Origin of the sequence: Rhizobium sp. N122 (assembly GCF_002211295.1) — a bacterium.
Lineage (GTDB): Bacteria > Pseudomonadota > Alphaproteobacteria > Rhizobiales > Rhizobiaceae > Rhizobium.
This window is the reverse complement of record NZ_LOKU01000080.1, coordinates 170,440-226,900: the sequence shown is the minus strand read 5'-3', so window position 1 is coordinate 226,900 and position 56,461 is coordinate 170,440. Positions and strand designations below refer to the sequence as shown.

General features: G+C 61.0%; 54 protein-coding genes and 2 pseudogenes (2 of these 56 running past the window's edge). 29 read left to right on the top strand and 27 right to left on the bottom strand.

The window, feature by feature from the left end:
* The 3 genes in view from ATY75_RS33670 to ATY75_RS33660 are tightly spaced (each overlapping or abutting the next) and all read left to right on the top strand, a layout consistent with a single transcriptional unit that may run on beyond the window.
* Positions 1-252 carry the 3' portion of a sarcosine oxidase subunit delta gene (locus ATY75_RS33670; RefSeq protein WP_088940802.1) on the top strand. Its footprint begins 30 nt before the window's first position, so the window shows 252 of its 282 coding nt (coding positions 31-282); its start codon lies off the left edge, out of view; the stop codon is at positions 250-252.
* Positions 249-3,206 carry a sarcosine oxidase subunit alpha family protein gene (locus ATY75_RS33665; RefSeq protein ID WP_088940801.1) on the top strand — a complete coding sequence of 986 codons (2,958 nt, stop codon included), beginning with the start codon at positions 249-251 and terminating at the stop codon, positions 3,204-3,206. Before ATY75_RS33670 ends, ATY75_RS33665 begins: the two co-directional genes overlap by 4 nt.
* Positions 3,199-3,744 (top strand): sarcosine oxidase subunit gamma family protein, encoded by a 546-nt coding sequence (locus tag ATY75_RS33660; RefSeq protein ID WP_088940800.1) that lies wholly within the window; start codon positions 3,199-3,201, stop codon positions 3,742-3,744. Before ATY75_RS33665 ends, ATY75_RS33660 begins: the two co-directional genes overlap by 8 nt.
* Positions 3,745-4,100: 356 nt before the next feature.
* Here ATY75_RS33660 and ATY75_RS33650 read toward each other — a convergent pair whose 3' ends face one another.
* The 4 genes from ATY75_RS33650 to ATY75_RS33635 all read right to left on the bottom strand — a co-directional run bounded on the left by ATY75_RS33650 (position 4,101) and on the right by ATY75_RS33635 (position 9,059).
* Positions 4,101-5,549 (bottom strand): HAD family hydrolase, encoded by a 1,449-nt coding sequence (locus ATY75_RS33650; RefSeq protein ID WP_088940798.1) that lies wholly within the window; start codon positions 5,547-5,549, stop codon positions 4,101-4,103.
* A gap of 272 nt (positions 5,550-5,821) precedes the next feature.
* Entirely contained in the window at positions 5,822-6,235 is a 414-nt protein-coding gene (locus ATY75_RS33645) for a recombinase family protein (RefSeq protein ID WP_348627426.1), read from the bottom strand.
* Positions 6,236-6,531: 296 nt separating this feature from the next.
* Positions 6,532-8,112, bottom strand: a complete 1,581-nt coding sequence (locus ATY75_RS33640; protein WP_190241477.1) for a serine protease — start codon at positions 8,110-8,112, stop codon at positions 6,532-6,534.
* Between the two features lie 14 nt (positions 8,113-8,126).
* Entirely contained in the window at positions 8,127-9,059 is a 933-nt protein-coding gene (locus tag ATY75_RS33635) for a GH25 family lysozyme (protein WP_190241476.1), read from the bottom strand.
* Positions 9,060-9,453: 394 nt separating this feature from the next.
* On the opposite strand from ATY75_RS33635, the gene ATY75_RS34455 reads away from it, so the two are divergent.
* The gene (locus ATY75_RS34455) at positions 9,454-9,966 is read left to right on the top strand and encodes a hypothetical protein (RefSeq protein WP_143535395.1); all 513 of its coding nucleotides are present in this window, start codon (positions 9,454-9,456) and stop codon (positions 9,964-9,966) included.
* A 697-nt stretch (positions 9,967-10,663) separates the two neighbouring features.
* Here ATY75_RS34455 and ATY75_RS33620 read toward each other — a convergent pair.
* Positions 10,664-11,812, bottom strand: coding sequence for an ATPase, T2SS/T4P/T4SS family (locus ATY75_RS33620; protein WP_245317680.1), 1,149 nt, complete (start codon positions 11,810-11,812; stop codon positions 10,664-10,666).
* Positions 11,812-11,943 carry a hypothetical protein gene (locus tag ATY75_RS35525; RefSeq protein ID WP_003594894.1) on the bottom strand — a complete coding sequence of 44 codons (132 nt, stop codon included), beginning with the start codon at positions 11,941-11,943 and terminating at the stop codon, positions 11,812-11,814. The genes ATY75_RS33620 and ATY75_RS35525 overlap by 1 nt, the downstream gene beginning before the upstream one ends.
* Positions 11,944-12,452: 509 nt before the next feature.
* Between ATY75_RS35525 and ATY75_RS33610 the strand changes: the two genes are divergently transcribed.
* The 12 genes and pseudogenes from ATY75_RS33610 to ATY75_RS33555 all read left to right on the top strand — a co-directional run bounded on the left by ATY75_RS33610 (position 12,453) and on the right by ATY75_RS33555 (position 23,850).
* Positions 12,453-12,656 (top strand): hypothetical protein, encoded by a 204-nt coding sequence (locus tag ATY75_RS33610; protein WP_003563674.1) that lies wholly within the window; start codon positions 12,453-12,455, stop codon positions 12,654-12,656.
* Between the two features lie 13 nt (positions 12,657-12,669).
* Positions 12,670-13,233 (top strand): A24 family peptidase, encoded by a 564-nt coding sequence (locus ATY75_RS33605; protein ID WP_088940793.1) that lies wholly within the window; start codon positions 12,670-12,672, stop codon positions 13,231-13,233.
* Between the two features lie 5 nt (positions 13,234-13,238).
* Complete coding sequence (locus tag ATY75_RS33600; protein ID WP_064843649.1) at positions 13,239-14,036, top strand: TadE/TadG family type IV pilus assembly protein; 798 nt, start codon at positions 13,239-13,241, stop codon at positions 14,034-14,036.
* Entirely contained in the window at positions 14,033-15,673 is a 1,641-nt protein-coding gene (locus ATY75_RS33595; protein ID WP_088940792.1) for a Tad domain-containing protein, read from the top strand. Before ATY75_RS33600 ends, ATY75_RS33595 begins: the two co-directional genes overlap by 4 nt.
* Complete coding sequence (locus ATY75_RS33590) at positions 15,645-16,325, top strand: TadE family protein (protein ID WP_088940791.1); 681 nt, start codon at positions 15,645-15,647, stop codon at positions 16,323-16,325. The genes ATY75_RS33595 and ATY75_RS33590 overlap by 29 nt, the downstream gene beginning before the upstream one ends.
* Position 16,326: 1 nt before the next feature.
* Complete coding sequence (locus tag ATY75_RS33585) at positions 16,327-17,241, top strand: hypothetical protein (protein ID WP_088940790.1); 915 nt, start codon at positions 16,327-16,329, stop codon at positions 17,239-17,241.
* Positions 17,238-18,176, top strand: coding sequence for an RcpC/CpaB family pilus assembly protein (locus ATY75_RS33580; RefSeq protein ID WP_088940789.1), 939 nt, complete (start codon positions 17,238-17,240; stop codon positions 18,174-18,176). Before ATY75_RS33585 ends, ATY75_RS33580 begins: the two co-directional genes overlap by 4 nt.
* A 21-nt stretch (positions 18,177-18,197) precedes the next feature.
* On the top strand, positions 18,198-20,096 hold the full coding sequence (locus ATY75_RS33575; RefSeq protein ID WP_064843659.1) for an ATPase, T2SS/T4P/T4SS family: 1,899 nt from the start codon (positions 18,198-18,200) through the stop codon (positions 20,094-20,096).
* 10 nt (positions 20,097-20,106) lie between these two features.
* Positions 20,107-20,970: a type II secretion system F family protein gene (locus tag ATY75_RS33570; protein WP_071091769.1), complete on the top strand. Its 864-nt coding sequence runs from the start codon at positions 20,107-20,109 to the stop codon at positions 20,968-20,970.
* Positions 20,970-21,872 carry a type II secretion system F family protein gene (locus tag ATY75_RS33565; protein WP_190241475.1) on the top strand — a complete coding sequence of 301 codons (903 nt, stop codon included), beginning with the start codon at positions 20,970-20,972 and terminating at the stop codon, positions 21,870-21,872. Before ATY75_RS33570 ends, ATY75_RS33565 begins: the two co-directional genes overlap by 1 nt.
* Positions 21,873-21,874: 2 nt before the next feature.
* Positions 21,875-22,750: an FHA domain-containing protein gene (locus tag ATY75_RS33560; protein WP_088940787.1), complete on the top strand. Its 876-nt coding sequence runs from the start codon at positions 21,875-21,877 to the stop codon at positions 22,748-22,750.
* A 400-nt stretch (positions 22,751-23,150) separates the two neighbouring features.
* Positions 23,151-23,850: pseudogene (locus tag ATY75_RS33555) on the top strand (alpha/beta hydrolase).
* Between the two features lie 323 nt (positions 23,851-24,173).
* Here the strand turns inward: ATY75_RS33555 and arsC are convergent.
* The 5 genes and pseudogenes from arsC to ATY75_RS33530 all read right to left on the bottom strand — a co-directional run bounded on the left by arsC (position 24,174) and on the right by ATY75_RS33530 (position 26,700).
* On the bottom strand, positions 24,174-24,596 hold the full coding sequence (arsC, locus tag ATY75_RS33550) for an arsenate reductase (glutaredoxin) (RefSeq protein WP_088940786.1): 423 nt from the start codon (positions 24,594-24,596) through the stop codon (positions 24,174-24,176).
* A 4-nt stretch (positions 24,597-24,600) separates the two neighbouring features.
* Positions 24,601-25,641, bottom strand: coding sequence for an ACR3 family arsenite efflux transporter (gene arsB / locus ATY75_RS33545; RefSeq protein ID WP_088940785.1), 1,041 nt, complete (start codon positions 25,639-25,641; stop codon positions 24,601-24,603).
* 5 nt (positions 25,642-25,646) lie between these two features.
* The gene (arsN2, locus tag ATY75_RS33540) at positions 25,647-26,090 is read right to left on the bottom strand and encodes an arsenic resistance N-acetyltransferase ArsN2 (protein ID WP_088940784.1); all 444 of its coding nucleotides are present in this window, start codon (positions 26,088-26,090) and stop codon (positions 25,647-25,649) included.
* A 26-nt stretch (positions 26,091-26,116) separates the two neighbouring features.
* Positions 26,117-26,347, bottom strand: a pseudogene (locus ATY75_RS33535) (arsenate reductase ArsC); the annotation flags it as partial.
* Positions 26,344-26,700, bottom strand: a complete 357-nt coding sequence (locus ATY75_RS33530; protein ID WP_088940783.1) for a metalloregulator ArsR/SmtB family transcription factor — start codon at positions 26,698-26,700, stop codon at positions 26,344-26,346. The gene ATY75_RS33530 and the pseudogene ATY75_RS33535, both read right to left, overlap by 4 nt.
* A 41-nt stretch (positions 26,701-26,741) precedes the next feature.
* Here ATY75_RS33530 and ATY75_RS33525 point away from each other — a divergent pair, with 41 nt between their 5' ends.
* On the top strand, positions 26,742-27,257 hold the full coding sequence (locus ATY75_RS33525; RefSeq protein WP_088940782.1) for a DUF6428 family protein: 516 nt from the start codon (positions 26,742-26,744) through the stop codon (positions 27,255-27,257).
* Between the two features lie 93 nt (positions 27,258-27,350).
* Here the strand turns inward: ATY75_RS33525 and ATY75_RS33520 are convergent, their stop codons facing one another.
* Positions 27,351-27,701, bottom strand: coding sequence for a hypothetical protein (locus ATY75_RS33520; RefSeq protein ID WP_088940781.1), 351 nt, complete (start codon positions 27,699-27,701; stop codon positions 27,351-27,353).
* A 443-nt stretch (positions 27,702-28,144) separates the two neighbouring features.
* Complete coding sequence (locus ATY75_RS33515; RefSeq protein ID WP_143535394.1) at positions 28,145-28,717, bottom strand: hypothetical protein; 573 nt, start codon at positions 28,715-28,717, stop codon at positions 28,145-28,147.
* 42 nt (positions 28,718-28,759) lie between these two features.
* On the opposite strand from ATY75_RS33515, the gene ATY75_RS34450 reads away from it, so the two are divergent.
* A complete protein-coding gene (locus ATY75_RS34450) occupies positions 28,760-28,969 on the top strand; it encodes a hypothetical protein (RefSeq protein WP_143535393.1) in 210 nt (69 codons plus the stop codon).
* 713 nt (positions 28,970-29,682) lie between these two features.
* Positions 29,683-30,453, top strand: coding sequence for a glucose 1-dehydrogenase (locus ATY75_RS33505; RefSeq protein ID WP_088940778.1), 771 nt, complete (start codon positions 29,683-29,685; stop codon positions 30,451-30,453).
* A gap of 69 nt (positions 30,454-30,522) precedes the next feature.
* Here ATY75_RS33505 and ATY75_RS33500 read toward each other — a convergent pair whose 3' ends face one another.
* Positions 30,523-31,422, bottom strand: coding sequence for an AraC family transcriptional regulator (locus tag ATY75_RS33500; RefSeq protein ID WP_088940777.1), 900 nt, complete (start codon positions 31,420-31,422; stop codon positions 30,523-30,525).
* A 169-nt stretch (positions 31,423-31,591) separates the two neighbouring features.
* Between ATY75_RS33500 and ATY75_RS33495 the strand changes: the two genes are divergently transcribed.
* From ATY75_RS33495 to ATY75_RS35520, 5 genes are all read left to right on the top strand, one after another.
* Positions 31,592-32,350: an SDR family oxidoreductase gene (locus ATY75_RS33495; protein ID WP_088940776.1), complete on the top strand. Its 759-nt coding sequence runs from the start codon at positions 31,592-31,594 to the stop codon at positions 32,348-32,350.
* 50 nt (positions 32,351-32,400) lie between these two features.
* On the top strand, positions 32,401-33,075 hold the full coding sequence (locus tag ATY75_RS33490; RefSeq protein ID WP_088940775.1) for a glutathione S-transferase family protein: 675 nt from the start codon (positions 32,401-32,403) through the stop codon (positions 33,073-33,075).
* A gap of 54 nt (positions 33,076-33,129) precedes the next feature.
* Positions 33,130-33,744: an isochorismatase family cysteine hydrolase gene (locus tag ATY75_RS33485; RefSeq protein WP_088940774.1), complete on the top strand. Its 615-nt coding sequence runs from the start codon at positions 33,130-33,132 to the stop codon at positions 33,742-33,744.
* A gap of 305 nt (positions 33,745-34,049) precedes the next feature.
* Positions 34,050-34,382: a GYD domain-containing protein gene (locus ATY75_RS33475; RefSeq protein WP_071091803.1), complete on the top strand. Its 333-nt coding sequence runs from the start codon at positions 34,050-34,052 to the stop codon at positions 34,380-34,382.
* Positions 34,379-34,585 (top strand): SDR family oxidoreductase, encoded by a 207-nt coding sequence (locus tag ATY75_RS35520; RefSeq protein WP_280950626.1) that lies wholly within the window; start codon positions 34,379-34,381, stop codon positions 34,583-34,585. The genes ATY75_RS33475 and ATY75_RS35520 overlap by 4 nt, the downstream gene beginning before the upstream one ends.
* Before the next feature lie 382 nt (positions 34,586-34,967).
* Here ATY75_RS35520 and ATY75_RS33465 read toward each other — a convergent pair whose 3' ends face one another.
* Complete coding sequence (locus tag ATY75_RS33465; RefSeq protein ID WP_088940771.1) at positions 34,968-35,984, bottom strand: hypothetical protein; 1,017 nt, start codon at positions 35,982-35,984, stop codon at positions 34,968-34,970.
* A 20-nt stretch (positions 35,985-36,004) separates the two neighbouring features.
* Positions 36,005-38,482, bottom strand: a complete 2,478-nt coding sequence (locus ATY75_RS33460) for an NACHT domain-containing protein (RefSeq protein WP_088940770.1) — start codon at positions 38,480-38,482, stop codon at positions 36,005-36,007.
* 338 nt (positions 38,483-38,820) lie between these two features.
* Here ATY75_RS33460 and ATY75_RS33455 point away from each other — a divergent pair, with 338 nt between their 5' ends.
* Positions 38,821-39,333 carry a hypothetical protein gene (locus ATY75_RS33455; RefSeq protein WP_088940820.1) on the top strand — a complete coding sequence of 171 codons (513 nt, stop codon included), beginning with the start codon at positions 38,821-38,823 and terminating at the stop codon, positions 39,331-39,333.
* A 489-nt stretch (positions 39,334-39,822) separates the two neighbouring features.
* Here ATY75_RS33455 and ATY75_RS33450 read toward each other — a convergent pair whose 3' ends face one another.
* The 4 genes from ATY75_RS33450 to ATY75_RS33435 form a co-directional block, all read right to left on the bottom strand.
* Positions 39,823-40,614 (bottom strand): SDR family oxidoreductase, encoded by a 792-nt coding sequence (locus ATY75_RS33450; protein WP_088940769.1) that lies wholly within the window; start codon positions 40,612-40,614, stop codon positions 39,823-39,825.
* Positions 40,615-40,863: 249 nt separating this feature from the next.
* Entirely contained in the window at positions 40,864-41,973 is a 1,110-nt protein-coding gene (locus ATY75_RS33445) for a sulfite oxidase (RefSeq protein WP_245317679.1), read from the bottom strand.
* A gap of 202 nt (positions 41,974-42,175) precedes the next feature.
* Positions 42,176-42,847: a DUF938 domain-containing protein gene (locus tag ATY75_RS33440; RefSeq protein ID WP_088940768.1), complete on the bottom strand. Its 672-nt coding sequence runs from the start codon at positions 42,845-42,847 to the stop codon at positions 42,176-42,178.
* A 204-nt stretch (positions 42,848-43,051) separates the two neighbouring features.
* Positions 43,052-43,936 (bottom strand): LysR family transcriptional regulator, encoded by an 885-nt coding sequence (locus tag ATY75_RS33435; RefSeq protein WP_088940767.1) that lies wholly within the window; start codon positions 43,934-43,936, stop codon positions 43,052-43,054.
* Between the two features lie 126 nt (positions 43,937-44,062).
* Here ATY75_RS33435 and ATY75_RS33430 point away from each other — a divergent pair, with 126 nt between their 5' ends.
* A complete protein-coding gene (locus ATY75_RS33430; RefSeq protein ID WP_003594927.1) occupies positions 44,063-44,248 on the top strand; it encodes a 4-oxalocrotonate tautomerase in 186 nt (61 codons plus the stop codon).
* Positions 44,249-44,533: 285 nt separating this feature from the next.
* On the opposite strand, the gene ATY75_RS33425 is transcribed toward ATY75_RS33430, so the two are convergent.
* Complete coding sequence (locus tag ATY75_RS33425; protein ID WP_064843742.1) at positions 44,534-44,914, bottom strand: pentapeptide repeat-containing protein; 381 nt, start codon at positions 44,912-44,914, stop codon at positions 44,534-44,536.
* Positions 44,915-45,191: 277 nt separating this feature from the next.
* Between ATY75_RS33425 and ATY75_RS33420 the strand changes: the two genes are divergently transcribed.
* Genes ATY75_RS33420 through ATY75_RS33410 form a run of 3 tightly spaced genes read left to right on the top strand, consistent with a single transcriptional unit; the run spans position 45,192 to position 46,519 of the window.
* Positions 45,192-45,506 (top strand): metalloregulator ArsR/SmtB family transcription factor, encoded by a 315-nt coding sequence (locus tag ATY75_RS33420; RefSeq protein WP_007628095.1) that lies wholly within the window; start codon positions 45,192-45,194, stop codon positions 45,504-45,506.
* Complete coding sequence (locus ATY75_RS33415) at positions 45,503-45,862, top strand: SRPBCC domain-containing protein (protein WP_064843745.1); 360 nt, start codon at positions 45,503-45,505, stop codon at positions 45,860-45,862. Before ATY75_RS33420 ends, ATY75_RS33415 begins: the two co-directional genes overlap by 4 nt.
* A 45-nt stretch (positions 45,863-45,907) precedes the next feature.
* A complete protein-coding gene (locus ATY75_RS33410; RefSeq protein ID WP_088940766.1) occupies positions 45,908-46,519 on the top strand; it encodes an ATP-dependent Clp protease proteolytic subunit in 612 nt (203 codons plus the stop codon).
* Between the two features lie 431 nt (positions 46,520-46,950).
* Here the strand turns inward: ATY75_RS33410 and ATY75_RS33400 are convergent, their stop codons facing one another.
* The 6 genes from ATY75_RS33400 to ATY75_RS33375 form a co-directional block, all read right to left on the bottom strand.
* The gene (locus ATY75_RS33400) at positions 46,951-47,262 is read right to left on the bottom strand and encodes a DUF982 domain-containing protein (RefSeq protein WP_088940765.1); all 312 of its coding nucleotides are present in this window, start codon (positions 47,260-47,262) and stop codon (positions 46,951-46,953) included.
* Between the two features lie 256 nt (positions 47,263-47,518).
* On the bottom strand, positions 47,519-49,924 hold the full coding sequence (locus ATY75_RS33395) for a serine/threonine protein kinase (RefSeq protein WP_088940764.1): 2,406 nt from the start codon (positions 49,922-49,924) through the stop codon (positions 47,519-47,521).
* Positions 49,925-50,073: 149 nt separating this feature from the next.
* A complete protein-coding gene (locus ATY75_RS33390; protein ID WP_088940763.1) occupies positions 50,074-51,261 on the bottom strand; it encodes a serpin family protein in 1,188 nt (395 codons plus the stop codon).
* Positions 51,262-51,275: 14 nt separating this feature from the next.
* Positions 51,276-53,831: a trypsin-like serine protease gene (locus tag ATY75_RS33385; RefSeq protein WP_088940762.1), complete on the bottom strand. Its 2,556-nt coding sequence runs from the start codon at positions 53,829-53,831 to the stop codon at positions 51,276-51,278.
* A complete protein-coding gene (locus ATY75_RS33380) occupies positions 53,828-55,444 on the bottom strand; it encodes a caspase family protein (protein WP_088940761.1) in 1,617 nt (538 codons plus the stop codon). The genes ATY75_RS33385 and ATY75_RS33380 overlap by 4 nt, the downstream gene beginning before the upstream one ends.
* Before the next feature lie 22 nt (positions 55,445-55,466).
* Positions 55,467-56,461: the 3' portion of a DUF4384 domain-containing protein gene (locus tag ATY75_RS33375; RefSeq protein ID WP_088940760.1), read on the bottom strand. It continues 931 nt past the right edge of the window; 995 of the gene's 1,926 nt are visible here — the last part of the coding sequence; the start codon falls outside the window, past its right edge — the gene reads right to left on this strand; the stop codon is at positions 55,467-55,469.

The following is a 56,461-nucleotide window of genomic DNA, read 5'->3' as shown; positions in this document are numbered from 1 at the left end:
GGCGCCCGGCCCAAGGAGGAATTCTCGATCCGCGGCGATGCCGGCCTTGTCAGGCCGGCGCCGGACGCCGGCGCGCAGGCCTGGTTCGACTATGTCTATCTGCGCGACAACCCGCGCGGCCGCCACAGCGAATATTGGCACCATTCCTCCGGATGCCGCCGCTGGCTGATCGTCGAACGCGATACCGTCACCCATGCGGTCCACGGCGTCAGGGATGCCGCCCTTGCGAAGCTCGGCGGAGAACCGGCATGACCAGCTTCCGTCTTTCCTCCGGCGGCCGCATCGACCGCGCCACGACCCTAGGCTTCAGCTTCGACGGCAGGGCGCTCGCAGGCCATCCGGGCGATACGCTCGCCTCGGCGCTGCTTGCCAACGGCGTCCAGCTCGTCGGCCGCAGTTTCAAATATCACCGCCCGCGCGGCATCCTGACGGCGGGTGCTGCCGAACCGAACGCGCTGGTGACGACCGGCAGCGGCGGGCGCACCGAACCGAATACGCGCGCGACGATGATCGAGCTTTACGAGGGGCTGGCGGCAAGAAGCCAGAACCGCTGGCCGTCGCTCGGCTTCGATGTCGGCGCGGTCAACGGCCTGCTCTCGCCCTTCCTCAGCGCCGGTTTCTACTACAAGACCTTCATGTGGCCGGCAGCCCTCTGGGAAAAGCTCTACGAGCCGGTGATCCGCAAGGCGGCGGGCCTCGGCAGAGCCTCCTACGAGGCCGATCCCGACACCTATGAGAAATGCTGGGCGCATTGCGATCTGCTGGTGATCGGCGCCGGCCCGGCCGGTCTTGCCGCAGCGCTCACCGCCGGTCGCGCCGGGGCTCGCGTCATCCTTGCCGACGAAGGCCCCGAGCTCGGCGGCAGTCTGCTGTCCGAAAGCGGCCTGATCGAGGGCAAGCCGGCGGACGCTTTTATCGCCGAGCTGCTGAGCGAACTCGAGGGGCTGGCAAATGTGCGCCGCCTGCCGCGCATGACCGTCTTCGGCTGGTACGACGACAATGTCTTCGGCGCCGTCGAGCGTGTGCAGAAGCATGTGGCGCTGCCCGATCCGGACCGCCCGGTCGAACGCTTATGGCGCATCGTCGCCCGGCAGGCGATCCTGGCGACGGGCGCCGAGGAACGGCCACTGGTATTCGGCGGTAACGACATTCCCGGCGTGATGATGGCGGGCGCCATGCGCAGCTATCTCAACCGGCAGGCAGTCGCGCCGGGCAAAAGCACTGTCATCTTCACCACCAACGATGCCGGCTACCGTACGGCGGCCGATCTGGAAGCGGCCGGTCTCGCCGTCGCGGCGATCGTCGACAGCCGCGCCGATGGGGGAAAGACCTGGCAGGGTCGCGCCGAGGTGCTGAGGGGCGCCCGGATCGTCGATGCGTTCGGCGGCAAGCGCCTCAACGGCGTCAGCGTCGAAACCGCAAGCGGCACCCACCGCATCGACGCCGATGCGCTGGCCATGTCGGGCGGCTGGAGCCCGATCATCCATCTTGCCTGCCACCGCGGCGGCAAGCCGCAGTGGTCGGACGAAGCTTCGGCGTTTCTGGCGCCGGCCGCGCAAGACGGCCTTGCCGTTGCCGGTTCGGCCGCCGGCCTTGAGGAAATCGCGGCCTGCCTCGGCGATGGAGCCGCAAAGGCGGCCGCTGCCCTGAAGGCGATCGGTTTCGCAGCCGCGGAACCGGCCTTTGCTGCTGAGCCGCAAGCGGTTCAAGGCTCAAAGCCGCTCTGGTCCGTCAAAGGCTCGAAGGGCAAGGCTTTCGTCGATTATCAGAACGACGTGCATCTCAAGGATCTCGGCCTCGCGGTGCGCGAAGGCTACGGCCATGTCGAGCTTGCCAAGCGTTATACCACCAGCGGCATGGCGACCGACCAGGGCAAGCTTTCCAATATCAACGCCATCGGCATCCTGGCCGAAGCGCGCGGCGTGTCGCCGGCCGACGTGGGAACGACGACCTTCCGGCCGTTCTATACGCCGATCTCCTTCGGCGCTCTGACCGGCGCATCGCGCGGCAAGGACTTCCAGCCGGCGCGCAAATCGCCGCTGCATGGCTGGGCTGAGAAGAACGGCGCGGTCTTCGTCGAAACCGGCCTCTGGTATCGTTCCTCCTGGTTCCCGCGCACAGGCGAGGCGACGTGGCGCGACAGCGTCGATCGCGAGGTGCTGAATATCCGGAGGAATGCCGGCCTCTGCGACGTCTCGACCCTCGGCAAGATCGAAATCTTCGGCAAGGATGCCGCGACCTTCCTCGACCGGGTCTATTGCAACGGCTTCGCCAAGCTTGCCGTCGGCAAGGCCCGTTACGGCATCATGCTGCGAGAGGACGGCTTCATCTATGACGACGGCACCACCAGCCGCTTCAGCGACGAGCATTTCTTCATGACGACGACGACGGCGCTTGCCGCCGGCGTGCTCACCCATCTCGAATTCTGCGCCCAGACGCTGTGGCCGCAGCTCGACGTCTGCTTCGCCTCCTCGACCGATCAATGGGCGCAGATGGCCGTTGCCGGGCCGAAGTCCCGCGCCATCCTTTCCGAGATCGTCGACGAGGATATCTCCGATGCCGCCTTCCCCTTCATGAGCGCCCGCAAGGTTTCGCTTTTCGGTGGCCGTGTCGAAGGCCGGCTCTTCCGGATCTCTTTCTCGGGCGAACTCGCCTACGAGTTGGCCGTGCCGGCCGGCTACGGCGAGAGCGTTGCCGACGCCATCATGGCGGCCGGGGAAAAACACGGCATCTGCGCCTATGGCGCCGAAGCGCTCGGCGTGCTGCGCATCGAAAAGGGCCATGTCACCCATGCCGAGATCAACGGCACGGTCACTCCGGGCGATCTCGGCTTCGCCCGCATGGTGTCATCGACCAAGCCGGATTTCATCGGCAAGGCGATGCTCGCCCGTGAGGGCCTGCAGGATCCCGAGCGGCCGCGCCTCGTCGGCGTCAGGCCGCTCAACCCGGCAAGCGGCTTCCGCACCGGCTCGCATATCCTTGCCGAAGGCGCTGCGGCGACGCTCGAAAACGATCAGGGCTATGTCACCTCAAGCGCCTTTTCGCCGACGCTCGGCCATAAGATCGGTCTGGCGCTCGTCCGGCGCGGGCCGGAGCGCATCGGTGAGAAGGTGACGGTCTGGAACGGCCTGCACAATGAATACACCGATGCGGTGCTCTGCCATCCCGTCTTCATCGATCCCGAAAACGAGAAGCTCCATGCCTGATCTTCCCCAGCACAGACCGGTTCTCGCCGGCGCTCGATATAACGGCATGGCAGAATCCGGCCTCCGGCTGGAAGCCCTGCCGGAAGGCCATCTGCTGCACGTGCTCGGCGCGATCGAACCGGCGGCACTGACCGCCGAGCTGGCCAAAGCCGGCCTCGCGAACAGTTCGATCCGCAAGGCCGGCTTCCGCCAATGGTTCGTCGCCGGCGACGCGCCGCTTTCTCCCGCCGGTCTCCAAGTCCTAGCGGCAGCGCTTGCCGGAAAAGCCGTCGTCATGGACCAGAGCCACGGACGCGTCCGCATGGGCGTTTCCGGCCGCTCCTCGCGGCTGCTGCTGTCAAAAGGCACCGCCATCGATCTCGACCCTTCCGTCTTCCCGGAAGGTGGCTCGGCAATGACGATGGTCGGCCATATCTCCGTACAGATCGCCCGCACCGGCGATGACAGCTTCGAACTCACGGTCCTGCGCAGTTTTGCCGAAAGTCTATGGGACGAACTCGTCCATATGGCGGCGAGCGCCGAGAAGGATAGCGCATAAGAGGCTATCCTTACCGGCGGTGTCGGGAACGACGCTAACGGGGCGAAAAGGAAAGACGGCTTCAATTGCGCAGCAACAGAAATCCTGCCGATGCCGGTGTCCGCAGCGCCTTGCCTTGTCGGCGAGGGCTTTGGTCAGACTTGTCCGTATGACGATACAAGGCTGGGCGCCGTTGTTTGGGCGGGCTTGACCTCCAAGGTACTGCCATCGGCAAAGGAGAGTGTCAGCGCGCTGTCGAACAGAAAGTCGACAGAGAGCCCATCATTCTCATTTCCGTCGAAGGAAATCGTGGCTTTGTTATCACGAACATACTCATCCGGTATCAATGACAGCCAATGAGCAAAAAAAGCTTCGGGTCACGATTTTGCAGGTGAATCCGTGGGGGAAGGAGATTGCTGCCGCTGGTTGGTCTCTTGCGCCGGGGTTGCCATATAAAGTGCAATTCCAACAACAGCCAGCATGGCAAATCCAAGGCTGTAGAATGCGTTAAGGCGGCGAATGGAACTCATGTAAATCCCCAAGATTTTCACCGCACCGCTCTTTTCAGAGATGGTCCCTCCCAGGGTGATACCCGGGAACCTGTCCTTCAATGCAGTTTCGATTTTCGCTGCATGGTCGACCGACCCTTTTAGGAGAACATGGTACCAAAATCTGTCCATCAGGAAAAAGGCGCCCCAAGCAAGGATAGCTGCGATGACGAGGGAAACGGCCATAGGGAACGTCATTCCGAAAAAGGTGATGTACATTCCCCGCTGAGACATTACGCCTATGGCTGCAATGAGGGCGCCAACGATAGTTATTGCGAAGTTCCTTATCCTCAGGCCCATATCGTTAAAATGTTGCTGAACATCGACTACCTTTTTCCAGATATCCACGTTAATTTTATCCGTTTCCGTAGTATCGTTCTGAGTATCAGAGATGTTTTCCGGCGTGTGCTTAATAAAGTCGCAGAATTTGAATATTTCTGCGAAGCACTCGTGCAACGTTGCGCTCGGCGTAAAATCCAGCTTGGTGTTCATTATTGAGCGTTCGCGTTCTACGTCTTCCTGCGTCCAGTGAGAAACATTGCGTAGAAGGTCGTATTCCGGGCGCCTTTGAGCTTCGCCATATTTTGCGTAAACATCGAAGATCGCTGCGTCACGGGCCATAGCGATATCCTTAAACAGGCTATCCCCGACATAGGCGCACCGGCTTGGATCTGCATTTGCAACATTCATTATTTCGCGCAGGATTTTGACGTTGGGTTTAAGCTCACCCTTTGGAGTATGCAAAATCTGAGTAACCTGAAGACCATAAGACTCATCGGCGCGATTTCGCAGCTGCGTCACTGATACTCCGGACGGGGTATCGTGGTCCTCCGGGCAAAACATGATGTCTATAACCCCATCGAGGCCCATTCGTTTGAGCCGATAGGCGCTGTAAAAGCCAAGGGATTCGGTGTAAGCAATTACTTTGACGCCCGAATTTTTTATGTCCCACAAAGACTGAAAAACGGTTGGATATAGCTTCGTCTTCGCATCTCTGCCTTCACGCGCACAGATAAGGGCATCGGTGAAGTCACCGCGCCCATTAATCGGGTTGGGCGAGGCATCGTTCGCCGCAAGATCTTCGATGAGAAACGTGTACTCGGATGTTCTCGCTTTTTGATGTATCGGTCGAATTGCAGTCTGCGCTGCGATTTCGTCGCCACTATAGAGTTCTACAATTTTTGCATAGATGGGGCTGAAATTCGCATACCAAATCTCGAACCAGTCAAATAACGTGTTGTCCAAATCTAGTATCAACGTATCGATTTTTTTGCGCATCTTGGTCCATTCCGTTTAAATTTGGTCATGAAAAATCGCACGATTTCACCTGGGTTCTTATCGCGACCGACTCAAATTTTCCAGCCTCCCGTCATGGACAAAGTTACCGGGGAACGGCGATGAAGGTGGCAGCGCCTGCATTTTTGGAGAAATCTCCAAAACGCGATAGACTTGCATTCGCGAGCATTTTGCCGCTGTCGCGATAGTAGACGCTCCCAGCCCCCGCTATGGAGCCTCCGTATAACGAATGATCGACGCGCACCTTGCCGCCCCTATAGACGCCAGCAGCTTTCGCCTTGTCGATGCTTTCGCGCTGGTTCCTTTATGACGCTACGCTCCATCTGCGCGACCATCCCAAGCACGGTCAGGATAACATGCCCCATTTCACCGCGGGTCGAGACGTGAGGGTCAAGTATCGTGACGAATGCACCCCGCTGCTCGCACTCGTGCACGATGTTGAGAACGTCGCGCGTATCGCGCCCAAGGCGATCCAACCGAGTGACCACGAGCTCGTCACCTTCACGGAGAAATTCGATGATGGTTGCGAGCTCCGTTCGGCCTTCGCGGCTCGCGCCAGACACTTTTTCAGACCTGATGATCTGACATCCCTCAGTGTGGAGACCTTGCTGCTGAATTTCAAAATCCTGATCAACCGTGCTGACCCGGGCATAACCGATTTTCGTCATGTGTAACCTCGACCTTTAAGCCCGAGGCTACCTTGTCACAAATAGCCGGTGTCAAGATCGATGTGACATTGCGCAACGTAACGCAGCGTGTGTCACTACCGGCTATACCTCGCGCTACGTCGCGCCTCGGGGTCATGGGTAAGCGCCGCTTGGACCGCAGGAGTTGGCCGGCACCAGCTGGCTATTATTTTACGCGTGCGGGATTCACTCGTCCCTCTCCATTGAACACATCGGATTCATTTCACCCCTACGAAACTAGGGGTTCTGAAGGTCGACCACATTGGCCTGAATTCCAATCATATAGACATCGTTATCCCGACGCGAGTACAGCCACACCGGTACTTGGTGGCCGGACGTTCTAAATCCGTACAGGCTAAACCTGTTGCATCTCCAACGCTACACTTGCCTGTGTTCGTCAGTTGGCCGCCAACACCCTCGATGCAGGACTGCATTTGGTCTAATGATCTGCGGTATACGCGACTGAAAACGTCAGTCGATGTGCCGACTATCTTGCGACAATAGACGACGTTGCTACTGGTAAAGCAGCGTGGAGGCGTCGACGGACTCTGGTCGATTGCGAATGACTCGTTCAATCGTCCGCTTTCGAAGTTCTCAAGCGTAACTAATTTGCCACTGGAACGATAATGAAGGCCCGCTAGGTTCTCGGCGGCATCCCAGAAATCGAGCAACTCCGAGCAGAAATTACCACTTGCTTTCCAGATTGATCTCCCAACCCATTCTTCTTCGATGGTCGAAAAATCGACGTCCCCTGAGACTCTGGCGCACGCATCCAAGTTGTCGATATCCGATGATGACAAAGTAGCCCGGGGTGTCGATACGTTGATTGTTTCGATTGTCAGCCGATGAGGCAGCTCTGTATACATCGATGGAGAAATCCCTACGATTCCAATTCCGCCATCAAGAAGCAATCGGGCAAGCTTTTTGAGATGTTCGACCGGGACATCCTCTCCACAGTGGATCCAATTGCTCGCGCCGCCTTCGGTGCTATCGCGAAGATCTACCGGGATAGTGTTTTGTGCTAATACTTGGCGTACTCGGCCGCCGTCTGCGCTTTTTTCAAAGTAGACGACGTCGGTACCCTCCAGCGGGTTTACCGGTTTAGGGTCAACATCTCCATCATCGCCACTATCGCTTTCTGCCGCGCATTGCTCGATCCACGCGGTAACCGGATCGACGATTCTTTTGGCCCGCCGGATAGGCGTAATGAAGTTAGTTGCATCTTGGAAATCAATCTTACCTCGAATAAGGCCGACCACCTCTCCATAAGCGTTATATACCGGCCCGCCACTCATCCCATGAGCGAAATTGGCCGAACCAAGCCAAGTTCCTCCATCACCATTGGCATTGCTGAAGGATCCAGTGCTGGGCGTAAGGTCTGTATTATTGGCGTATCCGTATCCGAAGATCGGTGCGCCCGGTTGTAAGCCTTCGTTCATCAAGCAAACAGTTGCTGACGGGAGGTCCGGTTGGCCCCGAATGTGCAAGATCGCGATGTCCGTGAGAGTGTCTTTATCCACGAAATCAATGTTCACTTGACTGCTAAACTTGCTGCCTATGGCTGCTACGAGGGGGTGGGCCTGCTTTTGCTCGGGTGATTGCAGCTCCCAATCCTTAATGACGTGATAGGCTGTTAAAACATATCCGTTTTTTGAAATGATAAAGCCTGTTCCAACTTCGCCGGGTTTCACGTCTTGAGTGTTGGGATCGAGATATGACGCCTGGATGTAGACTGCTGTCTCCTTGGCTATTTCTGCAAGCTCTTCTGACTTTTTTTGCGGGATATCCTGTGGGGACGAAGGGCTTGCCAGCCCCACCAGCAGGCCACAAATCACGAAGGTGATTAGCACAGACCTCATTGGCCCACTCCACATCAATGAGGAATACCGAGGGCGGTGGCAAACTCATCGCTGTCACCTCGGAATGTCGATGCATCAACCGTGATAATTCCTCCATCGCCGTGTTGAAGACTTGCTGTATCGGTGAACTGCCAGAGGTGCCAATCTGCTCCTTGGGGCACGGATGGAACTTCCCGGGCAAGTCCGCTTTTCGAGTAATCGGCGATCCAAATCAGCTTGGTGTGAAGCCGATCCAGACGCTTGCTTGCGCCCACACGCGACCTCCACCAAGAACCATTGGTATACACAAGAGGGTCGCGTCCTAGTTTGCCTTTTACATGATCAATCCAGGCGTTCGCTCTTGCGATGATTTCTTCGGACGACACGAATGCCCACTGATCGCACTTTTGGACAATTTTGCCGCCGCGGGTCTTTATGCTGACCTTAGCGTCGGTGGGACACTCAAATGTGTCTGGTCCGAGATTCCACTCCAGATCAAGGCTGGGTGGAAGTTGCATCTCGCCCAATTGCCCAACGGCGGCGATAAAGTGTTCGGCTTGTTTTTTGGCTTCAACATTCTTGGACAGGAAATGATATGCCCCGATGGGTAAGGATGGGTTGGCTTTTCGGATTCTTCCGACCGTTGCCGTAAATGTCGGGTCGGTGTAGGAGGTTCCTTCGGTCGCCTTCAAATAGACGAAGCCAACTTTTTGCTTGAGGATGGCGTTCCAATTGAGTTCACACTTGCAGCCATCTTCCGTGTGGTGCGACGTGTCTATCCCAAAAATATCACCGTCCCGAGTGTCCTTCGTGAAATCAAAAACACGACTGAAAGAGAGCGCTGTTTCTCCGGGAGTGCTAAGCCTCACGGCCGCGAAGAGTTCTTGACGCGAAAATTCATCGACTTCTTGCGCCAGACCATCACATGGCATCATGGCCAACGCTATTAAAGCAAGTAGTTGCTTCATGATCCCCTCCAGAAAATTTGCTAAGCCATTGTTTCTCCGTTGTATGGGCATGCGAAAGTATATCTACGGCAAGGAATCCCGCTCCTGCTGTAGACTCCTAAGGCCATGATCAACTCACCTTGAGATCGGTAAACTAAATTACTCTTCTCTTATAAGTTTATCAACCTTGAATAATGCGAAATTTCTCTGATTTAAGGATGATGTAAAACAAACTTCGGTAACTATTATGTGGGCTGCAGAATCATTGGGGCAATAGAAAAACTCATCCAAAATTTCCGCTTAGCCTTGGGTCTGATGGATTGAGCCTTGTGTAGGTTGCAGACCGAAGCAGTTGGACGTTACTCTAGTCATAGATGGCTGCATTATCCGCTCTTCCCGTAGCCCCTCAAGATGCATGACGCAGCTTGTCGTCTTCCGCCCGAACCCTGCACTCGACTTCAGGTCAGCGAAACTATATTTTTTCTTTGTTCTCAGCCGAAACATCTTCCCATACGCGAACTGTTTTGCTAGCGTAAAAAAATACACGCGATGGGGGATTGCTGTGAAGAGATTTACATATTTATTTCCTTTTATTTTATTGACCTCCTGCACGAGCAGCACCAGTACGACTACTTCGACGGTGAACTCTGCTGGAGCAAACATTGGAGGCAGTATAAATTCTTCAGCGAATGGCGGCGCAACAACGCAAACACCGACAGTGACTGTAAATTTACCTGTCGGAACTGACGTGGCAGCGAAATTATTTCCTTCCGGACTTAAAGATGTCAGCAAACAAGAGGTGGATGCTGCGCAAGCCGCAGTTGGCGACAAAGTGGCACCTGACAAACAGGCCGCCGTCGCCCAGCAGCTAAACACCTGCGAGAACGCCTTGGAAAGCAAAGAGAAATGCGACGTCAGCGCTCAGTAGCTTTCGCGGTTGCCGCTTTCTCATTTTTGTTGACAGGATGTACACGGGAGGATCCCACAGCAACTCGTCGACAGATGGCTGCAGATATATGCAAGGCGAACGTTCAAAATGTCGAAGTAAAAAGTTATGTTGATGCACGGGGCGCGACTGTCTACGGGAATGTTACAAGCGCTTCTACGTACCGCACGACCCCATGGGCGAGTGCGTTGTACGTCACGCGCAAACCTACGTTTGAAACGACCCAGCGGGGTACCGGCTTCACGCCTATGTGCAACGCATTTGGCCAATGCGGCATGGTAGCTGTGCCAACTATGTATCGAAGCGAGGAAAGTCTATCCGACGTCTTCGGGCTGGCGCGTGTTCCTTTAATTGGGGATACGGACCATTACACCGCCGTTGAGGAAGCCGAAGAACAAGCACAAGACAATTGCGAACAAGCCGCAGAGCAATTTGCACAGGCAAGAGGTACTTCTAGGTACCGTCGTTCCTACACACTCGAATGTGTGAAACTGGTGTCGACAACCTGCTCATTTTAGTTGAGGCCCTAGAGCGCGTCCGCTGAACGCGGAATCGGAATTGAGATGACAGCCGCTGCTTGTCGTGATTCCCTGCTTCGAATCAGGGAGATAGGGATGGGCTTTTTGCCAAGCTTCGAGAGTCAGCCACACAGTCCTCAGCTAACGTCCGCCAATGGCTTTCAAGCCGTTGCCAGCACGGCGGCTTCGGCCTTCATCCATTCCGCGCGCGCTGCACCTTGCAGCTCTTCCACTGCATCAGCGGCGAAACTCGGCACGACCCCGGTCCAGAGCAGGGCGCCGTCGGAATTGGAATGGCCGTCGCCCTCCAGCTTGTAGATGCTCTCGACGATGTACTGGCCATCCTCGTTGAGGCCCTTGATCTCGGAAATCTCAATCACCCGGCGTCGGCCGGTGCGTTTGAAGCGGGCGATCTGCACGACGACGTCGACGGCCGAGGCGATCTGGGCGCGCAGCGGCCGGAGCGGCATGTCGATATCCGACATCAGCGCCAGCGTTTCCAGCCGGTGCAGGGCATCGTAGGGTGTGTTGGCATGCACCGTCGACAGGCTGCCGCTATGGCCTGAGGTCATCGCCTGGATCATGTCGAGCGCCTCGCCGCCGCGGCACTCGCCGACGATGATGCGGTCTGGTCGCATGCGCAGTGATGAGCGGAACAGGTCGCGGATGCTGGCGCCGCCGCGGCCGAAACGGTCGGGCTTGGTCACTTCGAGATAGACGACATGCTCCTTGCGGATTTGCAGTTCCGAGGTGTCCTCGATGACGATGATGCGCTCGTGGTCGGCAAAGGCTTCCGACAGCGCGTTCAGCATGGTCGTCTTGCCGGTGCCGGTGCCGCCGGAGATGATGACGTTCTTCTGCAGCCCGACGGCTGCCTGCAGCAGTGTCAGCGACTCCTCGGTCAGGCTGCCCTGGGTTACGAGATCGCGGATGCTGCGATGTTCTTTCAAAAAACGGCGGATGGAGATGCAGAGCCCGGTGCGGGCGGCCGGCGGCTGGATCATCTGCACGCGCGAACCATCCGGCAGGCGCGCCTCGACGCTCGGCTCCTCCGGCGTCAGCCGTTTGCCGGAGAATTGCGCGATGCTGCGCGCGGCCGATTCCAGATCCTCGCGGCTGGCGAACCGCGTATCGGCGCGTTCGAGCTTGCCGCGCCGTTCGACGAAGATGTCGGATGTCCCGTTGATCAGGATTTCGGAAACGCTCGGATCCTCGAGCAGGAAACGGATCGGGCCCAGGAGCTTGTCCAGCGCCCGGGTCAGGACCTGGAAGGTCGCCTGTTCGGCGGCGTCGTCGGAAACGGCCTTCATCAGAGCGGCATCCCCACCAGAACCGTGCTCATGCCGAACAATGTCGCCATCATCTGAACCGCGGTCGGAAAGAACATCATCAGCGGAATGAGGACCAGTGCGAGTATCAAAATGCTGCTCATCGTTTCCATGGTTTTCTCTCCGGAACGACTGAAGGGCCAAGCCCAATCTGTCGGATAAGCTTAATCCAGATCGCCAAGCAACGCCATGGTCGCGTCCCCGCGCGGACGGCGGTTCTGGCGCTTCTGCTCCATCTATTCTATCACCTTGAAAGAATTGACCAATTATGGGGCAGTGAACGGCAGCTCGCAATGCCGGCGAAGAACGCGTTCCAAAGGGTAAAACTATAGCAGGTTCAGGCGGTTAGTTTGGAATTTCAGCCGTCAACTGCGTTTCATCATGAGACGCCTCCAAGACAATTGGAACCCTCCGTTCCGTTTGCTTGACGGAGGGCTGGCCTTGGGCGCACTCTTGGGTCTTAATGGTGTCGCTCAACAAGCGTTGGCCGCCGGGGAAGAAAAGCTGAAGCAGAACATATCATTGGAACGAGCAACGTGCTGGTTCGGATCGATACCGTATGCTTGGTAATCTTCTCTCAGGTCTTCGATCCGAAACAAACCTAGGAACGAGGAATACGCAGATGTTTGGAAAACTCAAGACTCTCGCAATTGCACTTCACCAGGACGAACGCGGCGACATGGCCCAGATCGTCCTTGCCGTCGCCCTGATCGTCATTCCGCTGATGCTGCTCCTGCTCGCATTCGGCAAACAGATCGGCGAATGGTTCAACGAAAAGAACACGGCGCTCTCGGATGCCGAGAGAATTCCCGAGCCGGGTCAATAAAAGGGCTGGGATCATGGATACGACCTATGATCTGACCCTGATGCCTGCGGCGGCGGCTCTCGCCGTCGCCTGCGCCACGACCGCGGCGGTGCTCGATCACCGCCAGGGTCACATCCCGAACGCCGTGACCTATCCCTGCCTGCTTGCCGGTTTCATGCTGGCGGCAGTCAACGGGGGTCTGGCAGGGATCGGCCTTGCCTTTGCCGGCCTCGTTGCGGCCGGCATGATCTTCATCATCGCCTTCGCAGCCGGCAGCTGCGGCGGCGGCGATGTCAAGCTGATGGCGGCGCTCGGCGCCATTCTCGGCCTCTGGCCCGCCATCGACGTGACGCTCGCATCGCTGATGGTCGGCGGCGTGATCGCCCTCTTCTCGATGGGCCGGCGTGTTCAGTGGAGCGTGCTGGCCAGGAACGTCGGACTGTTCGCTTTGCTCCTGCCTGCCGGTTTTCGCGATGCCGCCTCGGTGCTGAAGCCGCGCGAAACCCATCATACCGTCCGCTTCGGCGTTGCCGCCGCTCTCGGACTTTTCTGGTGCCTGTTCATGCCCGATTTCACCCCTCTTTCACTCGTGAGGTAACGGCAATGCGCGCTGAACTCGAACGCCCCCTCTTCGACGGTGCCTTCTGGAGTTCGATCCTGCACTCACGGACCTTCTGGATCCCCGAGGATCACGGCGCGCTCTTCGGCACCTTTGCGATCGCGATGATCTTGCTTGCCTCGATGCTGCTCCTGCCGCGGCTTTCTGCCCGCCGGCGCCGGATATCGGAGCTGCATGGCGATATATCGGGCAGCACGACGATGATGGATTTCGTGCTCGTCACGCCGGTCTTCGTCTTCTTCATGTTTGTGGTCTTTCAATTCGCGATCCTGGCGAAAAACCACCTTTTCACCCATTACGCCGCCTATGCGGCGGCCCGCAGCGCCCGCGTCTATTTCTGCCCGGCCCTGCCGATCACCATCCGCAGCTTCATCGACGCCAAGACCTGCGATGACGATGCCGCTCCCGGGAAAGCCGATCTTGCCGCCCGCCTGGCGCTGATCCCGGCCGCCCCCTACGACCAGCTGAAATGCGTCGGCGCCTGCCAGCCGCCGGAAGAGGCGCTGAAGAGCCTTGCCGACGCTTCGGGCCTTTCGAAAAATTGGCGGGCGATGCGCAACCAGGCCCGCTATATGTTCGACCCGCAAAACGTCACGGTCACCGTCGACCGCGCGCCGATGGCGCTCTATGCCGCCATCAACCGCTCGCCGCATGTACCGGTAACCGCCACAGTCGAAGCGCGTTTCCTGCTGCTCGAATATGCCGGCTGGGTCTTTGCCCGCGGCCAGAGGAAAGACGGCCGCTACTACACGATCTCGAAGGCGGAGGTGAACCTGCTATGACACCGACCCTCATCAAGCGCCTGCACCGCGACGAGCGCGGCTTCCTGTCGCCGATCATTCTCTACATGACGATCGCGCTCGCGCTGATGATCGTCTGGATCCTGAATACGGGACAGATGATCTACGACAAGCAGCGCACCCAGGACACGGCCGACGCCGCCGCGCTCGTCCATGCCGATTGGGAAGCACGCTATCTGAACATCATGGCGATGAACAACGTCGCCTCCTCGCAGGCCACCGTCGTCATGGCGACCTCGGTCGCCTTCCAGCTCACCACGGCGGAACTGGCCCTGCGCTCGACCGCCATTCTGGCGAAACTCGCCGAATACTCCTTCACCGAGGGTTTCGGCCCGGCGTCGCTCCTGCCGCCGATGCCGCCGATGCCCTATTGCCCGGGCTGGCAGAAGGTCCCGATCGTCGGCGGCATCATCTACGGCGCCTGCCTGGCGTTCCAGGGGTTCCGGGCGACGGAAGCCACCATTGCGATTGCCTATACGGTAAAAGCACAGCTCGATTATGATCCTTGGGGCCTGATCGAAAAGTCCAGCGACATCATCGACGGCATGAACGATCTCAACGACTACCTCGTCGAGAGCTTTCCGCAGCGCGTCGGCAACGAAGCCCTGCATCTGGTGCGCATGAACAAGTCTGACCATGTCGTCTTCCATCCGCCATGCGACTCCTGCAACGACGCCGGCGAGGGTGCAGGCGGCAACCTGCCGGTCGATCGCGACGGCGTCAATCCCGCTGCGGCCTATGCTGAAATGTGCCTGGCGATGAGCCGGGGCACGGAGGGACAGGACCCGTTCCTGATGCGCGGCGAGTTCGCCAATCGCGGCTTCCCCAACGGCAAGGGTCCGTTGACCGCCGGCGGCGTCGACGGCAGCCATATCCGCGACTTCGTCAACCACGAAAGCGGCATCGACGATGCGCTGGTGAACTTCTACATCTTCTATGAAGCCTTCGGCCCGGCCTATCTGAGCAAGATCCCGTTCAAGGCGATCATCGAGCAATATGCCGATCTGAGCTGGTGGGAGGAACTCACGCTCGATGCCAGCTTCTTCGTTGCAGAGGAGTTCTTCGGTCTCGAATTCGGCGTCGTGAACCCCTTCCAGCTGCCGATCGACGTGCCGCCGCGCTATTCCGATAAGCAGACGAAGGACGAGAATGATTTCACCCGCAAGTTCGACATGATCTGGAACCAGGTCTGCGGCCCGGCCGGCGGTGCGATCTCGGTGGCAGGTGCTCCCCTGCCGGTCATCTCCTTCCCGAAGCCCTATTGGCTGAAAGGACGCATCCCCTTCAACTTCACGCCCTTCGGCGGCGAGCAGCTCGACGATTACCAGACGCTGGCGATCGTTTCCCGTGCCCCGCGCGCCAGGCTGCAGATCCGCATCTTCAAGGACAAGACGCCCTCCGCCTATGCGCTCGCGCAGAGCTGGGTCCACAACTACACGGCCTTCGACCTCTATACGCAGGACTGGCTCGCATCGCTGGCGCCTGCCACGCTCGCCGACAATACCGGCGAGGTTTCGAACACCATCAAGCAGAGCCCGGCCGCCGACAGTTTCACCGGCCTGACCCGCGTCTTCGACCAGGGAGGAGCCAATGCCTGGGCTGCCGTCAACACACATTGAGACGACCGGCGGCGCGCCGGCCGGCGGCCTGATGATGCGGCTGCATCGCGACCGCCGCGGCCTGGCCTCGATCGAATTCGTGCTCGCCGCACCGGTCATCCTGCTGATCGTGATCTTCATGATCCACGCCAACAGGATCTCGACCAAGAAGGTCGGGACCATGCTGGCCATGCGCAACGCCGCCTTCGCCGAGGCGAACGGGCTGGACTGCACGTCGGATTTCTCGAATGTCTTCCCGCTCCCGGCCTTGCCGGCACTGCCCGGGCGCGACGCTATGAGCTGCTCGCGCACGCCCTCGCACGAAGGCGGCGGCGAGCCGCAGCGCACCTTCGTCTGGGAAGACGTGCAGAACACGCTGAAGAGCGATGGCCGCGATTTCGGCGACATGGTCGGCGACCTCGCCAATGAAAAGCCGCAGCTGGTCACCGCGACGGCCGACCGGGTCTACAAGTTCAGGGATTCCGACGATCTCGACACGATCAGGAGCCTCCGCTGGAAGGACGCCTTCACGGTGGACGATGCGACGCTGTTTGCCTCGCACAACAACGACACCACGCGCCGCGGCTACGATCCGACGCTGCGACGGGAAATCCGCGATGTGGCCGACGATTCCGGCGATTTGTTCGACGGCGTCTTTCCGGGAGCAAAATGAGATGAGACAGGGCGCGCGCATCTCCGTTCATCTGCTCAGCTTCGCTCTCGTCATCGGGCTTGCCGCCGCCTTGGCCACGCCAGGCCGCGCCGAGGTCTACAAGGATTTCCGGGCAACGCTGAATTCGATGCTGGCCGGCATTCTCGGCGCGCCGGAGCGAGCACCGCGCGATCTCGTCATCAACGGCCAGCCGCTCGAATTCACGCCCTACCAGAGCGATCGCAGCATCTCCGACATCACCGACGAATGGCTGCGGGTGCTGGCCGTCAATACCAGGCCGGCCCTGCCGAAGAGCAACGACAGCCGGGAACTGACCGCCGTCATCGCCGCCAACATGCTAATCGTCCCGAAGGTCAGCCGCATCCGCGACGATCTTGCCGTCGTCGTCCGCTTCTTCGACGGCGACGGCGAGGCCGCGCTCGATTATCTCAAGAAACAGGACCCGGCAAATCCCTCGGCGAGAGCGCCGATCCCCGGCGTCTCGATCATGATCCGCCGGCCCGCCGATGCGCCGGTGACCGAGGTGCTGATGAGCCGCTTCGAGGACGTGGCGTCGTCGCTGCCGGCCTTCGCAGCACCCGCCGATGCCGGCAAGCTGCCGCAGTCGCTGCGCCCACCCGCCGGCGTCGAGGTGCTGAGCGATATCGGCGACCGCGACAAGGGCCATACCTCTCGCACGGTCGTCTCCAAAGGCTCCCTGTCGGCAGTGCGCTGGGCCGATGCGCGCGCCGAGCTTCTCGCCCGTGACGGCTTCACCATCGAGACGCAGCCGGCACAGCGCGGCGGGGTCACCGCCCTTTACGGCCGGCGCGGCAGCGTCGAGGCCAATGTTCTCTACACCAGCAGCAGAACCGACGGCCGGACCGTCGAGGTCATTCAAATCAGGCAACCCTTCGTCGAAGGAACAACACCATGAACTGGAAGCTTATTGCGGCCGTCATCGTCGGGCTCATCACCGGCGTTCTGCTCTACTTCTGGACCGAGAGCGTCAAGAACGAGCAGACGGCCTATGCCTTCATGCGGCTCCAGCCCGACAGGAAGGTGACGCGCGGTCAGGCGATCACGCCTGATATGCTCGCCGAACCGGTGATGCTGCCGGAAAGCTTCGGACCGCTCGCCAAGCTCGCGGTGCCTGCGGCGGGCGCCTACCGGGAATGGCTGAAGGACAGGACGGCCGCCGCCGACATTCCGGCCGGCTCGGTGCTGCTCTTCCAGTATTTCGACGATAATGACGGCGGACGCCTGACGACGATGATCGCGCCCGGCAAACGGGCGCTCACCCTGCCCGTCAACGCCGCCGCCGCCGTCGGCCACTTCGTCGAACCGGGCAGCTATGTCGATATCATCGGCACCGTCGATGAGCCGGTCGAACCGGTGGCGCCGGCGGCCGCAGCTCAGCCCGGAACCCCTGGTCAGCCTGCTGCCGTGCCCGGTCAGGCGCCCGCTACGGCCGGTCAGGCGCCCGCTCCGACCCAGCCGCCATCGCCGGTCGAGCAGATGCTGAAGAACTATCTCACCCAATATCCGGGCGCCGACGAGAATGACGTCAACGCCTACCGCAAACAGGCGCAGGATTATAAACTCGGCATCAGTTCGCGCACCCGTGTCGTCACCCGCACCTTCCTGCAGAACGTCAAAGTGCTGGCCGTCGGCGCGGCGACGACGGCTGAGGGCGCCATCACCAAGGCCAACAGCACCTACAATAACGTGACCGTCGAAGTGACGCCGTCGGAGGCCGAAATGCTGATTTTTGCGCTCGGCCAATCGAACGGCAGCCTGAACATGGTGCTGCGCAATCCGGCCGACAACAGCGTCGAGGAACTGCCGAGCATCAACTGGACGCGCATGTGAGCGTTGCGGGGGGAGTGAGCCATGCTGTTGAAGATTTCCTATGAGGATGGCAGCGGCCGGGAGGTGATCCCGCTTTCTTCCAATGAGACCTATTTCGTCGGCGAAAGCAGCACGCTGACGCTGCCGGCCGGCGCCGGTGTCGTGCGGCTGCGCGGCAGCCATGTTTCCTCGCCGCAATTCGTGCTGCGCAAATCCGGCCAGGGCTGGTCGGTGCAGCATCATGGCCGCAATCCGACGCGGGTCGACGATCAGCCGCTCAGGGCCGGCACGCCGGTCGCGGTCTCGGCCGGCATGTCGATCTGGGTGCCGAATGTCACCATCGAACTGGTCGAGCCGGCGGCGGCCGCCGAAGCGGTGACGCAGTTTCCGGACCAGGAGCGGGTGCTGGCGTTGCAGATGGAGATACATGAGCGACTACTAAAGGACACACAATATGACCGGCTGGTCAAATCCTCCGATTTCGGCCGCGAGGACACGCGCAACCGCATCCGCGAACGGCTCGACATGTTCATCAAGGAGGCGCTCGACGCCGCGCCGCAGGATCTGGTCATCCTGGTCATCAAGAACGCCGTCTACCGCTGGCTGGCCAAACGCATCGCCCGCACCGGGCGGCGCGACGCCTCGTCGACGGCCGCCAGCCTGCTGCGCGAGGAGCAGGACAACCGCCGCCTGTTCGATGTCGGCAAGGCGCTGATCTCGGCGCTGCAGCTGAAGCTGAATTTCGAATCCACCCGCGCCGATTTTGCCCAGCTCGACACGCGCTTCAGCGCCGCCTTCCAGTCCCGCCAGGCCCTCTTCAACGCCGGCGACCGCTACGAGATCGCCCATATGCATCTGCGCTCCAACATCGAGGAGCTGATGTACCGCTGGGGCACGATCTCGGAGCTGATGGATCTCGACGTTATCTCGGAAATCATGGTGACGCGCTACGACGAGATCTATGTCGAAAAATTCGGCCTGCTGGAGCGCTATCCCTTCGCCTTTGCCAATGAGCGGCAGCTGATGAAGGTGATCGAGCGCATCGCCGTCGATTCCAACCGCTCGATCAACGAGAGCGAGGCGATGGCCGACTTCCGCATGCCCGATGGATCGCGCGTCAACGCCGTCATCCCGCCGCTGGCGGTCAAGGGCGCCTGCCTGACCATCCGCAAATTCGGCGGCAAATCGCGGCTCGACATCTCCAAGCTGGTCACCGCAGGCGCGCTCAGCGAGCCGATGCGCGCCTTCCTCGAGGCGGCGGTGCGGGCCCGCAAGAACATCGTTGTGTCAGGCGGCACCGGCTCCGGCAAGACGACACTGCTGAACAGCCTGTCGCAGTTCATCCCGATCGGCGAGCGCGTCGTGGCCGTCGAGGACACGTCGGAACTGCAGCTCGACGGCATCCATGTCGTCTACCTGCAATCGCGGCCGAAGACGGCGGAGTCCGAAACCAGCGTCACCATCCGCGATCTGGTGCGCAACGCCCTGCGCATGCGCCCCGACCGCATCATCGTCGGCGAGTGCCGCGGCGCCGAGGCGATCGACATGCTGCAGGCGATGAACACCGGCCATGCCGGCTCGATGACGACGGCGCATGCCAATACGCCGCAGGACATGATGACCCGCCTGGAGGTGATGGTGCTGCAGGGCCAGAGCTCGCTGCCGGTGATGGCGATCCGCCAGCAGATCGTCGCCGCCGTCGAGCTCGTCGTGCAGCTCAACCGCCTGGAAAGCGGGCGGCGCGCGGTGACCGAAATATCCGAGGTGATCGGCATCGATCCGGATACCGGCCTCGTCATCGTCGAGCCGATCTTTCATCTGGTCGGCCGCGCCGGCGGCCAGGCGGTGCATGCCTTTACCGGCTACCTGCCGAGCTTCGTCGCCGAACTCGTCGAGTTCGGCGAAGACGGTGAAATCGAAAAACTCGACATGTTCGTTTGAGAGAAAAGCCATGGATATCAGCATTCTGCAGATCTTTACGGTCGCCCTCGGGGCGGTGACGGCGGGGCTGCTCGTCTGGGGCGCGCCGGTGCGCTGGCCGGCGCCGCTCTTGCGCGCCACCGAACGCGACATCGCGCTCGCCAGCGAAGCGGCGCAGGTCTTCGGGCGCGATGCCGTGCCGCCCTATACGATGATTCTCGCCTACGGCATCACGGCGATCGTCGTCTTCCTGGTGATCTCGCTGATCTTCGGGCCGATCTTCGGCATCGTCATCGCCATTCCCGTCGCCTTCTTCCTGCCGAAGGCGGTGATCCGCTATTTCCTGCAGCGGCGCTGGCTGCAGATCGAATCGCAGCTTCCCTATGCCGTCGACCAGATCGTCTCGGCGGTGCGCACCGGCAAACCGCTCGCCGTCGCTGTCAATGCGGTGGCCGACACCGGCCAGATGCCGGCCTCGCGCGAGTTCGAGCGCATCGCCCGCGAACAGAAGCTCGGCATCGGCCTGGTCGAGGCGCTCGACCGCCACGGCCGCACCGTGCCGAGCCTGCATTTCAAGATGGTCGATGCGGCCCTCGGCCTCTTTGCCCGCCAGGGCGGCGATATTTCCGAGCCGCTGACCGAGATGTCGAAATCCTTCAAGGAGATCTGGAAGCTCGACCAGAAGATCACCACATCGTCGTCGCAGGCGCGGATGAATTTCCGCGTCGTCAACGGCGGCGCGCTGTTCATGATCCTGATGATCTTCTTCGGCCAGCCGGAACTGATCGACAAGGTGTTCGGCAACGCCATCGGCATCGTCATCGCCATCGTCGGCGCCATTCTCTATGCCACCGGTTTCTTCTGGATGCGCTCGATGATGAAGGTGTCGGTCTGATGTCCGCGATCCCTCTTGGCCCCCCCGCCATCGTCTTTGCCGGCATCACTGCCGCCCTCTTCGTCTGGTGGATCGGCGACCTGCTCGGCAGCATCCAGGTGGTGCGCCGCTCCCGCGGCGGCGACGGCCCGCCGCCCAATATCGTCGACAGCATCGGCATGCGCACGCCGGTCGAATTCGTGCTGCTGCATTTCGAGCCGTGGCTGGCCGATTACGGCGCCCAGCTGGAGCAGAAGCTGATCTATGGCGGCCGGCCCTTCGGCGGCGTTACCGGGCGGGAATATATCGCGCTGCTGCTCGTCATGAGCCTCTTCGGCTTCGTCCTGCTCGGGGTGCTGTTTGGCATTGCCAGCGGCAGCATCATTGGCGGGCTGGTCGCCGGGCTGATCCTCGGGCTGATCCCCGCCATCTATTTCTGGGTGGTCGCCGACGACAAGATGCAGGACCGCAAGGAGCGCATTTCGCGCGAATTTCCCTATTTCCTCGATCTCGTCGTCATGACCCAGCAGGCGCAGGCGACCCTGCCGGAAAGCCTGAGGCTTTACGCCGAGGCCGCACCCGGCACGGTGATGAGCGAGGAAATCGATCAGACGCTGAAGGACGTGGCGCTCGGCACCGGCATGGTCGAGGCGCTGCAGCGCCTGGAGCGAAGGATGACCGCCGAGGAGGTCATCCGCGTCATCCGTGCGGTGATCCAGGGCGAGGTCGAGGGCAGCAACCGCGTCGAGCTGCTGCGCGAACATGCGCGCGACCTGCGCTTCCGCCGCTGGGAGAAAGCCGACCGGGCCAGTGAAAAGCTCAAAGCCAAGATCGTCATGCCGGCGATGATGATCGTCGTGTCGATCCTGCTTCTGGTGCTGGCGCCGGCAATTGTCGAGATGATGTCGAGTGGGATGTTCTGATCATGGCCTTTTCCTTCTTTCGCGGAAACAAACCAAGTCTGCTGCAGACCGGCCCCGGCGGCCAGAGCCGCAGCCATGCGCTCGACCGGCCCGAAATGTCGATCGGGCGGGCTTCGAACGCCGATATCGTCGTCGACGATCCCTTCCTGGCGCCGATCCATGCGCGCATCGAAAAACAGGGCGACGGCGGCTTCATCATCCGCCGCATGGGGCTGAACCCGATCATGCTGCGCGGCGAAGCGCTGCTGCAGACGGCCTCGCTGAAATCCGGCGACAGTTTTCGTCTCGGCAAGGATGTCGAATTCCAGTTTCTGGAGAAGGCGCCCGCCAAGGAGGCGCCAAAGAAGGAGGCGGCCAAGACTGGTGACGACAAGCCGAAGAAGCCGCTCTTGAAGCAGCCGGCCTTCCTCGCCGGCATGGGGCTCGCCTATCTCGCCATTGTCGGCATCGTCGGCTACGTCATCCTGTCGGACAGCGGCAGCACCGAGGGCGGACCGACGGCCGAGCGCATCAACGCCGAGGCCGCCCGCATCCCGACCTGCATCAAGAATGCGCGGCGGATGCGCCAGGTCTCCGAAGCCAGCTTCAACGGCGCCGTCGGCGGCCGCGTCGGCCGCGATGGCGACGCCACCTATGCCGCCCTATCGCTCAGCGCCGATCCCGCCGACGACGCGGCGCTGGCAAAAGCCGCCGAACCGATCGTCGAGGCCTACAAGCGCACGGCACTTGCCGCCCTTGCCTCCGAAAACCGCGGCAACAACACGCTGGCACAGACGCTCTACCAGCAGACCTACGATCTCGTGCCCGATATCAACTGCTCGGCGGCGCGCTTTGCGCTGCAGCGGCGAGCAGCGGTGAAGCCGATCGCCCGCCGCTGATCGCCGGTTCTGCGAGTTCGCCGCCATCGTCAACAGCCACATGCAGAACGGTTTGATGAGTTGTTTCGGTGGATTATTCGTAATGCGCAGCAATGCCATCAATGACCGCTGACGGCCTCCAAAGCGGTCATCTGTTTATCTCAATGCTCACACCGATATCAGGGCCGATCCTGGTCCGGGTAACATCAGACGCAAGTCATCGCACCGAAAGACTTCCCGCATCGGGAAATATGCGGTTTCACAGTCGCCGTGGCCGCACGTGACTGTCCAATCTGACCAGAGACGCTGCCCAATAGGACGATCCGGTCTAATGATCTTCGAAAGAAGCCGTGGGGGACTTCCCCTAACTCCAACGGACGTTTTCGCAATCAGCTAAGTCCAACCAGAAGGAGAAGGTAAAATGTCTACAGCATCCAAGCTTACCATCGTGTTCTGCCATGGCATTTGGGCTGATGGGTCATGCTTCAGCAAAGTCATCCCTGCATTGCAGGCGGACGGGCACCAAGTTATCGCAGTCCAATATGGACTGGACTCTTATGAAGAGGATTTGGCGGGTGAAGCGCACGCTTAACCGTGTCGGGAGTCCTGTCCTCCTCGTCGGTCATTCCTACGGCGGAGCCACCATTACGGCATCCGGCGTAGATGAGCGCGTGGTTGGACTGGTCTATATTGCCGCGGTCGCACCAGATGCCGGCGAGACCGTACAGGACCAGCTCGATAAGTATCCCTCGGATATCTTCTCTCGCGTCGAGGTCGCCGATGGGCGCGCCTGGATGCTTCCGAACGGCACCGAATTCTTCGCCGGAGACCTTTCCGATGAAGAACAGAAGCTCGTATGGGCGACCCACTATGCGCCCGTCTACGATCTCTTCCACCAACAGAAGCTCAGCGCCGACGATATCGCCTGGCGGTCGAAGCCGAGCTGGTACGTTCTGGCGACGCAAGACCACACTGTACATCCCGACCTGCAACGCTGGGTCTCGAAGCGTATGGGGGCGACCGTCACTGAGGTGGAGAGCAGCCACGTGCCGATGCTCTCTCAGCCCGATGTTGTGATCGACGTCATCCGCAAGGCTGCGGCCGCGGTTCAAAAAGGCTAACGACTAACCCAATCGTCCGACAGATCGAGAGAGGTTGCCATAGACGGCCTCTCTCCGCCCCCCGTGATTTGCATTTGGCATCGCAAGCGTCTGTTATTGAGGCGCGGCATCCTCCAACGCCCCTCATGCTGAGGTGCGTAGCCCGAAGGGCGAAGCCTCGAAGTACGCCGCAACGTTGCTTCTTGCATGTATCAACGCCTGAGCACCCGCCTCGTCCTTCGAGGCCCTGCCGGGCGCCTCAGGATGAGGCTCTCTTGGATGCCGGCGCTACATTCTCCGACCCCCCGTGATTTGCATATGGCATCGCAAGCGCCTCAGGCAGGTCAGACAACGCGCTTGCCCCCGGCATCGAGAACGTGCTCGCCATCTTCCTTGGTGAACGCCCCTTTGTGGGTGTCCGGCAGAATGTCGAGCACCCGTTCGGAAGGACGCGACAGCCGCGTGCCGATCGGCGTGACCACAAAAGGCCGGTTGATCAGGATCGGGTTCTCCAGCATGGCGTCAAGCAACTGATCGTCGGTCAGCTTCGGATCATCGAGGCCAAGGTCCGCATAAGGCGTGCCCTTTTCGCGGATCGCCTCACGGACGGTGAGGCCGGCATCCGCAATCATTCTGACGAGCTGGTCGCGGCTGGGCGGTGTCTTCACATACTCGATGACTGTGGGCTGAATGCCGGCATTGCGGATCATCTCAAGCGTGTTGCGCGACGTGCCGCAGTCGGGGTTGTGATAAATTGTGACGTCCATGACGTTAGACCCTTTTGATGGTGGTGGCGCTGGTCTGGACGGTGGCGCCGCGCTCATACCAGCCCTTGCTGCGGTTGACGATCCAGACGACCGACAGCATCACCGGCACCTCGATGAGGACGCCGACAACGGTGGCAAGCGCCGCCCCGGAGTTGAAGCCGAACAGGCTGATGGCCGCAGCCACCGCCAGTTCGAAAAAGTTGGAGGCGCCGATCAGCGCCGAAGGCCCGGCAACACAGTGCTCCTCCCCGCTCACGCGGTTGAGCAGGTAGGCGAGGCCCGAATTGAAGTAGACCTGGATCAGGATCGGCACGGCCAACAGCGCAATGACCGCCGGCTGGGCGATGATCTGTTCGCCCTGGAAGCCGAACAGCAGAACCAGGGTGGCCAGAAGTGCCAAAAGGGACACCGGCTGCAGCTTGGCGCCGAGGCGGTTGACGTCAGTCAGACGGCGCAGGATCTGCGCGACGATCACCGGCAGGACGATGTAGAGCAGGACCGACAGCATCAGTGTGTCCCACGGCACCGTAATGGCGGAGAGACCGAGCAACAGGCCAACGATCGGTGCGAAGGCAACGACCATGATGGTGTCGTTCAGCGCCACCTGAGAGAGCGTGAAGTGCGGCTCGCCTTTGGTCAGGTTCGACCACACGAAGACCATCGCGGTGCACGGCGCGGCCGCAAGAATGATCAGCCCGGCAATGTAGCTATCGATCTGGTCAGCCGGCAGGTGCGGCCGAAACAGATAGCCGACGAACAGCCAGCCGAGCAGCGCCATCGAAAACGGCTTGACGGCCCAGTTGATGAAGAGCGTGACGCCGATCCCGCGCCAATGGCGCCCGACCTGGCTTAGTGACGCAAAGTCGACTTTCAGTAGCATTGGAATGATCATCAGCCAGATCAGCACTGCGACCGGCAGATTGACCTTGGCGATTTCGGCTGCGCCGATCGCTTGGAAGACGCTGGGCAGGACATGACCGAGAGCGACGCCGACGACGATGCACAGGAAGACCCAGATCGTCAGATAACGTTCAAAACTAGACATGGATTTTACCCTTGGACTATCTTGGCCAGCAACGCCGCCGAGGCCGGGCACAGGCTTGCAGCCTGGCGGGTTTGCAGGATCGCCGCAGGAGCCGTCGCACGATCCACCTTGGCGAAACCGAAACGCTCGAAAAACGAGGTTGCCAAATCCGTCAGCAAATAGACCGTGTTGGCACCGCCACGCGCAGCCTGGGTTAGCAACTGCCGGGTGATGGCTTCGCCATAACCGTGCCCGCGCTGCTGCGGCAGGACCACCAGCGAACGCAGGAGCGCGCAGCTGCCGTAGTGTTCCAAGCCTCCATAGCCGACGGTCGCGTTCCGATCCGTGAACCGGAAGAAGCTGCGGCCGTCGTCGTCGAGGTCATCGATTGGAAGTTTGGCAGCCTGCAAGGCCGCCCGCAGATCCTCATCTGCGCTGCTCACCGGTCGTCGATCCAGCTCCCCGCTCATGCGACGTCGCCCCGGCTATCGGTCGTGCCCGCTTCGGCAAACTCGTCCCAGCTCTTCGCGCTGAACCCCGTGCTTTCGTAGCCAAGAGCACGCAGCGTATCCAGCGCCAGCGGGTGGACTTCACCCTTCGGCTGGCTTCCGGCCGAGAAGGCCTTGAAGCGACCCTTGCCTTCCCCATTGAGGATGGATTCAGCCAGGATCGAGCGGGCGGAATTGCCCGTGCAGAGGAACAGGACGTTATAAACGCGATCGGTCATTGGAGGTTTTCCTTCCGGACGGGCGCGCAGCAGGCGGCGACTTCGGCGGCCGGTGCGCAGATTTGGGGATGGCCGGCGCAGCAGTCTTCCATCAAAAAGCGGATCAATCGGCCCAGGCCTTCATAATTGGCGGTGTAGATAATCGAGCGGGCTTCCCGCTGTTGATTGATCAGTCCGGCCCGCTCCAGTTCCTTCAGATGGAACGAGACATTGGAGGCCGAAACCTCTGCCTTCTCGGCGACGGCGCCGGCAGCCATCCCGCTCGGGCCGGCGACGACCAGCATACGCACGATGTGCAGGCGGGTTTCCTGTGACAGCGCCGCGAAGGACATGAGGGCTTGACGTTCTTCCATATTTCTACAATCCTTGAAATATTGAAACAGGAGTAGCCGAAGTGAATGCGCTCGACAAGCCCCTTCTCGAAACCGACATCAGCCTGGGTCGCCTGCTAGAGACGCTCGACGGAGTCCGTGAGCTGCCGCTGATCTTTTGCTACGACGGTCGACCGGTGAAATCCGGTTACCATGTCACTGAGGTCAAGGCCGGGCAGTTCGCCGCGCTTGACTGCGGTGCCAACCCCGAAGCCTGGTTCGAAATCTTCGTACAGCTTTGGGATATCGACGAGGAAAATCGTACGCACATGCCAGCCGGCAAGTTCGCGGCGATCATTCGCAAGGTGTCGGAGCATGTGCAACTCGACGGTTCTGCCAAGCTGACTTTTGAAGTAAGCGACGGGATCCGGCCGATGCAGCTCTATTGTGCCTCGATGCCGACCGTGCAGGACGGTGCTCTGCATGTCCAGCTGGCGCCGCGTGCGGCAAGCTGCAAGCCCCGCGACCGATGGCTGAAAGAAGAAAACCGCAAGTCATCGGCCTGCTGTGGTCCATCGTCGGCAAAAAGCAAGTGCTAGCCAGAGGAACGCTGAACAAACAGAGAGCTGCTTCGCTTTGGCTATAGACTGACACAATGTCCGCTGTTAGCGCGAATACCGTTGAAAGCTCTGCTAATCCTCGTTGTGCCAATAGGCTTTGTAAAGGGCATGAGCCCCGAAAAAGGTTTTATATTCGGGATATGCGATACCTAGAACCGTCACGTGTATCTCTTGAAGGGTTTCGTTGAAGTCTTCGATGCCGACGCCCGCACATACGAGCATGCCGTATTCGTCGGAGCGCGCTAAAATTTCAGCGCTCTTGCTCAATTTGTTATCGTCGCCATCGATTACATATGCATGGAGGCGTGGGTCATAGTCTGGGGCAGGAACAAGCAGCCCTCCCGCTACGCCCATCGGCGGATCAACTGGATCGAGGTTCGAGCTCCCGATGACCTTTCCCTCGCACAGGATATCAACTTTCATGGTTTCCTCAGAACTTGTCGGGTGCTCACAAGCCGAAGCTTTGCAGGATAGGATTGCTAACAGTTTGCGCTCGCAATTCAATCGGCGCATTGATTTGCGGAGAATTGAGCGGTGATGGGATGTCAGGCGGCTTGACCTCCTGGCTTGGCTGAGAGCGACTTGGTGTAGCCCTGTTGGTGCATCTCAAGCAAGTTGGCACCAACGACAAGCCGGCTACGATTTGGCTTGCTGCGCCTAATGTCGGCACACCCGCCTCGTCCTTCGAGGCCCCTGCGGGGCACCGCAGGATGAGGCTCTCTTGGAGGCCGCGCATGCCGGCGCCAGGGCGATCGGCGGCGCTGCCGACGTTGCAAGCAGAGGGTGTCTATTCGCCCTCATGCTCTGGTTCTGCCTGAACCGACGTCAACGACAGCTGACTTCCCCAGGTCGTGAACTAGCCTTCATCATGGGCCGGGGGCAGCGCCCGCTATTGCGGCTCTGCGTTCAAGGGCGCGTTTTATTGCGTGACTAAGAGAGGCCAGCCAGTCGAAGCTGAAACTGTCTTCCTCGGGCATGCTTTCACGGATGCTCGTCACCGATTCTCCTGCGCGAAGACGCTGAGCGATTTCGATACCTCGTGCTGCACGCTTTCGCTCCGAATCCCGCCAAAATCCGGCACTCTCGGGATTTCTGAACTTATATAGCATTGTACCGGCGCCGGTGAGGACTGCTTCCGAGAAGTGAGCAAACTTCTTGTCGTTGGCTACTACAGCCCAGAAGATCGTTTTCGCTCTCACGTAGAGATCGAGGTCCAAAAGGCAAGCGGCGAGACGATCCGCAATGGCATCACTATAGAGCCTGGAGTTTGTCACATAAGCCACAAACCTCCACCGGCAGTTGCTCACCGGGTCATCGGCTAGTTTGATGATAACGTCGGCCATACGGTCCGCAGGCGGGTGAGCTTCATCGAGGTACCAGGCTCCCCGTTCCCGCTCGCCTGATTTCTCCGATTGAAGAAGATCGATGAGCGGCTCCAAGTCGATCCCCTTACCCCATCGCTTAAACACCATACATAGTGCATGGTAGGCAAAGTCTTCCCCACGATCTTCTCCATCATTTATCATTCGGAGCAGATCACCGGTGGCGTATGCAGAAAAATCGGAACTCATCGAGAAAGCGGTGGTCGCGCCACGCGCATTTTGGTTGATGCAAGCGTCTTATTGCTCAGCAGCAACATTCATGTCAATCCCAGCGCGAAAGATCGACTGCACCAAGCCGCAGCCTCCTGACAGATTGGCGAAATCTCGTTCCAGCCGACCATGAGGAGCGGTCATGGGTTGGCGAGCGAAAATCCTGATGACCGCTTCTGGCGCGAAGCCGGTAACGATTTGATTCCTGCGCCTGATGTCGGCACACCCGCCTCGTCCTTCGAGCCCCTGCGGGGCACCTCAGGATGAGGCTCAACGCCGACGCTACCTTCTCCGACCCCAAGTGATTTGCATTTGGCATCGCAAGCGCCTGTTATTGAGGGCGGCATCCTCCAACGTCCCTTATGCTGAGGTGCGCAGCCCGAAGGGCGAAGCCTCGAAGCACGCCGCAACGCTGCTTCTTGCATGTATCAACGCCAGAGCACCCGCCTCGTCCTTCGAGGCCCCTGCGGGGCGCCTCAGGATGAGGCTCTCTTGGACCCCGGCGCTACGTTCTCCGACCCCGGGATTTGCTTGTGGCATCTCAAGCGCCTGTTTTTGGGCGCGGCATCCTCCAACGTCCCTTATGCTGAGGTGCGCAGCCCGAAGGGCGAAGCCTCGAAGCGCGCCGCACCGCTGCTTCTTGCATTCATCTGCAGAGCACCCGCCTCGTCCTTAGAGGCCCTGCGGGGCGCCTCAGGATGAGGCTCTCCTGAACCCTGGGGCTGCATTCTCCGACCCCCGTGATTTGTGGAATATCTGGCATCCGCCCGCTGACCCTGTCATAAATTGATGTCATCGAGGGAGGCAGGATCATGCAGAAGAATGCGCCGGACTTCACCCTTGAGGGCAAGGTGACTTTGGTGACGGGGGCGAGTCGTGGCATCGGTCGGGCTTGCGCGCTTGCCTGTGCCGCCGCAGGCTCCGATATTGTCTTGGGGGTGCGCGATGTCGCAGCATCGGCGGGACTGGTTGCCGAACTCGAGGGGCTGGGAAGAAAAATCCTCGCTGTTGAACTGGATATTCCCAACAAGGCCCACATCGCCCAGGCCGTCGATGCGGCGCTTGGTACATTCGGCCGGATCGATGTCCTCGTCAACAATGTCGGCGTGGCTCCCGGCAATCTCGCGGAACTCGTTGAGGAGAAGGACCTTGACGAGATCCTCGATGTCAACATCAAGGGCACCTTTCTGATGACGCAGGCAGTCGGGCGTCACATGATCAAGCGCAATGGCGGCCGGATCATCAATATCAGCTCGCAGGCCGGCACCGTGGCGCTGCGCGGTGAAGCCATCTATTGCATGAGCAAGGCGGCAATCAATCACCTCACGCGCTGCCTCGCCGCCGAATGGGCTGCCTACAATATCACCGTGAACACCGTATCGCCGACCTTCATTCACACCGATGGCACAGCACCGTTTCTCTCCGATGCCGACAATCGCAAAGCGACGCTCGATCACATTCCACTCGGCCGGATCGGTGAAACCGATGATGTGGTGGGTGCCGTCGTCTTCCTGGCATCACCGGCTGCGAGCCTGATCACCGGCGCCAACCTGCTGGTGGACGGTGGATGGTCCGTCGCCTGACGACCGCCTCATCCCCTCCGCACGGTCGTGCGGCTGCCGAGCCTCACGCAGACGATGCAAGATGGCCGATTACGCCGCTGCCGAGCTGCCGATCGCCTGCCTGAGCTGGCGTATGTCGCGCACCGGGGGTACGCCGAATTGCCGGAGATATTCGCGACTGAATTGCGAGGCGCTTTCGTAACCGACTGCAAAGGCGACATCTGAGGCGGTTCGGTCGCCGGAGAGCAGCAGTTGTCGCGCCTCCTGCAATCGAAGCTGCTTCTGATACTGGATCGGGCTGAGCCCCGTCAGCGCCACGAAGTGGCGGTGCAGGCTGGCGCGGCTCATGCCGCTTGCGTCGCAGAGGGCTTCGATCCGCAGCCGCGTATTGTGGTGATCGCGAATCCATTCGACCGCACGGCGGATCCGGCCGAGCGCCCCCTCGGGCCGGGCGATATGGCGCAGCAGGCGTCCCTGCGGGCCTTGCAGGAGACGATAAAGCAATTCGCGTTCCGCCATCGGCGCCAGAACCGGAATGTCGGCCGGCGTGTCGAGCAGCGCCAGCAGGCGCAGCAGCGTGTCGCGCAGCGGCGGGGTCATCGGATTGATCGCGATCCCGATGCCAGGCGCATCGGCGTCGCGCACCGGCGGCATGGTGGACGCGATCTCGGCCAGCAGTGCGGGGTCGAGAACGAGCGACACCGCGACATAGGGCCGGCCGCCATCGGCATCGTGGATCTGGCCGCTCAGCGGCAGATCCAGCGCGCTGACGAGATACTGCGAGGAGTCGTAGCGCAACAGATTGTCGTGGATCACCACATCCTTCGACCCCTGCAGGATGAAGCAGATCATCGAGCGGTACAGACACGGCGACGTGCCTGATGTCGCTTGCCCCACGCCGATCTCCAGTCGCTGGATCGGCGTAGCGGTCATCCCCGATCGCGCGTGGCGCAGGGCAAGGTCGATATGCGGCTGGAGGTGCTCGGTCATCAGCCTTCTATGGCACTGTTTTTCGAACAAGCAAAGAGCTTGAGACAATCAGGCAATAGATTGAGAGCATTGGGCGGGCGGGCGCGGCCCGCTCCGCCTATCTGGTGGCATCGGAACGACGCCGCAGTGGTGCGGCATTCCGGCGAGATCACTCCAGGAAGGACAGACCATGACCAAAAAGATCGCACTCATCACCGGCGCCAGCCGCGGCCTCGGCCGCAGCATGGCGCTGCATCTTGCCAAGCGCGGCGTCGCCATCATCGGCACCTATCGCAGCGGCGCGGCAGAGGCCGATACGCTGCGCCAGGAGATCGAGGCGCTGGGCGGCAAGGCCGCGATGATCGCGTTCGACGTCAGCAATTCGGCGAGCTTCCCGGCATTTGCCGAGACGGTGGCCGACATGCTGAAGACCCGGTTCGGTCGCGAGCAGTTCGACTTCCTGGTCAACAATGCCGGCCAGGGCCTGTACGCGCTGATGACCGACGCGACCGAGGAACAGTTCGACCAGCTGATCGACACGCATCTGCGCGGCCCGGTCTTCCTGACGCAGAAGCTGCTGCCGCTGATCGCCGATGGCGGGCGCATCCTGAACGTCTCGTCGGGCTTCGTGCGCGTGACGATGGCGGGCTACGGCCTCTATGCGGCGGCGAAGGCGGCGATCCAGACGCTGACCAAGTTCATGGCGGTCGAGCTGGGGGCGCGGCAGATCCGCGTGAACACGATCGCGCCGGGCGCTATCGCGACCGACTTCGGCGGCGGCGTGGTTCGCGACGATGCGAACGTCAACGCTTATGTCGCCGGGACCATCGCGCTCGGCCGTGTCGGTGAACCCGACGACATCGGCGGCGCGGTCGCGGCCATCCTGTCCGATGACATGGGCTGGGCGAACGGCACCACCTTCGACATCTCGGGCGGTCAGGCGATCTGACCGTTGCGCAGCCCCTTCATCCGGAATTGCCGTCACATCGAGAGGCCATCATGCCCGACCCCAGCCTGACACTCATCAGCCACCCGCTCTGCCCGTTCGTTCAACGCGCCGCGATCGTCCTTCTCGAGAAGAACGTGCCGTTCGAGCGGATCAACGTCGACCTCTCGGCCAAGCCCGACTGGTTTCTGGCGTTGTCGCCGACCGGCAAGGTTCCACTGCTCAAGGTGCACCAGACCGACGAGGAGGACGCCATCCTCTTCGAAAGCATGGTGATCTGCGAGTATCTGGAGGAAACGCAGGGCGGCGCGGCGATGTATCCCGACGATGCGCTGTTGCGCGCCCGGCAGCGGGCGTGGATCGAGTTCGCCACGCAGACCCTCGCCGATGGCTGGCAGTTTCTCAACGCCACCGATCCGGCGTCCGCGGACGCCAACCGGGCCGCGTTCCGCGACCGGCTCCGGAAGCTGGAGGCCGAGCTGGGGTCGGGGCCGTATTTCGCCGGCGCCGCCTTCGGCATGGTCGATGCGGTCTACGCCCCGCTCTTCCGCTATTTCGCGATCATCGATTCCGCCGTGGCGCAGGCGATCTTCGAAGGCTTGCCGCGTGTCTCGGCATGGCGGGCGGCACTGGCGGCGCGCGCCAGCGTGGGGAATGCGGTGGTTGCGGACTATGCCGATCGCTTCCGCGCGCATCTGCGCCAGCATCAGGCTCTCCTTGCGGCCTGACGCCGGCCGCAGGGGCGAACCGTCCGAACATCATCCAAACAAAGGAGTAACATCATGACCGACCACCTATCCCACGAAGCCGGCGCCAGGAGCGCGCTGATCCTCATCGAATATCAAAACGACTGGCTGGCCCCCACCGGCGGCATCAACGGCCAGTTCCAGGACCGCGAGCAGATCGACACCGCGATCGCCAATTCGAAGAAGGTCCTCGAAGAAGCCCGCCGCCGCAACATCGAGGTCATCCACGTCAGGATGGTGCTCGAACCGAACTACCGGGTGCTGGGCGAAGGGAAGTACGGGCTGCGCAAGATGGTGCGCGACTACGGCTCGTTCCTCGGCGAGCAGACCGATTTCTTCCCGGGGTTCGAGCCTCGCGACGGCGAATATGTCATCAGCGAGCGCACCGGCGGCAGCAGCGCCTTTGCCGCCACCACGCTCGACAGCTATCTGCGCAACAACCGGATCTTCGACATCTACGTCATGGGCTTCGCCCTACGGCAGTGCGTCGAGTCGACCGTGCGCAACGCCCACGACCTCGGCTATCACACCAACGTCATCTACGACGCGTCGGCGGCCTTCACCCGGGAGCAGCAGACCTCGTTCCTGAGCGACATCGCACCTTTCTACGCAAATGCGATCACGACGCAGGCATTCATGACGCAAGCTTAAGCCGTGGCGATGCCGAGCTCCGCCGAGGCGGCGCTGGGCATCGTTGTTCCGGCCAGCATGCGAATTGCCAGCCATCGCTGTTACGCGTCGCCAGCTCGGTGGCGCGCACGGCCGGCCTCCGGCAGTTTCGCCGACATCCTTGTCGTCGGCTTCGATGTTTCGGCGGAGAAGAGGGCGGCGCGGGACTTTCTCACGAGGTACGCCGGTTTACACCGGTTTATCTGATCGCGGCGAACGCCTAGATGTGAGATATTGAATATGCGGCAGATCACCCGATCTGCCCGCTAGTTGAGGGAGGATGTCCTATGCCACTGTTCATAATCACAGGGTGCTATTCAGCCACGGCAGCGAAGGGAATGATCGCCGATCCATCGGACCGGGAAGCGGCGGCCCGTGCCATCATGGAAGCAGCAGGCGGGAAACAGCATTCTTTCTACGTCACGACCGGGGAAACTGACTGGATGATAGTCGCGGAATTTCCCGACGGTGTTGACCTGATCCCCGCACTTCTTGTCGTCGGCGCATCGGGAGCAGTATCGAATATCAAAACCGTGCGAGCATACACGGGAGCGGAATTCAAGGCCGCCCAAGAAAAGGCGGGCAAAATTGCATCTGCCTACAAAGCCCCTGCAAAATAAGCAGGCCACTTGTTGGATCATTTCTGGCAGCGGATGTGCGATCCGCTGCCGACACTAGAAAAGCGACGCTCGATCACATACCTCTCGGCCGGATCGGTGAAACCGATGATATGGTTGGCGCCGTCGTCTTCCTGGCATCGCCGGCTGCGAGCCTGATCACCGGCGCCAACCTGCTGGTGGACGGTGGATGGTCCGTCGCCTGAGGCCGAAGCTGCTGTACGGCAGCGCAGTCTTATCGAGACGAAAGCGACAGTCTGCCCTGATAAGGAGCATCTTTCAGCACCGGCAAATGGATGGCGGTGGCCCCAACGATTTCTACCAGCACGATCTGGAGAGCAATGGGTCTGTCCGTTTCGGGCACTGTGCGCGGAGATAGTCCGCCGCGCGTGGCGCGAAGCGGACATCGAATTCATTGAAAGACAGCTTCGCGCCCGCAACTTGGTCGTTAACGACCACATCGCGCAATACCCTGAAGCGGACATTGCTTCAGTCAGCGTGAAACCAGATATTTTCGGCCGCAAAATCCCTGCCTTTGCTTCTTCGCCCGAAGTCGAGGCCCGTTTCGCCGGTTTCCCTATAGCTTGGTCATGCCTTTTCGATTTTCAGAACCTTGCCCTCTTTTGTTAATATCAACCCGAGACGTGGCGCATTATCCTCGAAATAATTGAGGATTCCGAACTTTGCCGATGCGGATGTTCCGTTTGCCCAGTAGTCAATCACCGCGGGGTAACATGCGTCCTGCTCCTGGCGGATGATCCGCTCCATTACTGAACTGAGTGGGAGGTCGCCGCCCTTTTGGATCACTCGCCACAAAAAGGCTGGATTGACTCGCTTAGGGCTTTCATCGAGAAGGAAAAGTAAACTGGCGAAAGCGTTCCAATCGTCCTTGGCGATGCGATCGACCGAACTGAGATAGCTATCGAGGAATGCGACGACCTCAGAGAGGTCGCGCGACAGATTGATGCGCATTTTCACCTCGAGCAAGCTCGCTTTCGCGAAAAATCCGGATGCATCCGGGCTCAACGCGTCCGCCCACGCTTCAATCGCCCCGACAGCACCGGAAGGCATTTCGCGTCTTCGGAACGACCGCCCCGTCAAAAAGAAGCCGTGTGCCGGACCGGCCAGTACCTTGCCAACCTCTGATGCAAGTGCCGTGATCATCTTGATCGCATCATCGACGCCTTGTTCGTGCGCTGCCAATATTCTCACCCCTTCGACAACGACTTCGTCAGGGAGAAAGCCGCAGGAATAGACCCATTCGAACATCGCCGACTTCGATGCGGTGGGAAGGGAGGCGAGGGTGCGCGATGCCATCCCGGGATAGTTTAGAGAGGCAAGGCTGAGGGTTATCCATGAGGCGACCTCGGGATTGATACCCCGGTCGTCCAATATCTTTCCCATGAGGGACGCGACCTTGTCGACCACATCCTTAGATAAATGATCGCCCGATAGCAAAGGGAACAGGTTTCGAAGGACGTCAGCCTCGCGGCTTCGACAGAGCCGTTGGACATGGGCTTCCCAGCCCGGCACGGTCACGGTTGCCTCGACGAAATTGATCCATAGAGCATGCCCGCTGTTCTCGCGCGCTGCCTGATCCAGCAAAGCGAAATCGATTCCGCCGACTACGGCGCTGCTGAACTGCGCGGCGATCCTGATATCGACGGAAGGGTCTCGTCCTTCCCTATTGCTGGCCAGTCGATACTTGGTTCGCCGCGCAATTCGTAGAGGAGCTTCGCGATCACGCTGCTGTTGAGCGAGCCCAGCGCTTCATCGCGCGCCCGCTGGAGCAGCCTCGGTATCATGTACGAGGAATGAGTTCTGACAAGCGTCTGCCAGTCGCGGTTCCAATACTCGCGAAGGTCATCGCGCTCGAGGGTGGCATCGAAGGCGGCCCTGATCAGCTCCAGATCGGCGATCCTTATCAGGATGGCGGCTCGTTCTATCTCGTGCGCAGGTTTGCAGAGCCACTCCCTGAGGGCAGGTGCGGCGGGGCGGTAAAAGCCGTCCGAGATAATTTGCGCCAGCTTGTATCGGGTTCCCCAAGGAGCGAAGCTCAGCGCCTGTACCAGCCGATTGGCTACTTCCGAGCGTACTCGTTCTCCGACGTTTGCGCCGTTGAGGATGCACCGCCCAATCAGGCGCAGCGACGTGACATAGACATCGTCTGGTTCGGCGAGCCAGCGCTCGATTAGCGGCTCAGCGTCCTCGAGTTGCTCGATGGCATATTGGATCGCTTGGCCCCAAGGTCTCCGATAAACGCTTTGGTGCCAGTCGCGATCAGTCAGCGCTCCGGTCTGTGCGAGTTCGACGCCCGCAAGATATTCATGGACCGTTGGGATAACGAATGCGATGCGCGCGCCGCGGCGCTGGATAATCCCGCACCGCGAAAGCGCGACAAGACTTTCGTCTTCCAGGCCCGGCAGGACCGTCGACAGGCGAACTCTGGCGTCCTGTGTCGGCACAGCATTCTCGTTGCGCTCGAGCGCGAGGACCGCCAGGGCTTGCGCCCCTTTGCGCAACTGGCTCATGCTGAACGGAATTGCGCCGGTCTGCTTATGGCGACCGGGGGCCAGTGCCAGTTCGAGATATTGTTCGAGTAGCTCGCGCCGGCTCGAAACGATCTCCTTTCCCGGTCGGAGCGTTGCAACAAAGATCGCCACCAGCAGCGGGCTCGCCCAAAGGCTGGAGAGTTCGGAATGTCCCCTGATCTTCCGCAATATGTCAGCCGAATCGAGATCGGCGCGCTGCTTCAGGTAAGCAGTCAGCATTGCGAATTGCTGCGCGTGGTCCATCGATCGGATTCGATATCGTTTGAACGATGGCGGTAGCGACGTAATCGCCGCATCGCGCGCGCCGACCAAGATCGGCGTCTGCGGAAAGCGGGCGGCGGTTCGGCCGATCGTCTTAAGCGTTTCAGCGCGCGCGGAATCGCTGACTTCATCGATCCCGTCGATTAGGATGACGAGACGCCCAGACTCGGCGAGAGCTTCCCAGTCGACCGTCACGTCGTAATGCGCATTAGAAACCGCGGTGAGATAGTCAGCTACGGAAGGATGGCCCTGGAGCGCTTCTGCCGTGATCATCGCCGGCACGTAGCTGCTTTCGGCGGCCAGGCGACACGCCGTCGCGCGCAGCAAAGTCGTCTTGCCTCCACCGGCGCCGCTCTCGATGACGATGGTTCGAAACTCCTCGGCCGGAAAATGCCGTAGATCAAACTCGGGAGAGTTTAGATAGCGCGGAGCGACACTCTCTTCGTCTTCGAAGTCCGGCTGACGCGAGGACGGGAGCGCATAAATGCTGGGCATGACCAGCAGGTCGCTCTCGCCAGCCGAGATCGCCGTTCCTGGGACCGTTACGTGGCCCATTTCGAGGGTGATTGCCTTGCGGTATTTCTCCAGTCCGTCGGCGGGAGACCCGGTCAATCGGACCTTGTGAACGTGAAGCAGATGTTCGCTAAGGTCACTTGCCGAGAAGGCTTTGCGGATGCGGGCATTGCCGCCGCAGACATCGCGAAGATGACTATACAGAGCTGCCGTTTTGACGTTGCTTGCCGGAAGCCAGTCGCGCGCGAGAAAGTCCCGCATATGGGCGAGCGTCCAGAGGCACAATTCGGTCCTTTGAGCGATCTCGAACAAGGTCACCTCGCCGTCCGGAAGTGCCTCAGATACCGTTTGCAGGACCTTGGTTTGCGCCCCGCTGAGAGACCGTCGCCAATCTGCGTCGTCGCGCGCCCCTTTCGCGCGGGCGAATGTTTCTCGTAGCTCTTCCATTAAGCTGGACAGCGTTCCGACGACGATGTGGATGGTGTCACGGCTATGGGCGAACCCGCTGGTTTGCCTCGCAACCGCCGCCCAGAGCTTGGCCCAAGCGTCTCCCGATGTCGTAAGCTTTTCTTTCGCCTGGATATAGAGGGTCGATCCGTCAGCATACGTTATGACGACATCATCAACATCGACTGGCGCCTCTGCACGCACTTCGACAATGCGCGCCTGGATGCCGTGAGAGCGTCTAAGATCGAGCAGACGGCCGAGATAGAGTGCCGTGACACTATTCTGATAGAAGATGCCCGACTGTGTCGTCGGACCGCCCGCTTCTGGCACGATTCCCCCTCGTATATCTGAGCAGCATCTGCACGCCGATATGTGCCGCTGCCGTGATTGCGCGCATCACTGACGATTTGCGTTGGCAAGTAAAATCACATCTGAACGGTGATTGGAATCGATTTGGCACAACCCTCACGGATTGAAATCCTATCGCCGCAGATGTCCACTGTTTGCGATCTCCGCCTAAAAGCGGTCTGACTGCAATCGGCCCCATTGCGGTCAATGGCTTGTCGTCGTTAAGTTGTAACTCTGCGCCACTTGGCCAAAGCGATAACTTTCTTGTAATGTCTCAGTTCAAGTATAAGGCCAGTCGACATCAACCCAATGGACCTCTAATGAGCGCGCGCCTATCGACGGCCATCAGAATCGGAGAAGCCGCTAGGGCGATATTTAGAAAAACTCGTAGCTTTCCAGACCGGGGGTTCGGAAACCATGCAGACCTGAGAAGAAGCGACCACGTCGGCGTTGAGCCTATGCTTTTGGCGCTCTCGATGGAATTGGCGCTCAAAGCGTGGTTCGTTTTCGACTACGACAATCCAGAAGTTATCAAGTCGCACGACCTTATGAAGCTGTTTGATAGCCTTAAGCCGGAAAGCCAAGAGAAACTCGATGCGGAGTTCAAAAAGTCCGTCGCCCCGTATCATCCGAGCGGTTTGCACATCGATTACAGCATTCGTCACATTCTGTATCAGCACAAAGATGCCTTCATCGACTGGCGCTATCTTCATGAGGCGGGGAAAACGATGATGTTTGATCAGAGTGCTTTCGAGGCAACGCTCGAAATGGTTCTTCGTGAGTTCGAGAAGAGATATCGCATCGAGCCGGTGAAGCCGTTTTGGCCATCCTGAACGCATTGCGGATTAGGCCAGCCTCGCTGGCGCGCTGACTATTTTTGGCGCAGAAGCTTTCGTTGCCGGAGGCAGCCTTGTCGTCTTTGGCCCAAAACGGTCCTTGCCTCGCGCATCGCATATTCGCGAAGCAAAGCGATGGAAGAAGCGAAGGGCGATCGTGAAAGGCGTGCCGTGTGGCCCCCTCATCCGACCCTGCGGGCCACCGCCCGGGGTTGAGCCACGGGTCTCAACCCGTCCTTCGGACCCCGCTGGGGAGAAGAGGGAGAACGCCGCTTCGCCCTCGACTCTATTGAAAGAAGTGGCCTTAAGCAGATCGCTGCAAATGCCTGATGGCATTTCGTTTTCATGGATATCCGCTTTCGGCCGGCCCTAAGCGGTCATAAGGCTACGTGTCTCAGCGTGTTGTCAAACCTCTTCAAGTTGTTATGGTCTGCCGCCACCGATTTTCGCAGGCCGGCAATCACGACCAGCAGGCAAGGGATCACCTCAGAGCGTGTCGATCAGTCCTCCGTCCACGCGCATGGAAGCCCCGGTCGTCGCGGATGCCAAAGGCGACGCCAGATAGGTTACGAGGTTGGCGATTTCCTCGACGCTTGCAGCTCGTTGGATGATCGAACTGCCACGATGCTTCTTGACGAAGTCCGCCGCGACCTCCTCGATCGGCTTGCCCGTCTTCGCACGCTCTTCGGCAAGCATCGCCTCGACGCCTTCGGACAGTGTTGGGCCGGGGAGGACCGAGTTCACGGTAACGCCCGTACCAGCCATGCGCTTGGCGAGCCCGCGGGCAACCGCGATATCGGCGGTCTTGCTGACGCCGTAGTGAATCATCTCCACCGGAATGTTAAAGCCGGATTCCGACGCGATGAAGATGACACGACCCCAGTCGACGTTCTGCATGCCTGGAAGGTAGGCACGCGAAAGCCTGACGGCCGACATGACGTTTACCTGCCAGTGGCGATCCCACACCTCGTCGTTCGCCTCGAAGAAGTCGAGCGGCTGAAAAATGCCCGCGTTGTTGATGAGGATGTCCACATGAGGAACCTTGGCGACGAGAGCGTCACACCCTTCAGCGGTTGCGACATCGGCTGCGACGGCGGTTACGGTGCCCCCGGCATCTTCGCCTTTCAGGCGTTCGGCGGCATTTGCGGTCTTTTCTTCGGACCGTCCGTTGATCACCACGTCCGCGCCAGCCCTCGCGAGCTGGCGGGCGATCGCGTAGCCGATACCTTCGGTCGATCCAGTAATAAGAGCGGTCTTGCCTGCGAGGTCGATCTGCATCTGCTGCTCCTTGTGAGGTTGGATAGAGAACGTATGAACTGGCGGTCGGTCTCGCAACAGCCCGCGACGTCGATCCCCGATCGAATGCCTGGAAGCCGATGGTCTGCTTCGCCGTTGACCGCGTCCGAAAAGCACTATCATAGCAGTCGTCGAGCCACCGGCCCGCCGTTGCTACAAAGCGGCTATGGCGCAGTGACAACGCGGGTCGCAGGTGCGCCGAAAGCCGCTATTCCGCCCCATGCGGGTGGATTAGATCACGAATTCCTCCTCGTACGTCTGGGGCTTGGGAACGGCCGTAACCTCCACCGGAACGATCCAATTGGCCGCGTAGCTCTCGCAGTCGGATCGCTGGAGGTCGGGCTGCACGCACCCCGCCGCATCGATCGCGCGACATCGCAGTATATATCGCCCCACGTCTTCAGGGGTCCACATGCACTCCCACAAGCGCCATGCAAAAGGACGTTCTGTTTCGAAGAGCCTTCCCTCGCGCCAGCCCCTGCCATCTCCGGTGCAGACCTGCACCTGCCGGATAGCAGCCTCTCCGCTCCAGGCGGCTCCGAAAATCCGATACGGTTGGCCGGCGACGAGACGCGCTCCCTGCACGGGACGCGCGATCTGCGCTTTGACCTCCATCTCTGCGAGGGGGACCAGCCTGGGTTCCCCGAGGCTGCGCTCCCAACGGAAATAGTCGCGCGCCTGCCAGTAGCCAAGGAACGGTTCCTCCACAACCGTGATATCAGTGATCCACTTGACCCAAGCCATGCCGAACCAGCCACCCACGACCGCGCGTAGCGGGTAGCCGTGATCGCGCGTCAACGGCTCCTCGTTCATCGAATAGGCAAGGATCGTGCTGTCAGCGATGGCCTTCTCAAGCGGCAAGCTGCGCGCAAAAGCGATGGGGCCCGGAGAAGCCGTTTTCTTGTTCGTGTCGACGACGCCGCTGTCTGCGCCTATGAGGAGAACCTCACGTGCGGTTCGCTTGACGCCCGCCATTTCTAAAATCTCGCGCAGAGGAACACCTGTCCACGCGGCATTGCCGACGGCTCCGTTCTGCCACTGCAACCCCTCCCTCGGCGGCACATAGTAGACGCGCCCGTTGCCTGCGCACTCGACGACGGCAGTGAGAGTCGTGCTCCGCATCGCCTTGATGCTGTCGAGGTCAAGTTCGATCGGCCGCTCCACCGCCCCGCCAACGCGCAATCTCCAGTCTCGCGCATCGAGCTCCGGCGACGGGAAATGGTTTCGCACGAAGAACAGCTCGGTTGGGATCAGCCAATCGGAGAGTGACGCAAAGGGAAACTCGATGTTTGGTGGGGATTTCTGTCGAACTATTAGACTGGGTTGCTCTGGTGTCGGCATCGTCCTCGTCTCCCCTTCAAAGAGCACAACGTTGGCACTCGGTCGCACGAATTCCGGTTCGATCACACCGCCCCTCGCGGTGCGTCTGTCGCGTTCCGTCTTCGGCCCCAGTCTAGCACATAGCGGACGTTCCTCGGATCGACCTCGAACGGCAGCAAAGCGCCCGAATGTTGCCCACGTCTCTTTCGCGCCCGCTTGTCGTTCAGGCACTACCGGTGGAGAAGATCAGCAACATATTGTTGCTAGGCATCTCGATCATCTCGCGGAGATCAAGCCCAGCGGCCTCACCCAATTGTTCAAGATCAGCGATATCACGCACACCCCAGGATGGGTTGCGCTCCTTTAGAGCCGCGTCGAAAGCAGCGTTCGCGGGGGCGTTGTGTGTTCCGTCGTGCATGAATGGGCCGTAGAGAAGAAGAAGCCCACCAGCGTGAAGCAAACGGCCAGCTCCTGCGAACAATCCTAAGCTTGCCGCCCATGGCGCGATATGGATCATATTGATCGACACGATGGCGTCAAAATGCCCTGTTTGTTCGACGCCCCATTGCCCTGCGCATACATCAATATCCCGCGGTGCCAGCACATTCTTCAGCCCTGCAAATTTGATCCAGCCAGACGTGCTGGTGCGGGCGTCGGCATCCGGATCGCTCGGCTGCCAAGTGAGGTCGGGCATTGCTTCCGCAAAACACACGGCGTGCTCGCCGGTCCCGCATCCAATCTCCAGTACGGTGCCACGTGTTGGAAGGACACGTTTTAGGACAGCGAGGATCGGCGCCGAATTTCGCGCAGCGGAATGTGAGAACATGCGCTGGTCGGCGCTTATATCGCGCTGTTCCAGCGCAACAGGCGAACGGTCCTTCTTCTCTGGGGGCATTGGCCTTGAATCCCCTTTGGGCGATGTCTGCCACCTTATAGATTGAACTCCTCCCTTGCTACGGCTTGGACGGCTTCATCAGGGCCCAAAGGATACGAATATCATTTGTTCTCGGACGGCCGGTTGCCGCGAAATGACACTCCAGCGGCTTGAGTTCGATTACGCGTATGGTGGTAACGCCGAGTTCCTTCGTCGAGGCGGTTATCAGCCAAACCGTTCCACCAGGAAATCGATGACCGTCCGCAGCATCGCTGTCGGCCGGCGGTTCGGCGCGTAGACGAGGGACATCGGAACAGGCTTGTAGGACCAGTCCGGCAGCACCTGCTCAAGCCGTCCCTCGGCGATATCGGTGGCGAGCAGCAGTTCCGGCTGGAGAACGATTCCTGCGCCGCTGAGCGCGGCCATGCGCAGTGCCGCCCCCTGGTTGGTGGAAAATTTTCCGGAAATCAACACATCACGCATTTCTCCGCCCGGCCCGACCAGGTGCCAGCGGTCCTGCCTGCGCCAATAGGAGTGGCCGAGGCAGAGGTGGTTGGTCAGCGCCTCCGGCGAGGCCGGCCGGCCATGGTGGGCGAGATAATCAGGCGAGGCAGCGAGAATCCGCCGATAGGGCGTCAGCGGGCGGGCGACCAGGCTATCGTCGGAGAGCGGGCCGATGTGGATTCCGAGTTCGAAGCCCTCGCCGACGAGGTCATGGACATTGTTGTCGAGCGACAGCTCGACGCTGACGTCGGGATAGGCGTTCTGGTAATCGATCAACGCCGGCACCAGGATCTGCGTCCCGAAGCTGACGGGTGCCACCACGCGAAGCCGGCCGCGCGGCGCCGATTGCAGCTCGCTCGCCGAAGCCTCGGCCAGCGCCACTTCTGACAGCGCGCGTTTGCAGCGCTCGTAATAGAGCTGGCCGACCTCTGTCAGCTGATGGCGGCGCGTGGTGCGATGGATCAGCTTGGCCCCGAGCCGGGTCTCGATGGTCTTGATGTGCTTGGCGACCATGGCAGGCGACACTTGCGCGATCTCCGCGGCGGCCGCGAAACTGCCATTGTCGATGACCCGGACGAACATCGCCATGCCGGCCAGCTTGTCCATGATTGCCTACCTGCGGGTTTCTAATGACGATACCGGGAGCTTATTTATCAACCTCAGCATTTGCAACATGGTGGTCATGCCCGCGCCAAAGGCGACGGATATTGCCAACATGACCAAGGAGAAAACATGCCCATTCTTCACCTGCAGATGCATCCCGGCCGCACCGACGATCAGAAACGCGCCTTCGCCCGCGAGGCGACCAAGGCCGCCGTCGAAACGCTGGCGTGCCCGCCGGAATCGGTGGAAATTCTGATAACGGAGATCGCCAAGGATTCCTGGGCTGTCGGCGGCAAGCTGAAATCCGAGGCTTGAGGGAGGACCCGCAGCGTCGAAGGCTCGAGCTGCGAAGCAAAGCAATGGACGGAGCGAAGGGCGGATGAGGGGGCCACACGGCACGGCAGCAACGGCGATTAGTCTATCCATGGACGTCCGCTTCCGGCGCAACGCGGCCGAGCAGCCTTGCCGCCTTTTGGCCCGAAGCGGTCATCGACCCTCGCAATAGTCGACCGCAAAACTTCGACTTATGCGAGGGAGTTTTGCGCCGGTATTTTTCTAAAGTTTTGAGGGAAGTCGGGATTTGTGCGTTGTGCATGGCCTTCAGGTTTTCGCCTTTTCATAGGCCATGAGCAGATCGGTGACGAGAACGCCATTGATCCGCATCCCAGTCAAATCGGCATCCGTTATGTCTGAATCTGCTAGCGTGACGTTGCTTATGGTCAATCGCGACAGGTTTGCATTGGTGATGGCGGCGCCAGACAGATTGACGTTGTTAAAGCGCGCATCCGCAAGGCTGATATCGTCAAAAACCGCTTCACTTAAATTGCTGTCAGTGAATTTTGCCTTGGTCAAAACAGCATAAAACTGTGCGTCTGCGAGGTTCACGCCATCGAAGTTGGCGCCTGACATATCGGCCCGCTCGTAATGCATTCCCTGCATCTGAGGGCCATCAAATGGGTTATGTTCGTGCTGATCGCTCATTATCGTTTCCTCCGGCAATCCTGCTTGCCACGGAAAGAGTGCCAGATCGCGCAGTCATTGACGACCGTCGAATCTGAATCGAACGAGCCTACGTCCATTCTGGCCATGCCGTTTGTCGCGAAAATCCCGGCAAAGGCGACACTTGTTTTCCTGCTTTTGCAACGCTGGGGAATAGACAGCTGCCACACCCAGCGGGACGAGACTGAGAGCAGCGACACCGGACAGTCGTCTCGAAAAGGAGCTTGCGAATCAGATAAGTGTGTGCTTATGTGTTGGCATGATCGAGAATGACTTTTTCCGAGCTTTGGCAGACCCGACCCGCCGTGCGATCTTTGAGAAGCTGGCGGCTGGCAGCATGAACGCCAGCGCCCTGCGCGAGGGCATGGAAATCAGCCAGCCGGCGATGTCGCAACATCTTGCGGTTCTGCGCAGTGCAAAGCTCGTGAGGGAAGAACGGCAGGGGCGTTTCGTGAATTACGAAGTCGATCCCGACGGGTTGGCGCTCATCGCCCAGTGGCTGGCAAAATACCGCGCCTATTGGCCGGAGCGTATCGCAGCACTCAAAGTCTTGCTGAAGGACATGGATCAATGAACGAAGCGAAGACCAAGGAACAGGATAGCGGCGTCGAGCTGGAGTTTGATTTGGGCGATCCGCCGCAAAAGGTCTGGCGTGCCGTCACCATTCCCGAACTTCGGGAAAGGTGGTTGCCGAAGGAAGCATTGGCCGATCCCGATGCGATCACCGTCACCCCCGGCCAGGAAGTCCGCTACAGGCTGCGCGACGACAGCCCGCCTTTCCTTGAAAGCACCGTGACGTTCACGATCACCCCGAATGCCACGGGCGGAACCTGCCTTCGGATCGTCCACGAACTGACGGACGCAAGATTCGACGGAATGGCAAGAGCGCCGGCGAACAGCAACAGCCCGCCCCTCATGCTCGCCGCCTGACGCGGCGAGCCTCACGCTAAAATTCTGGAAGTCTGGAGGTCGCCGATGCGCGAAGCGATGCAGCTCGTCCCTATGGTCGTAGAACAGTCCAGCCGGGGAGAACGATCATTCGATATTTATTCCCGGCTTCTGCGCGAGCGGATTGTCTTCCTCAATGGCGAGGTCAACGACACCGTTTCGGCCCTCGTCTGCGCACAGCTGCTGTTTCTGGAGGCCGAAAACCCCAAAAAGCCCATCTACCTCTATATCAATTCGCCGGGCGGCGTCGTGACCAGCGGCCTCGCCATGTATGACACCATGCGCTACATCCGCGCGCCGGTTCACACGCTCTGCATGGGCACGGCCCGCTCCATGGGATCGTTTCTGCTGATGGCGGGCGAGCCTGGCGAGCGGGCCGCCCTGCCAAATGCAAGCATCCTGATTCACCAGCCATCCGGCGGTTTTCAGGGGCAGGCGACCGATATGCAAATTCACGCCGAGGAAATCCTGAAAACAAAGCAGCGTATGACACGGCTCTATGCGGAACATTGCGGGCGCTCCTATGAGGATTTCGAACGCGCCATGGACCGCGACCGCTTCATGACATCGCAAGAAGCATTGGAATGGGGCTTGATCGACAAGATCATGCAGATCCGCGAAGCCCCGGCCGATCAGTAAGGGGCTATGGCTCCGTTGTCGCAAAATTCCTATTTAATCGTCGACGCGGCTGGGGAAGTTGGGCCGAGTTTGGCGGGAAGCCAACCCCACTCTCCGTCGTCCTCGGCCTTGAGCCGAGGACCCATGCCACGGCTGCTGGCGGGGGATGGAGCTAAGATCGCTGGAGATCATGAAAGTCGTGCCGTGTGGCCCCCTCATCCGCCCTACGGGCACCTTCTCCCCGCTGGGGAGAAGAGGGGAGCAAGGCGCACCGAAACTGCCCAATTGGACCCGCCTGCTCAAAGGCATTCCGTCCGATGGGGTCGATGGCGAAGCAGCAATCTCCCTCTTCTCCCCTCGGGGAGAAGGTGGCCCGAAGGGTCGGATGAGGGGGCCGCACGGCACCAACGACGATTTGACGTGAAAAGGCCGGTAGCCTCTTGCAATCCGGGCTATCGTTGCGCGTTCGACGGCAGGTCCGCGCGTCGGGCTGCGACGCCCTGGGGGACGAGACTGAGGGCGGCGATGCCGGCCTCTTCGGCTGCGCGCAGAAGCGCTTCGCGGAATTGTTCCGGGGCGATTTTGCCGCTGATGGCGTCGACGCAGGCTTTGACGGCAGCCACATATTCCTCGCCGTCATCGAAAGGCCAGTCGTTCATCAGGAGACGCGCCGCGTCGCCCAGCGTCCATACGATCTTGCGAGATGCCGGGCCTCGCAAAGCAAAACCGACCGGCGTGAATGCTGCTGATGTATTCCAGCACATTGTCCTCGACCCCTCAAGGCGGGGATACCTGCAGTCCCCATCTCTAATATACCGCATTTTATGAAAGTTGGAATTGAAAAGTGGAGATGGGTACCGCCTGCGCGCGAGGCTGCCGCATCAGGAAAAAGGAGCGGTCTAAGACCTTGTGTCGAGGCGCTGTGGGCTCCCGTCGACACGTGTTGCAGCGATGCGGATTACCCTGCCCCGGCATGCGCGGCAGACCGTTTTCCCACTCGGTCTCAACACTTCCGATCCGTCAGCGCAATTCGGCGGTGACCCGGAAGATGCCGCCGGCCGAGGCGTCGGAGCAGACGACAAAGGTCGAGCCTTCCTGCGCCATGAAGGCGACGTTGCCGCCGGCTTCGCAGGGGGTGGCGCTCCATTGCAGGAGGATGTCGCCATTATCGGGCAGTTTTTCCGGTTCCATCTTTGTCGCACTGGCCATCCATTCGGTTGCCGACGGCAGGTGGACGGGGGCGTTCAGTTGTTTCGACAGCCAGGCGGTATAGTTCTGCGCCACGGCAAGCGGCACGTCGTCGGCCGGCTGCTCCGGGTTGTCGGCATAGGCCTGTGCCGAGGCGGGATCTGCATTGGCGGTGTAATAGGCCGCCATCTCGGCGCGGGTGACGGCCTTTGCCTGCATGCAGAAGGATTTTTCGACCTTCACGGCGCCATTGGCGACGCCGAGCATGCCGCCGAGCTCCTTCATCGAGGCGGTCATCAGCCGGACATTCTCCAGCGAATAACTTCCCGCCGGCACGGTCTCGAAGGCAAGGGTCGACGAAACCGGGCAGAAGCCGCGCGCCGACAGCGCCTCGAGATCGGCAAGGATCGGTTTGTACGCCACGATGGCGAGCTTATAGGCCTCCGCGCTATAGCGGCCATCGGCCTCGCCGATCTTCGGCGTGAGGGCGGCAAGCGTCGGATCGGCGGCACCGGCGCGCGTAGTGATCGAGGCGCTGAGATCGGCGACCTTCTGCTTCAGGCCCGTCGCCTCGTCCTTCGACGCCATGACGTCGGCGATGATGGCGTCGAAAAGTTTGGCGGCGTCGCCATAGCCTGAGGTCGCTGCCGGCATCTGCCATTGCTCGGCCTTGGTTTTTGCCTCCGCCATCAGGCTGCTCGCCTTGGCGACGTCGGGACTATCGCCGGCGCCGATGCGGTTGACCGTTTCGCGCTTGGCCGCCGCATCCTTTTCGGCCGCCGTCAGCGCCGTCAGCGCCTTGGCGAGATCGTCGAAAGCGGTTTTCGATGCATCGTAATTTTCGACGGCGCCGTGCATCTGCTTGGCGGCGGCGCTGTCGGCGGCGGTCTTCATCCTGGCGTCGGCCTCGGCGAAGCTCGGCGCCTTCTCGCCGCCGACAGCCGAAGCCGACGCTTTCGCCTTCTCGGCATTCTCCTTCGAAATGGCGATCAGCGCATTGCCGAGATTGATGGCGGCAGACTGATAGCCCGGAAGGGCTTTTTCATAGTCTTCGTCCTTGAGCAGCGCATCGGCGGAGGTCAGCGCTGCCGCACCGGTGTCATAGGAAAGCTTGGCCTGGTCGCTGGCCGGGCGCTCCGGCGCCTTGGCGGCGATCGCCTTCTGCTTGCGGCTTTCGGCCTCCTTCTTCCAGGTGCCGACATCGGCGACGAGTTTCGGATCCGGGCGCAGAAGTTTCGGAATGGTGATGGCGCCGACGCCGATGCAGATCAACAGCAGGGCTGCGATCATCGAGATTTTGACGGGCGTCCACTTTTTCGGTTTCGCCGCCTCCGGCTGCTGCGGCATGCCGCCGCGCGGATCCCAGGACATCGGCTGGATGCCCGTGGTCACCCTGGAGTATTCACCGAGCGCATCGGCGCCGGTGCGCGGGCGCTGCGCCGGGTCGCGGCTCAGCATCCGTTCCACAAGGCCTGCAAGCCCCTCGGGAAAGCCGGGGATCAGCACGTCGAGGCGGGGAAAGACGTTGGAGGGATCGAGATGGATGTTCTTCCAGCTCTGCTCGCGCTGATGTTCGTCCTCCCAGACCATGACGCTGTCGAAGACGCTGTTATAGGTCTGGCGCGGCAGGAAGAGCTTGTAGGCGATCATGCCCATGGCGTAGATGTCGAGGGCGGCTGAAGCCGAGAAGGTGCCGCTGGCATAGATCTCCGGCGCGCCGAATTCCGGCACATAGGGCGGAATGATGTGCTCGCCGATCTTCGAGATCAAATGCAGATTGCCGATCCGGACCGACAGGCCGGAATAATCCTCGGAGACGTAGATGCACTGATCCGTCAGCGCATTGTGGGCGTAACCGGCGCCGTGCAGCGTCGCCAGGCCTTCGAGGATGTGGCGGCCGATCTCGGCGGCGCGCTCATAGGCCACCATCTCGGTTTCGTCGAGATACTGGTGCAGCGTTTTCGACGGCCGCTTTTCGACGATGTAGAAATTGTCGTCTTCCGGCGACGGCGGGATCAGGTCCTCGATTTCGACGAAGCGGCGGGCGGTCAGCGATTTCGCCTCATTGATGGAGGTCCAGACCCGCTCGAAACGCGCCTTATCCAATTTCAGCGCCACATCGGGGGCGACGATGAAGACCGCATGGCCCATCCGCTTGTCCTCAGCGGGATAGACGATGAACTCGTTCTCATAGACCGGCTCGCCGATCGTGTAGCGGGCGATCAGATCACTTCTCATGCATATGTCCCCCTGCAATCATTGGCATTCCATGAAACCGAATTCTATTCGCCCGCCAGAGCATGATGCCGAAAAATGTGAGCGGTTTTCGGCATCATGCTCTGACTCTTTAATGTAGAACAGGATTCAGATTTCAGGCCGAGAGGCCTTCAATCATCCTGTTCTAGTAGCGGATCGCCGACAAGGCCTGCTGCCAGCACCAGGCCGGTTCTGGTATCCCTGAGCGCGAAGGCAAAACGGGCATTGGCGACGACGCGAACGAGCTTGGGATCGATGCTGCGTTCCGTGATCGCTGCCGTGGCTGCCGCCGCCTCCGTGCCGTTTTCGTCAACCTTGATCATCGTCTTCTGAAGAACGCGCGACAAGCGAATGTTTTCCTTGGTGAAACCCGGGAAGGCCGAATGCTTGGCCTTTTCGGGTGTCAGTCCGATCGCGTTCAGCACCGGCATCAAATCACGCCCGTCGCTGAGGGAAAAGCGGGGCAGGAAGATTTCGCCCTTGGCCGCTTCGAATTTTTCCCCCTGCAGCCAGGAGGCGAGCGCCTTCAGATCCCCGCCGCCAACGCCCTTGCCAGAGCGCGCGGCGATCACCACCATGCTGTAGCTCTCGTCCGTATAGGCAAGGTCGACGGCGGTGAATTTCTCGTCGACACGGAATTTCTGCCCGTCGCCTGTGAGATGCATCATCGGCACCGAAACCGTCGAACCGTCCGGCCGCTGAAAGGGGCTTGCCGCGCTTTCCCTGTCGAAAGACGTTTTCCAGCGCGCCTTGAAGGACAGCGCGCCGAGGCTGACGAAACCGCCGCCCGGCGGCGCGTCCAGCATGACGGGAATGGCGCCGCGCGTCGTCTCTTTGACCCAGAGGTTGATGTGCTCGACCGACTCAGGTCCGTCGAGATCCTCGATGGAGGGTTTGACCCGGTGGCTGGCGAGCATGGAAAGCGCGTCGGGAGCGAGCATCAGCTTGTCGTCGAAGATGATGGCAACCGCGCTCGCCAAAGGCGCATCCGCGGCCGCCGGCTTTTCCGGCGTCATGGCGGCAAGCACCGTCTCCGGCCCCTTCCCCTCGCCGCCGAAGCCGAGGCCCTTGGCGATCGCGGCCTTGCCTTCGGCGGAGGCGCCGAGGCTGGCAAGGCCGAGGGCTGCGGCAAGGCTTGCCGGCGACACCATGATATTGGCAGCCCCCTCCTTTGCCAGCGTGCGGCCGATCAGTTCGGCGGCAAGCCCGGCCTGGGCGGCGAGTATCGCTTTGCCGTCGCCAGGGTTGTCGGCATGGGCGGCAGGGGCAAGCATCAGCAGCGAAGCGGCAAGACCCGCCAGCAGAGTGGATTTCCGCATGCTTCCCTCCTGTTTTAGCGGATGCGATAGAATTTGGAATCGAACGACCACTTGCCCTGGGCGCCGGTCTCGTCGTCGCCGACGATCCTTAAAGTGCGGGCGAGATCGTAGACATAGTTGAAGGCGGCGCGCTGACCGACCAGCGGCGCCGGCACATCCGGCAGGTCGAGCACCTCGATCGGCTTGTCGCTGAGAATGGCGACGACCATGCCGACGCCGGCCGGCCCCTCCACCACATATTCGAAACCGGTATAGGGATTGCGTGCATCCGGCACGACGACCGGCCGGGTGGGATCGAGCCGGTTGTCGCCGCTCTTGGCGGTCGGTTTCAGCCCCATCGAGCGCTTGTTCGGGTAAAGCTGGGTCAGCTTGCCGGAGGCGTCGATATCGACCAGGATCAGGTAGCCTGATTTCTTTGTGGAGACGCGCATCGCCACCTTGTCGCCGATGCCGACCGAGGTGCCGGGCAGCACGTCGACGGCGACACCCGCCTCATTGTCGGTCTTCAGCGTGTTCTCGACGGCGGCGACCGGGGTTTTCGCCTCCTCGCCGGTGACGACATCGCGGCCGAGCGCATCCGGCTGGCCATAAAATTGCGGCACCGGCGTGAAGCGGCAATCCTCAGCATGCGTCCGGCAATATTCGTCGGATTTGCGTCTGACATAATCGAGCAGGGCGGCATTGCTGATAGTCGGCTTGTCGGCCGCGCGCGCCACGCCATCCTGCACACCTTCGATGAAGCGGCGGGTGAAGACGCCGACCGGCGGCTTGGCCTCGCGGTCGACCAGCGCCCACTGGCCTGAATTGACGGCCGACCAGACCATGGCGTTTTCGCCGCCGAAGGAGAATTTCGCCTCCTTGCCCGATTTGTTCGGCGTTTCGAGTGCTGCCAGCGCCGGACCGAGGCAACGCACGTTGCCGCCGCTTGGTGCCGCCACCGCGCTGCGGCTGCCGGGCCCGACATGGCAGGCATCGATCAGCAGCGTGACGCGGCGGTCCTTGAGGCTGTTCAGCCGTGCGGCGATCTCCGTCTCGCGGATCTGGTTGGTGACCGTCAGCTTGCCGGCCTCGCGCACCAGCTTGGCGTCGGCTGCAACAAGCGTCGGGCTGGTTGTTTCCTCGGCGCCCATTTCCTCCGAGCCCTGGCCGCTGAAATAGAGGAAGACCCGGCTGCCGGGCGTCGACTGGCGCACCAGCCAGTCGTCGATTTCGGCAAGGATCGCCTCGCGGCTCGCCTTGCGGTTGGTCAGAGTGTGGATCTGTTCCGGGCGGTAGGCGAGCGTCTTCACCAGGAAGAGCTGCATCGCCTTGACGTCGCTGGCCGAGCCGGTGAGTTTTGCCTCGCGCATCTCGTAATCGTCGATGCCGATCAGCAGCGCGCGGTCGCCGGGCGAGCTTTGGATGCCGGGCGTTTGGCCATCGGGGGCCTGGGCAGTGGGCGTCTTGATGGCCGGCGGCTGGACGGTGGGTTCCCCGGCGGCAGGCTTGTCAGCCGGCGTGGGTTCGACGGCTGATGCGTCGGGTGTTTGGCTCGTGGCGGCCGGGGCGGTATCGCCGGCGGGCGGGGTGGTGATGGCGAGATTGGCCAGTTTCTGGCCGGATTGCCTGAGCTTGGTCCCGGGACCGGTGGTGGTCGAGGCGACCTGATCGCTGGCCGGCGTTTCGACATTCGGCACGTCGCCATCAGTCTTGGCGGCGATCCAGTCGCGGAAGGCGGCGACGCGGGTATAGACGCCGTAATGTTCGGCCTCGGCGCAGCCGGCGCCCCAGCTGACGATGCCGAGCTGGACCCAGCTTTTGTCGGAACGCTGGGCCACCAGCGGCCCGCCGCTGTCGCCCTGGCAGGCATCCTTGCCGCCTTCGGCATAACCGGCGCAGACATTGCGCTCGTCGATCGGGTTCATCCGCATCGAGCTGTCGCGATAGGCCGCACGGCAATCCTCACGCGGGACGATCGGCAGCTCGACTTCCTGCAGTTCGGTCGGCAGGTATTTGTCGTCCCAGCCATGATCGGCTTTGGTGTAGCCCCAGCCGGTGACGACGGCCTTGTGGCCGGCCGCCTCCACCTCGTCATCGGAGGCCGAGGCGAGAATGGCCGGCCTGGAGACGGCGGGCTCGGCCAGCTTGATCAGGGCGATGTCGTTGGCAAAGACCTTGCGATCGAAATCCTCGTGAATGACCACGTCTTCGACATCAAGGCCGGGTTTATCCGGCCCGTCGACCGAGATCACCTTGTCGATCTTCGACTTGCCCTCGACGATCAGCAGGTCACGGGCGAACAGATCCTGCTTGCCGGAGCGGCCGCTGGTGACGCAATGGGCGGCGGTGAGGATCCAGCGCGGCGCAATCAGCGAGCCGCCGCAATGGCCGCCGAAGCGGCCGCGCTGTTCGGGATCGGGCGCCAGGATTTTCACCTGCCAGGGCCATTCGCCCTTCTTCGCCGCCTGGCCGCCGATGACACGGCCGCCATCCTCGCCGGCAAAATCGGTATCCTGCTGCGCCAGCGCAGGCGCAGCCAGCAGCAGAACCACAGAGGCAATGGTGAGGACCCTGGTGATCGACGCGCTCATAGCTTGGCTCCGGCGGACGTATAGAGGACCGTAAATCCGAGGCGGGCGCCCTCGGGCAGGACTTCGCCGAGCCGTCTGGCGATATTGCCGGCGGTGCGGCGCCTGTCGTTCTGTTTCAGGAACTCGACGAGTTCGGGCATCGGCTTTTCCGAGGTGACGGCGACGAGCAGATCGGTGCCGAAGGGGGCAACGACGGAGAGATCGAGATCGAAACTCGCCGACATCTCGGCATCGACCTCTTTCTCACCGGGATAGAGGAACTGCACGGTTCCATCGCCGGTGACGTCGAAGAGCACGAGTTTGCGGCCGGTGAGATCGGAAATCGCCACACCGACGCGCTCGCCCTCGCGATGGACGGTATCGGAAGGGGTGACGCGCACGGTCTGCGGGTTGGCCTCCGACAGCCGCTTCAGCGTGTCGAGCGCGGCCATCCGGTCGACGACGAAGGGCATGTCGCCGGCGCCGATGCCGGAGGCGACGACATCGCCGCCGGCAACCGCCTCGCGTTTTTCCGGATCGAAGATCAGTTCGGCATTGGCGGCGTCCGTCAGCTTGAACGGCGTGACGGCCGGGTCGATGCCCTGCAGCACCGGCTCGGCGCCGAGGGCGGCGACGCTGATCGGCGCGGGCTCGGCCGGCGGCGGAATGGATGATTTCGCTACTTCTGCCGTCGTTCCCGCCCCTTCGTAATTATAGACGACCGCGCGGTCGAGATCGGTTCCCGGCGGGCTTTCGGTGAAGATATTCTGCCGCTGGTCGGTGAACTGGTAGACCGACTGGCGCACATATTCGAAGAGTTCGCGGCGGCTGACGGCGCCATCGCCGTTGCGGTCGGCCGCCCCTTCGAAGGCGCGGGCGGTGGCATAGCTCAGCGCGCCGCGTTTCTGCGGGATGCCGGGAATGGAGATTTCAGGCGACTTGGTGTTGTCGTCGACGGCGGCGAGGAAGGTCAGCCGCTTGTAATCGAAGCCGGTGGAGAGCGCGTCCGCCGTCGTCGACATCGGCGCGAGGTCGTCCTCCTCGATCGTATAGGAGGGCGCCTGGCGCCAGGTGATCTCGGCGCCGCGCGTATCGACATCGCGGGTCATGCCGCCGGCATGGCAGGTATCGGCGATGAAGAGCACGTCGGCGCCCTTGGTCTCCAAGTTGCGGATCAGCACTTTGAACTCGTCGCCGAAGATGCGCTCGCGCGATCCGGGCAGCCTTGTGTCGAAGCCGGCGAGCACATAGACCTCGTCGCGGCCGCTCGGTTTCGAGCCCTTGACGCGCTCCGGCTCGCTCGAGCCGTGGCCGGCGATGCCGAGCACGACGAGATCGCCGGCGCCAGCCCGTTCCGTCACGGCCTCGATCGCATGGAAGATGCCCTCGCGGTCGGCCTCGCCGTTCTTCAACAGCGTCATGTCCTCGACGCCGACCGAACGCAGCGACAGCGAAAGGTCCTCGGCATCGGCGACAGCGCCGTGCAGCGGCGGAACGTTGCGGTAAAGATCGATGCCGATCAGCACCGCCCGGACGGCGCCGCGCTCCGGCGCCTCGATGGTTTTTGCCAGGGTCTCTGTCGCCGCCAGGCTGAGGAGGGCGAATGCGGCGGCCATGGAAACGGATGCGGACATGGCCAAACTCCCCTCGCCCCGGCTATTCGCGACGCCATTCGACGCGGCGGTTCAGCGCATCGACATCGTCTTCGGTGAGGTTTGCGGTTGCGGTCACGTCGACCGGCTCGGAGGCGCCGCGGCCTTCGGCATCGATCGACGCATCGATGCCGTGGCTCTTGAGGAAATCGGCCACCGCCTGGGCGCGGCGCTCGGAGAGCTTCTGATTATAGTCGTCGCCGCCGCGCCGGTCGGTGTGGCCGATCAGGATGATGCGGCCGGGCTTCTGCTCCTTCAGCGCCTCCAGCAATTCCTCGGCCGCCTCGGTGCCGATCGAGGTGAAGCTCGACTTGTCGAAATCGAAGGTAATCGGCACGGGAATGGAGACCGGCACGATGCCGCGGACATTTTCGGAATAGATGCCGCCGAGCACGCCGCTGCGGTGGTCTTTCTCGGCCGGCACGAAGCTGCCTTCAGGGTTGTCGCTCGTCGGATTGGCGGCCAGGATGCGGGCCTGGGCGGCGCGCTGGATGAGATCGGAGATCGTGTCGGCCGGCGGCGCCTTCGGCGTGCGGGTCTCGTTCTTGATGATTTCGATCGCCTGCTGGTAATCGGCGGCGGCATCGGCGAAACGGCGGGCGGAGAAATAGATCTCGCCGAGCGTGGCGGAGGCCTGCCAGAGCACCTGCGGGCTGTCGGCGGCGATAAGCAGCGGCTCGTAATCGGCGACCGGCTGGTTGGCGGCCATCATCTCCTGGGCAGCGGCGAGCCTGAGGGCCGCAACGCGGCGCTGGGCATTGACCTGGAACTGGCCGCATTCGGCGCTGACGGCGATCGCATCGGCCTCGGACGCCGCCGCCGTGATATCCTTGGCGGCAACGGCGGTGTTCAGCTTGTCGAGAAGGGCAGTGCAGGCAGGCGTGTCGGCATTCGCGACTTCGATCTCTTCGCCGGCCTCGGGTTCGGCCGAGCGGCCGAGGTTGAGCTGCGGCATCTTGATGCTGAAGCCGCCTGGAAGTTTGAATTGCGGCATCTTCA

Excerpts from the sequence above, each read along its gene's own strand:
- ATY75_RS33665 (WP_088940801.1), top strand. The coding sequence starts at position 249 with ATGACCAGCTTCCGTCTTTCCTCCGGCGGCCGCATCGACCGCGCCACG.
- ATY75_RS33660 (WP_088940800.1), top strand. The coding sequence starts at position 3,199 with ATGCCTGATCTTCCCCAGCACAGACCGGTTCTCGCCGGCGCTCGATAT.
- ATY75_RS33650 (WP_088940798.1), bottom strand. The coding sequence starts at position 5,549 with ATGCGCAAAAAAATCGATACGTTGATACTAGATTTGGACAACACGTTA.
- ATY75_RS33645 (WP_348627426.1), bottom strand. The coding sequence starts at position 6,235 with ATGACGAAAATCGGTTATGCCCGGGTCAGCACGGTTGATCAGGATTTT.
- ATY75_RS33640 (WP_190241477.1), bottom strand. The coding sequence starts at position 8,112 with ATGAGGTCTGTGCTAATCACCTTCGTGATTTGTGGCCTGCTGGTGGGG.
- ATY75_RS33635 (WP_190241476.1), bottom strand. The coding sequence starts at position 9,059 with ATGAAGCAACTACTTGCTTTAATAGCGTTGGCCATGATGCCATGTGAT.
- ATY75_RS34455 (WP_143535395.1), top strand. The coding sequence starts at position 9,454 with ATGACGCAGCTTGTCGTCTTCCGCCCGAACCCTGCACTCGACTTCAGG.
- ATY75_RS33620 (WP_245317680.1), bottom strand. The coding sequence starts at position 11,812 with ATGAAGGCCGTTTCCGACGACGCCGCCGAACAGGCGACCTTCCAGGTC.
- ATY75_RS35525 (WP_003594894.1), bottom strand. The coding sequence starts at position 11,943 with ATGGAAACGATGAGCAGCATTTTGATACTCGCACTGGTCCTCATTCCG.
- ATY75_RS33610 (WP_003563674.1), top strand. The coding sequence starts at position 12,453 with ATGTTTGGAAAACTCAAGACTCTCGCAATTGCACTTCACCAGGACGAA.
- ATY75_RS33605 (WP_088940793.1), top strand. The coding sequence starts at position 12,670 with ATGGATACGACCTATGATCTGACCCTGATGCCTGCGGCGGCGGCTCTC.
- ATY75_RS33600 (WP_064843649.1), top strand. The coding sequence starts at position 13,239 with ATGCGCGCTGAACTCGAACGCCCCCTCTTCGACGGTGCCTTCTGGAGT.
- ATY75_RS33595 (WP_088940792.1), top strand. The coding sequence starts at position 14,033 with ATGACACCGACCCTCATCAAGCGCCTGCACCGCGACGAGCGCGGCTTC.
- ATY75_RS33590 (WP_088940791.1), top strand. The coding sequence starts at position 15,645 with ATGCCTGGGCTGCCGTCAACACACATTGAGACGACCGGCGGCGCGCCG.
- ATY75_RS33585 (WP_088940790.1), top strand. The coding sequence starts at position 16,327 with ATGAGACAGGGCGCGCGCATCTCCGTTCATCTGCTCAGCTTCGCTCTC.
- ATY75_RS33580 (WP_088940789.1), top strand. The coding sequence starts at position 17,238 with ATGAACTGGAAGCTTATTGCGGCCGTCATCGTCGGGCTCATCACCGGC.
- ATY75_RS33575 (WP_064843659.1), top strand. The coding sequence starts at position 18,198 with ATGCTGTTGAAGATTTCCTATGAGGATGGCAGCGGCCGGGAGGTGATC.
- ATY75_RS33570 (WP_071091769.1), top strand. The coding sequence starts at position 20,107 with ATGGATATCAGCATTCTGCAGATCTTTACGGTCGCCCTCGGGGCGGTG.
- ATY75_RS33565 (WP_190241475.1), top strand. The coding sequence starts at position 20,970 with ATGTCCGCGATCCCTCTTGGCCCCCCCGCCATCGTCTTTGCCGGCATC.
- ATY75_RS33560 (WP_088940787.1), top strand. The coding sequence starts at position 21,875 with ATGGCCTTTTCCTTCTTTCGCGGAAACAAACCAAGTCTGCTGCAGACC.
- arsC (WP_088940786.1), bottom strand. The coding sequence starts at position 24,596 with ATGGACGTCACAATTTATCACAACCCCGACTGCGGCACGTCGCGCAAC.
- arsB (WP_088940785.1), bottom strand. The coding sequence starts at position 25,641 with ATGTCTAGTTTTGAACGTTATCTGACGATCTGGGTCTTCCTGTGCATC.
- arsN2 (WP_088940784.1), bottom strand. The coding sequence starts at position 26,090 with ATGAGCGGGGAGCTGGATCGACGACCGGTGAGCAGCGCAGATGAGGAT.
- ATY75_RS33530 (WP_088940783.1), bottom strand. The coding sequence starts at position 26,700 with ATGGAAGAACGTCAAGCCCTCATGTCCTTCGCGGCGCTGTCACAGGAA.
- ATY75_RS33520 (WP_088940781.1), bottom strand. The coding sequence starts at position 27,701 with ATGAAAGTTGATATCCTGTGCGAGGGAAAGGTCATCGGGAGCTCGAAC.
- ATY75_RS34450 (WP_143535393.1), top strand. The coding sequence starts at position 28,760 with ATGGTAGGCAAAGTCTTCCCCACGATCTTCTCCATCATTTATCATTCG.
- ATY75_RS33505 (WP_088940778.1), top strand. The coding sequence starts at position 29,683 with ATGCAGAAGAATGCGCCGGACTTCACCCTTGAGGGCAAGGTGACTTTG.
- ATY75_RS33500 (WP_088940777.1), bottom strand. The coding sequence starts at position 31,422 with ATGACCGAGCACCTCCAGCCGCATATCGACCTTGCCCTGCGCCACGCG.
- ATY75_RS33495 (WP_088940776.1), top strand. The coding sequence starts at position 31,592 with ATGACCAAAAAGATCGCACTCATCACCGGCGCCAGCCGCGGCCTCGGC.
- ATY75_RS33490 (WP_088940775.1), top strand. The coding sequence starts at position 32,401 with ATGCCCGACCCCAGCCTGACACTCATCAGCCACCCGCTCTGCCCGTTC.
- ATY75_RS33485 (WP_088940774.1), top strand. The coding sequence starts at position 33,130 with ATGACCGACCACCTATCCCACGAAGCCGGCGCCAGGAGCGCGCTGATC.
- ATY75_RS33475 (WP_071091803.1), top strand. The coding sequence starts at position 34,050 with ATGCCACTGTTCATAATCACAGGGTGCTATTCAGCCACGGCAGCGAAG.
- ATY75_RS33455 (WP_088940820.1), top strand. The coding sequence starts at position 38,821 with ATGAGCGCGCGCCTATCGACGGCCATCAGAATCGGAGAAGCCGCTAGG.
- ATY75_RS33450 (WP_088940769.1), bottom strand. The coding sequence starts at position 40,614 with ATGCAGATCGACCTCGCAGGCAAGACCGCTCTTATTACTGGATCGACC.
- ATY75_RS33445 (WP_245317679.1), bottom strand. The coding sequence starts at position 41,973 with ATGCCGACACCAGAGCAACCCAGTCTAATAGTTCGACAGAAATCCCCA.
- ATY75_RS33440 (WP_088940768.1), bottom strand. The coding sequence starts at position 42,847 with ATGCCCCCAGAGAAGAAGGACCGTTCGCCTGTTGCGCTGGAACAGCGC.
- ATY75_RS33435 (WP_088940767.1), bottom strand. The coding sequence starts at position 43,936 with ATGGACAAGCTGGCCGGCATGGCGATGTTCGTCCGGGTCATCGACAAT.
- ATY75_RS33430 (WP_003594927.1), top strand. The coding sequence starts at position 44,063 with ATGCCCATTCTTCACCTGCAGATGCATCCCGGCCGCACCGACGATCAG.
- ATY75_RS33425 (WP_064843742.1), bottom strand. The coding sequence starts at position 44,914 with ATGAGCGATCAGCACGAACATAACCCATTTGATGGCCCTCAGATGCAG.
- ATY75_RS33420 (WP_007628095.1), top strand. The coding sequence starts at position 45,192 with ATGATCGAGAATGACTTTTTCCGAGCTTTGGCAGACCCGACCCGCCGT.
- ATY75_RS33415 (WP_064843745.1), top strand. The coding sequence starts at position 45,503 with ATGAACGAAGCGAAGACCAAGGAACAGGATAGCGGCGTCGAGCTGGAG.
- ATY75_RS33410 (WP_088940766.1), top strand. The coding sequence starts at position 45,908 with ATGCGCGAAGCGATGCAGCTCGTCCCTATGGTCGTAGAACAGTCCAGC.
- ATY75_RS33400 (WP_088940765.1), bottom strand. The coding sequence starts at position 47,262 with ATGTGCTGGAATACATCAGCAGCATTCACGCCGGTCGGTTTTGCTTTG.
- ATY75_RS33395 (WP_088940764.1), bottom strand. The coding sequence starts at position 49,924 with ATGAGAAGTGATCTGATCGCCCGCTACACGATCGGCGAGCCGGTCTAT.
- ATY75_RS33390 (WP_088940763.1), bottom strand. The coding sequence starts at position 51,261 with ATGCGGAAATCCACTCTGCTGGCGGGTCTTGCCGCTTCGCTGCTGATG.
- ATY75_RS33385 (WP_088940762.1), bottom strand. The coding sequence starts at position 53,831 with ATGAGCGCGTCGATCACCAGGGTCCTCACCATTGCCTCTGTGGTTCTG.
- ATY75_RS33380 (WP_088940761.1), bottom strand. The coding sequence starts at position 55,444 with ATGTCCGCATCCGTTTCCATGGCCGCCGCATTCGCCCTCCTCAGCCTG.